The following is a 57,671-nucleotide window of genomic DNA, read 5'->3' on the forward strand; positions in this document are numbered from 1 at the left end:
TTTGTACATATTGCTATGAACATTCATCGTTGCATTGAGATATAAATCGTTTTCGATTAACTCAACACCTGTGAATGTCCACACAGATTTCTTGTTTCATCTTGTTAAAGAGCATTGCATCTTATTATTAGATGCCGCCTTTGGCGCTGGGCCGTCGGCTTAGGGATGCGTATTCTACACATCCAGATGTTGGCGTCAAGGGCTAATTTTAAGAAGTTTTTCAAGCGTCGATTCTTTAACCAGAAGACGACATTTGAAAGCCTTAAACCACTTTCTGCCAGACTCAATCCAGTGCGTTAAACCGCGTCTAAATCTGAGTCGCTGACTAAGCTGAACTCCTCTATTTATCTGGCTTTCACCAGTTGAAGAAGTTGCTGTGCCGTGTCAGTGGATGCGCATTATAGGGAGACTAAACTTTTACGCAAGGGCTTTTTGAAAGAAAAAGACACTTAGATGATCAAGCGAATATTTATCACGCAATACGTATAAAAAAGGGGCTAAAAAGCCCCTTTTTCTGACCATTCACCGTTAGTGGCGAAGTTATTGATTAAGGTTACTGGCTAAAGAAGCGAGATTCTTGCACCGCTTCGACCGTTTCACCATCTAATGCAGTGGTGACCTTAAAGTTAACTTTAGTCATGGCTCGAGACAGGTTTACGGGATCGACGGCCACACTAACTGGCAGAGTCAGTACCTCACCGCCGTCGATAGTGACAGTTTGTGGACCATACCATTGGTAATCGGTTAAGCCTTCGACGCTCAGCTGATATTCATGCTTAGCTTCTGTCTTATTGAGTATCTTCAGGGTAAAGGTATTTTCTATCAGACCCTGATTGTTCACTCTAAAGAGCTGATTACGATCGCGAATAATGTCGACCCGCACAGGTGCGATAGTCACAGTGGCATAAATAAAGACAAAGATCATTAATGCCAATACGGCACCATAACCTAACAACTTAGGTCGTATCACCTTCTCTTTAACACCTTCAAGCTTATTCTCTGTGGTATAGGCGATAAGACCTCTATCGTAGCCCATGCGATCCATGGTGGTATCACAGGCATCGATACAAGAGCCACAGTTGATACATTCATATTGCAAACCATTACGAATATCGATCCCGGTAGGGCAAACCTGTACACATAAGTCACAGTCAATACAATCACCAAGGCCTAACGCCTTAGGATCGGCCTTACGAGAACGGGGACCACGATTTTCACCACGTTTAGTGTCATAACCCACAATATAAGTGTTCTTGTCGAACATAGCAGACTGGAAACGGGCATAGGGACACATATGGATGCACATAATTTCACGCATCCAGCCGGCATTGCCATAAGTCGCTACGGTAAACAAACTCACCCAAAAGTAGATAGCGCCCGAGGCGTTACCACTAAAGACATCGATATAGACTTCGTTAGTCGGTACAAAATAAGAAACGAAGGTCATGGCGGTTAATAAGGAGACCAATATCCAAGAGGCATGCTTTGCCGTCTTTCGCCAAGCCTTATTAAAACTCCATGGCATCTGATCCAATTTAATGCGCTTGTTACGCGCACCTTCAAATTTCTCTTCGAACCAGATGAAGATAAAAGTCCAAACCGTTTGAGGGCAGGTATAACCGCACCAGACACGCCCAAGATAGGTTGTCACAAAAAATAGACCAAATGCGGCTATCATTAAGAGTGCAGCGAGTAAGGTAAGATCTTGGGGCCAAATGGTTAAACCGAAGATATGAAATTTTTGTTCACCTAGGTTAAACCAAACGGCTTGTCTGTCACCCCAGGGGATCCAAGGCAAAATCAGGAAAAAGAGCATTGCGACCCAGCCGAGACGGCGACGTAGCTGTGTCCAAAATCCTTCTATTGCTCTAACGTAAATACGATTGCGGGGATTAAAACGATCGGATTTGTTCTCATCGGGCTGATGTATTTTGATCCGCTCAGCCTTGGAATAATCCTTTTTATTTGATTCTGCGTTCATATTTAACAGCCTTACAGCTTTAATATTCCATGAAAACTGGCTTATTATACATTTCTAATACTAATTGTTCACCATGGTTGGATAAATAATGAGAGGCTGGATTATTTTAGGTGCAGGGATAGGATTACTCTATTATCTAGCGACCGAAACAGACAAACTCGATGAACCCATAGCGCAGACTGATGCGCTAATGAAGCGCATCGAGCGTAAACTCGACTCGATGACAGGGACAAAGATCATCCGAGTAGACAAGAACATTGCAATGTTCAAGACGCAAATTGCCGAGCGACTGACTCGAAAGGAGTTGGCTGCACTGGACAATATTCTCGAATCGCCTGAGTCGGTACTTGAGTTTAAAGAGAAGTATTGCGACAACAGCGGTAATCGTTTTGACGAGCTAAGCAAAGACAACCAACAATTTATCTGCGATAAGATCAGATAAACCCCTTTAGGAAGCAGAAACCTTAGCCAAGAGCACGGTTTTCTGCTTCCCAATTGATCTCTTTCCATATTGAGCCTAGCCTTGGCTCATCTTCTCGATGCGACAAATATAGGGTTACGAACATGACAGACAAGGTTTCCGATATCTTCGATCCATCAGCCTGGGATCTGGTGCCTGGATTTACATTTGAAGACATTACCTACCACAGAGCAAAAGATCAGGGCACGGTACGAATCGCCATTAACCGCCCAGATTGTCTCAACTCATTTCGCCCTAAGACAGTCGATGAACTCTACACCGCACTGGATCATGCCCGCCAATGGTCAGATGTCGGTTGTGTCCTACTGACAGGCAATGGCCCATCAGCCAAGGGGCAGTGGTCTTTCAGTGCCGGCGGCGATCAACGTATTCGCGGCAAAGATGGCTACAAGTATGAGGGCGAGGAAACCGATACACCCGATCTGGCACGCATGGGCCGCCTGCACATCTTAGAGGTGCAGCGCCTGATCCGTTTCATGCCTAAGGTGGTGATTGCCGTGGTGCCCGGTTGGGCCGTTGGTGGTGGCCACAGCCTGCATGTGGTCTGCGATCTGACGCTGGCCTCGAAAGAACACGCCGTCTTTAAACAAACCGACCCTGACGTGGGTAGCTTCGACTCAGGATACGGCAGTGCTTATCTTGCCAAAATGATAGGTCAGAAACGTGCCCGGGAAATTTTCTTCCTCGGTTTTAACTACAGCGCCGATGAGGCCTTCGACATGGGTATGGTCAATCGCTCCATTCCCCATGCCGAGTTGGAAACTGAAGCCCTGAAGTGGGCCAAAGAGATCAACTCTAAGTCTCCTACTGCCATGCGTATGTTGAAATATGGTTTCAACCTGCCTGACGATGGCCTTGTGGGTCAGCAACTGTTTGCCGGGGAAGCGACCCGCCTAGCCTATGGCACCGACGAGGCCGTTGAAGGACGCGATGCCTTCCTGGAAAAACGGGATCAGGATTTCTCAAAATTCCCTTGGCACTATTAAGCAGCTATTGAACAATGAATAAGAACAGGCCATAGCCTTGGCCTGTTAACCCCTTTTATCACAATAGCAAAGCTTGCAGCACCACAATCATTAAGAGTAATACGCTTAATCCCTTCCAAAACATAATCGGCTCACGTTCGATGAAAGGCAAAGACTGATGTTTTTGCACCATCTGCTGATTAGGGCTATTCATGTCCAAAAGCATTTCTGACATCGACTGATATCTTACGCGGGTATCTGGATGACACGCCTTCTCAAGTGCTAGGTCAAGCCACAAGGGAACGGACTCTCGATATTGCCGACAAGAGATGTAACACCAATCCCTGCGACTATGGTTATTAATCGATAGGGAGCGACCTGTGGTATAGGGTAATTTTCCGGTTAACATCTCATACACCACAACCCCAATTGAGAAAATATCCGCCTGATGAGACGCCACTCCCGTTTGCAAATATTCAGGGGCAATGTATCCCACAGCGCCGAGAGGTAACGCCTCCTGGGTCACTGGAGTCAACTCTGCCAGACCATCGGCCTGGGCCGCGCCATAATCGATCAACACCACTTTATCATCAGGGGTAAGCATCAGATTTTCCGGTTTTATATCCCTATGTACCACCCCCATACGTTGCAGTGCTCTGACCGCAATCACAATCTCCTCGAGAATAGCTCTAACCTTACAAAAATCGGCCGCTGGATTGTCATACATCCACTGCCTTAAGGTTTGTCCCGAAATATACTCACATAAATGATATAAGAAAGGTGATTCACTAGGGTAAACCTTCATCAGCGATGGGTGCTGAGTTCTCTGTCCCACCCACTGCTCTCGCACGAAACTAGCCAGGTAATCCCCATCTTCGCTGAAATTAAGTGAGGGAGCCTTGAGTACATATACATCATCTGTTCCCTGCGGTTTAACCAAATAGATGTGACTGCGTGTACCACTGTACAAGACTTTAAGCACTTCAAAGTCATCAATGGTATTGCCGACACTCATCACTGGTGGGATCACTTTCTGTGAAGACAACAATGTTAACTCTGGGGCATCGACATAGGGCAATGAATGCACCTGCAACAATAGACAGCTATTGTTGTCCTGGCTCCCTTCGGCTAGAGCCATCGAAGTCAACTGCCTAGCCAACACTTCTAAATTATCCTTTTGAGCCACGACATCGGTTAACTGGCCCAAGGCAAGATTTTCATGGACGCCATCTGTGGTTAACAGATATCGATCGCCCAGCTGTACTTCATGACATTGATAGTCCACCTCTAAATGGCTGTCCATCCCCAAGGCTCGAGTCAGAAAGCCTTTTTCACCAAATCCCTGATGGCTATGATCCTTAGAAAGAAGGATTAACTCGCCCGCTCTCAGTCGGTAAACCCGGCTATCACCCACATGAAAAAGGTGCAGCCGGTTAGACTTAAAAACTAAAGCGCTGAACGTTGTCACGTAGCCATTGTGCCTTAGCGCCGTCTGCTGACTGTGATGGTTAAGCCAGATGTTCAAGGCGTTCAGCACTTTAGTTGCCGCATGTTTAACCCCCCAACTCTCAGGGGCACTCAAATAGTCTTCGATAAACTGCGTCACGCAAAGCTGACTGGCCAACTGACCATTTTGACTACAGCTAACACCATCGGCAATGCAAGCGACCACCCCTTTATGCAGCAATTGATGGCTATCGACACTATGGTGTACGGCAAATGCATCCTGATTCTGCGGCCTAACGCCAGCGCATGAACTGCCACCGAAATTCAACGCTAATCTCTTGGTCTGCCCAGGAGTCTGCGCTGAATTTACCGCTTCGATAAGCTTAGGATGAGCATTCATCAAGTTAGCCTCTCACTCAACGACCCGACACATCGATCAAGGTGACGCTACCATCTTGGTTCACTTCAGCCATTTGTCCCTTGGGCTCTTCCATCCATGTCAGTACAACAAAACCCAATACCGCCGTGGCCGCAATCACATAAAAGAAAGTGCTGTAATCCACAAAGGATAATACTGTCAGATAGCACACTGCACCCACGTTGCCATAGGCCCCGGTCATACCCGCAATTTGCCCTGTCATTCGACGCTTAATCAGTGGCACTGTGGCAAATACCGCCCCCTCTCCCGACTGCACAAAGAAAGAGCAAGCCATTGCCGCCGCCACAGCAATCCAAACCGGCCATTCACTGTTCACCTGTCCCATCAGGAAATAACCCGCCGCTAATCCTGCCGTTAATATCAACAGGGTTGGCTTGCGACCGAATTTATCAGAAATCCAACCACCACCTGGACGAGACATCAAATTCATAAAGGCATAAGCCGAGGCGACCATGCCGGCCATCACAGGAGTGAGCTCGAAGGTCTCGGCAAAAAACAGTGGCAACATAGACACCACGGCCAGTTCTGAGCCAAATGTCGCGAAATAGAGAATATTTAATACCGCAACCTGCTTAAACTTATATCTATGGATCTCAGGTACCGGCCCTTCAAAAACACTCTTGTTCACTTTCCATACTTGGGAGATTTCATAAAGGTAGAGCAGAAGCAAGCCAAGATAGATGCCATAAACACTCAGATCGCTCAACATAGCCACACCAGCCGGAGACAACTTCCAAGCCAATAGTGCCAGCGCGCCATACATAGGCAGCTTCATAATCAGAAGCAGTAAGAAATCACCTTTAGAGGTCACTTCCATGGCTGTGAGGCTCTTAGGCTTAAAATAAGTCGAGCCTTTAGGTGTATCGGCTACATTAAGGTAAAACACCCAGGAAAAAACCAGACTGATCACCCCGGTCAACCCCATGGCATAACGCCAACCATCTTCACCGCCAAAGAGCACGGCAAGAGTGGGCAAAGTAAATGCTGCAGCAGCGGAACCAAAATTACCCCAACCGCCGTAAATGCCTTCAGCTGTGCCTAGCTCATTATGGGGAAACCATTCTGACACCAGACGTATTCCAACCACAAAACCCGCGCCAATAAACCCTAACAGGAAACGCGCTATCGCGGCTTGTACAAAGCTGTCGGCTAAAGCAAAGGCAAAACAGGGCAGCGCACAAATTGCCAGCAACCCCGAATAGATGATGCGGGGCCCAAAGCGATCGGTAAGCATACCTATGACCACCCGCGCCGGGATGGTAAAGGCGACATTAAGAATTAGCAACGTCTTAATTTCGGCCGTAGTGAGCCCTAAGGAAGCCTTAACCGACTGCAATAACGGTGCAAAGTTAAACCACACCACAAAGGTGATAAAAAACGCCATCCAACTCAGGTGTAACACCTTCATTTTTCCTGTAAAGCTCAGTAAATTAAAGCGATTATCTGTACTCATGGGACTCTCCTTAACCGGGGAGTTGGGCTATTTTTAGTTGCACAATCCCCTGCCACACTGGTGTAGCATGCTTTCGCGTTAATAAAATTAATGAAACTTAGTGGTTAATACCTATTTGAACCTCAGCGCCAAAGATGCGCACTGGATAGGTTTTCAATTGATGCTCTGGAGTCTGAATACAACGACCGGTATTTAGATTGAAATAATGTTTATACAGAGGAGAGGCTACTACAGGTTCACCTGCAATTGAGCCCATGATCCCCCGAGATAATACATTGGCCCTGCCGATAGGATCGAAATTATCGATAGCGTAAAAGGTCTGTGTCTGACGACAGCAAAACAGTGCTACCTGCCGTCCTCCAACCAAGGCACACACCCCAGTGCCGGGAGTAATATCTTGTGGTGAACACACAGATATCCAGAGTTCTTGCATCTTATCGATTGCTACGTTCATCACTTATCTCCCTATTCAACGGTTAATACATCGATGACTTGACTGGACTTGGCCGGCATACGTTGTGAACGCTTTACCTCATAGGCCAAGTTGCTATCCTCTTTGTCAGCATTAATGAAATGCTTAAAGCGTTTGAGTTTTTCCGGATTCTCCAGCGTAGTTTTCCATTCGCATTGATACTTAGCTATGTTGTCGGCCATCTCGGCTTCAAGCTCGGTAGCCAGCCCCAGCTTGTCGTCAATCACCACAGCTTTTAGATACTCCAGGCCACCTTCGAGGTTCTCTATCCATACAGAAGTGCGCTGAAGCCTTTCGGCACTGCGAATATAAAACATCAGGAATCGGTCGATATAGCGGATCAAGGTCTGGTCATCCAACCCCGTGGCAAACAGCTCGGCGTGTCTGGGACGCATGCCGCCATTGCCGCCAACATAGAGGTTCCAGCCATGTTCGGTGGCAATGATGCCAACATCTTTAGATTGGGCTTCTGCACACTCACGAGTACAACCAGATACTGCAAACTTTAGTTTATGGGGGGAACGCAAGCCCTTGTATCGATTTTCAATATCGATAGCAAAACCTAAGCTGTCGTTAACCCCATATCGGCACCAACTGTCACCAACACAGGACTTCACCGTACGTACCGACTTGCCATAGGCATGGCCGGTCTCAAATCCTGCATCCACCAGCTTGCGCCAGATCAGCGGTAGCTGATGCAGTTGTGCTCCAAAGAGGTCGATTCGCTGGCCACCGGTGATCTTGGTGTAGAGATCAAATTCCTTAGCCACCTCACCTAACACGATCAACTTGTCGGGTGTCACCTCACCACCAGCGATACGAGGTACCACAGAGTAGGTGCCATCTTTTTGCATATTACCCAAATAGATATCATTGGTGTCTTGTAGCCCAATATGAGCATCATCGAGGATATAATCATTCCAAAAGGAAGCCAGAATCGAAGCGATAGCAGGCTTGCAGATGTCACACCCCAACCCGCAGCCGTGACTGGCTAACAGCTCATCGAAACTACGGATCTTTTTAATCCGCACAATATCCACCAGCTCAGGACGGGTATAGGCAAAATGTTCACACAAGCTGTTATCCACTTCATGACCTAAAGCGGCAAGCTCACTGTCCATCACCTGCTTGACCAAGGCACTGCAACCTCCGCAGCCGGTGGAGGCTTTAGTGCAACTTTTAATCGTGGCCATGTCGGTAGCCCCATTAGCCACGGCAGCGGCCACATCCCCTTTGCTGACATCATAGCAAGAACAAATTTGGGCACTGACAGGCAAGGCTTCGACGCCCATGGCTGCGCTCTCCCCCTCTACTTGAGGTAGGATCAGAGCCGATGGATGATCCGGCAACGGCATATCATTGAGCATCATCTGCAGTAGCTGACCATAGGCGCTGACATCACCCACCAATACCGCACCCAAAACTCTATCTCCCGCCTGATTGACGACCAGACGCTTATACACCTGAGCGACCTCATCATGGAAAGTGTAAGACTGCGCCCCTTCGGTCACCCCATGGGCATCACCGATACTGGCAACATCCAGCCCTAGGAGTTTCAGTTTGGTGCTCATATCGGCCCCCCTGAAGGCGAGGTCGCTGCCACATAAATGCGCCGCAGCGACCGCGGCCATAGTATAGCCAGGCGCCACCAAGCCAAAAATACGCCCCTGCCACAGCGCACACTCGCCCACCGCATAGATGTCGGGATCACTGGTTTGGCAAAAATCGTTAATCACGATACCACCACGCTCACCCACCTCGAGCTGCGCCTGACGGGCCAGCTCATCCTGTGGCCGAATTCCGGCAGAAAACACCACCATATCGGTCTCAAGATGTGTACCATCGGCAAAATTCAAGCGGTAACGACCCTGCTCACCGGCGACGATTTCCGTCGTCGCCTTTTGGGTGTGTACCCGCACACCCAGGGCTTCTATTTGATGACGCAATAAATTCGCACCACCGTCATCAAGCTGAACCGCCATTAGCCTTGGGGCAAACTCCACCACATGGGTTTCCAGACCGAGGTTTTTCAGGGCATTAGCCGCCTCCAGTCCCAGCAGACCACCACCGATCACCACACCGCTTTTGCTATGGCAACTCGATTCTGTGATCGCCTCAAGATCGGCTATGGTGCGGTAAACTAAGCAGTGAGCTTGGTCATTACCGGGGATAGGTGGTACGAAAGGATAGGACCCCGTTGCCAGCACCAGCTTGTCATAAGTCACTGTATTTCCCTTATCGGTCAATACGGTATGAGCACGAGGATCGATACTGATCACCTTGGTATCCAGCAGAAAATCGACCTTATGCTGGCGATAATAAGCTTCATCGGTTAACGCCAGATCTTGCTCTGTCTTACCACTAAAATAAGCACTCAATTGCACCCTGTCATACGCTAACCTGGGCTCTTCTGAGAAGGTGGTTAGTTGTACATTATCCGCCGCTTCGCTGGCTAAGATATTGTCGATAAACTTGTGGCCAACCATGCCATTGCCCACCACGACTACAGAAATGTTATCCATCTTGGCTCTCCTTAGATCTCTAGGCACTCAAACGGGCCGGTATATACTTATCTTTAATTTGCGCTTGCTGCTCGAACCAACTGAGCTGGGACGCAAGATCCACCACTTTCCCAACCACAATTAAAGTGGGCGATTGCAATTGATGTTCAACCACCAGATTGGGCAGATCCCTTAGCAAGCCGCTGATCACCCTCTGCTCTTTAGAGCAACCACGCTCGATAAGCGCCACCGGCGTGTGGCTAGCCAATCCAGCTTGAATGAGTTCATTGGCAATAAGTGGTGCCTTACTCAGCCCCATGTAAAACACTAAGGTGTGCTGTAACATCGCCAGACTCTGCCAATTAAGTTGCAACTCTGATTCGGCATGAGCGGTAACAAAGGTGGTTCCCTGGGAAACCCCTCTATGGGTTAAAGGAATACCGGCATAAGAGGTACAGCCTGAAGCGGCGGTAATACCTGGCACGACTTCTACAGAAATGTTTTGCGCCTTAAGAGAGATGATCTCCTCTCCTCCACGACCAAAGATGAAACTATCCCCGCCTTTTAGACGGCAGACATGTTTTCCCAGTAAGGCTTGTTCAACTAAGATTTCATTGATGCGATCCTGTTCGACACTGTGCAGATGCTTAGCTTTGCCGACATATAGCGTCGGCGTCTTTACGGGGAATAAGGCGCAAATCTCATCACTAACTAAGCGATCATAAATAATCAGATCAGCCTGCTGAATAATGCGCATGGCCTTCACCGTCAGCAGCTCGGCATCACCCGGCCCTGCGCCCACCAAACTGACACGCCCCTGACATGCCGATTTTCCTGTCTCGCCAAAGCCGATATTAATGACACTGTGGTGAGGGTTTTTCTCATGCTTGTCCATAATTAAGCCTCGATGTTATCGCCAACTGAACAAGCATTGAGCAAACTTAATGCCAACAACTTTAAAAAAACGTTAAATATAAAATTAAAAACTTAAAAATCATAAACATAAAAAGAAAACGTGAAAATTAAAAAAACAAAACTGACATTTTTAACGGCTTGAAAACAAATTAACTCGCACCGCAATTGTGCAAACAATGACCATTATCGAACATTTAACCTAAACTAATGAATAATATGATTTTAAACATATACCCCTAAATAGGTAGATTGATAAAAATAAAAAACTAATTACTTGTTTTTGTTAAATTTAAAAACAAACAAACAAGATAAAACCATCATGGCCTGCCACTTGCTTTAAAAAATAGATTTAAAACCATTCCATCAGGCTGAGAGAGGTTTTTATGAGTCAGAATCCGATAACTCCTTGGATTAAAACAACCTGCGCATATTGTGGTGTCGGTTGCGGTGTAGAAGCAAAACCGCTACGTAACGGTGCACTACTCATTCGTGGCGATAAAAGCCACCCCGCCAACTTAGGAAAACTTTGCTCTAAAGGACTGGCATTAGGCGAGACGCTATCGGAAACCCATCGGCTTAAGTTTCCAATGATCAAACATCAAGGGGTGAGTTGGGATGAAGCGATATCGACAGTAGCAGAACAATTTCAGCAAACCATAGCCAAACATGGCCCTGATTCAGTCGCTTTCTATCTATCTGGCCAACTATTAACAGAAGACTATTATGTGGCCAACAAACTGATGAAAGGCTTCATTGGCAGCGCAAACGTCGACACCAATTCGAGACTGTGCATGTCCTCAAGCGTTGCTGGTCACAAACGCGCCTTTGGCAGCGATTCAATACCCGGCTGTTATCAGGATATCGAAGCCGCCGATCTCATCATTCTTGTGGGCTCAAACCTAGCCTGGTGTCATCCGATCCTATATCAGCGCATTAAAGCGGCAAAAGCCCAAAACCCCAAGTGTAAGTTGGTGGTGATAGATCCCAGGAAAACCGCCTCATGCAATGACGCCGATCTGCATTTGGCCATTGCTAACGGTAAAGATGTACTGTTATTCAATCGCTTATTAAGCTATCTCGCCGACAATCAACTGCTCGATCAGGATTATATTGAGCAACACACTCAGGGTTTTGAAGCCGCATTACACAGTGCACAGCAAGATAAACTCACACTGGAGCTGACTGCGGAGCAACTGCAGATAAGCACCGCAGAGCTTAAACAGTTTTTTGAGCTATTTGGCCACAGCGATAAAGTATTGACCCTCTACTCTCAAGGGGTTAACCAATCCATTCAGGGCACAGATAAAGTCAATAGCATTATTAATTGTCATCTGGCCACGGGAAAAATAGGTAAACCCGGCAGTAGTCCCTTCTCTATTACTGGGCAACCCAATGCCATGGGCGGCCGCGAAGTGGGCGGTTTAGCCAATATGCTTGCATCGCATTTAGACTTTAATGAGCGCAACTGTGAATTGGTAAGCGACTTCTGGCGCGCACCTCAAATAGCAACTCGGCCGGGTCTCAAAGCCGTGGATATGTTCGATGCAATTGCTGAGGGAAAAATTAAAGCCATCTGGATCATGGCAACCAATCCTGCCGTCAGCCTGCCCGATAGCCATAAAATTAAAGCCGCCTTAGCCCAATGTCCTTTTGTGGTGGTATCGGATTGTGTTGCAGATACAGACACTCTGGCATTAGCCGATGTGAAGCTACCGGCTCAGGGCTGGTCAGAAAAGTCGGGAACAGTCACTAACTCTGAGCGGCGCATATCGCGTCAGCGCAGGGTGACGACGACACCTGGCGAGGCTAAACCCGACTGGTGGATCATCAGTGAAGTGGCCAAACGAATGGGATTTAGTCATGGGTTTAACTATCGCCATGAAGCGGAGATATTCAGAGAATGTGCCAGCCTAACCAACAAAGCCCATGCATTAAGTCAAAATGCCCTGGTTCTTGGCGACTTAGCTACTATTTCTGATAACGACTACTACCAGTTGGCTCCTCAGCAGTGGCCAGTCAGCCAATTGCAACCTCAAACGCTCCATCAACGTCTGTTTGCAGATGGCCGATTTAATACCGACAACCTCAAAGCCAGACTGATCCCGGTGCGCTATATAGCTTCAGCACAGGCATGTGATCAGCAGTTTCCTCTGAAACTCAGCAGTGGTCGTAGCCGAGATCAATGGCACACTATGACACGCACCGCCTTGGCAGCTCGGCTATGCCAACATCAGCCAGAACCCCAGTTACAGATCCATCCTCAAGATGCCGCGGTTTATCGCCTCAATCAGCATGATATTGCGGAGATTACCAGTGCGACAGGCAAAGCATTATTACGGGTTAACATCAGCAAAGACGTTAAACCCGGCGAGTTGTTTTCAGCGATTCACTGGAGCAACCGTAACTCCAGTGCAGGTAAAATTAGTACGCTTGGGCAATCATTTGTCGACCCTATTTCCGGTCAACCCGAGATGAAAGCAACACCTGTGAGTGTCCGTCGTTTTAAGCCCCTAAGCCAAGCATTAGTCATCTGTCGCCAATCTTTAGAGCTGCTCGAATTCCCCTATTGGGTAAAGCAGACAATCAACGGTGGGTTTTGCTATTTCATTGCCAGCGAATTGTCACCAAGCGCGCTCAATAGTAGGCTAAAAGCCCTGTCACCCTATCAACAAACCACCCAAGTTATGGCCGAGTCGCCCCAACAGGAGTGTTATCGATTAGCCCAGAGTTGGCAGCAACAGCTCCAATTTTCCTACATAGCGAGTGAGCAATTTGACCCGAATCACTATGCCTGGTTTGCAGCACTATTTAATGAGCAAGATGAGCTTTCTACTCTGCTAAGCAGTCTGCTGTCGGCAGAGCCTAAGGGCACACTGACCAAAGGCAGAATCATTTGCGCCTGCAAGCAAGTCGGCGAAAGAGCACTCTCCCGCGCCATAAAGCAACAAGGGGTTAAAGATACTGCTACCCTAATGACGCTAACTGAAGCGGGCAGTGGCTGCGGAAGCTGCATTGCGGAATTAGAGCAATTAATAGAAGCAATCCATGAATAGGAGTAAAACCAACAAAAGCTAGCGGATATGCAAAATTAATCGTTTTTTAAGATTAAAGCCATCTAGCCAATTTCATTTACACCACAAATGATAACGATTATCATTTGCTTTAGTTAAAGAGGAGTTGCATCATGGCTAAAACATTCACTTTTGCGATACTACACTTTGGTGTCGCGTTCACCATTACCTACCTGTTAACCGGTAGCATAGTGATTGGCGGCGCGGTGGCACTGATTGAACCGGCGATTAATACTGTCGTGTTCTACTTCCACGATAAGGTATGGAAACAGATAGAGAACAAGCAAAAGGCACTAATGATTTGATAAGATTACCCCAGTGATGAGTTAGCGCTTTCAATCTTCGTAAGTTCAAATCAAACTAAGCACATAAAAAATAGCCAATTCAAAGCTTAACGCTGTGATGCAGTCGATATTGTGAACAAAAAAACAATGTTACAAAACGGTTACAAACCAACTTGTTGTCACACTTCAAAGGATTGTTATGAAAGCTATTGTTGCCGCAGCTTGTCTGCTTTTCGCTCCTATCTCATCCGCATCAGATTATCAACACGCCCTATCAGCCGGTGCCGGTTTTGGGGATACCAAAGCCTCAGCAGACCACTCTAGTGATTCACAGGCTCACTATGATCTAGCCTATCGCTACCAATTTACCTCCGAATGGGGAGTTGAGGTAGGTTATATGCAGCAAGAACCCGTCTTTAGAGTGAGCAATCAACAGACAGATATCGATAGCTTCCGGGCATCTGCCCTGTATACCCTTCCCTTATCTAAAAGAAATCGCTTAGTATTTAAACTCGGCATCAACCACACCAAAATGAACTCTAGCGACATCCAAAGTAATAGCGGTGGCCGCTTCTCATCGAATGATACCTGCCTACTTGCGGGATTAGGATGGCGTGTAGAGTTCGCATCCGGCATGGATCTCGGCCTGACCTACCATTATCAGGCGATGGATATACTCGATATCCAGACAATGACTTTTGCTCTGGGCTATCGTTTTTAGTGCCGTGATCAGTTTTTAGGGCAAATCTAGTAATAGCATTTGCCCTACTATCATTATTCACCACCTTCATTCAACCACCAGCACGCCTTTATACATCTGCATCTGGCAGTGGAAGGCATACTCTCCCGCTTCCGTGGCCGGAATATTGATAAGCGTAGGTTTATCAAGTAGCAGCTCCTCGCTGATCTCCAGTTCAGGCAGCTGTAAAGTCGCCGAACAGGCCGACTTGTCCTCTCTTAAAAAGGTAAGTGTCGTGGCCTGACCCGCTGCAATCTTGATGCGCGACGGCGTATAAACACCATCTTTAACGACTATCTTAATCCCTTCCTGGCTCACCGGAATCTCTGGCGAATAAAGCCAGAACCACCAGACAATAAAGCCTATTAAAGCGAGACAAAATAAATTGATAAATAACATACCAGCCTCCTAATGCGCTTTGGCTTTAAATAGACGCAGGCGATTGGCGTTACTCACCACAGTCAGTGATGAGAAGGCCATGGCCGCACCAGCAATAACCGGACTGAGCAAAACCCCAAACATGGGATAGAGAATTCCCGCGGCAATAGGGATACCAGCGGCGTTATAGATAAAGGCGCCAAACAGATTCTGCTTAATATTCCTCAGTGTCGCCTTGCTGACCGCTATCGCATCGGCTAAGCCATGCAAAGAGCCGCGCATCAAAGTAATATCGGCACTCTCGATGGCCACATCCGTCCCCGTACCAATGGCAAAGCCAACGTTAGCCAGCGCCAGCGCGGGGGCATCATTGATACCATCTCCAGTCATGCCCACTATTTCACCCGTTTTTTGCAGCTCGGCCACCTTGCTGGCTTTATCCTGAGGCATCACCTCGGCAAAAAAGGTTTCTATGCCAACCTTAGCGGCCACCGCCGCAGCCGTAGCCTGATTATCTCCCGTCAACATCACCACCTTGATGCCATTACGCTTAAGCCTGGCGATTGCCTCGACCGAATCCTGTTTAATAGGATCGGCCACTGCAATGATGGCGATGAGCTTATTGTCTCGTGCCAGATACATAGGTGTCTTAGCCTCTGCAGCCAATTGCTGCGCCTTAGCCTGATGTGCCTGAATGTCTACACCTAAGTCCTGCATCAAGGCCTGGTTACCAAACAAAATAGAGTGTCCGTTAACTTTTGCCTCTACGCCGCGTCCAGAGATGGCATTAAAGTCTTCGACAGACTCAAGTTTGATATCTCGGCTATTAGCCGTCTCGACGATGGCCTCGGCGAGGGGATGCTCAGAATGACGCTCTATGCTGGCGGCTAGGGCTAGCACGCCTTGCTCATCTAATTCAGTCTCCTCAGCCAGCAGGATATCTGTTACCTGAGGCGAACCTTGAGTAATAGTACCCGTCTTATCTAACACCATGACACTGATCTTGGAGGCGGTTTGCAGCGCTTCGCCGTTACGGATTAACACACCCGACTCGGCGGCCTTACCCACACCAACCATAACCGACATAGGTGTCGCCAACCCCAAGGCACAGGGACAGGCGATGATCAACACTGTGGTGGCCGAGACGATAGCAAATACTAAAGATGGCTCAGGACCAAAGTTAAACCACACCATGGCACTAACGATGGCAATGATCATAATCGCCGGTACAAAGTAACTGGCAATCACATCGGCAAGCCTGCCAATTGGCGGTTTTGAATTTTGCGCCCGCTTCACCATGGCGATGATTCTGGCAAGGGCAGTGTCTTTACCCACTCGGGTAGCGCTAAAGACGATAGCACCAGACTTATTTAAGGTGCCAGTGACCACCTCGCTGTCGATGGTTTTCTCTACTGGCATAGGCTCACCAGTCAACATAGATTCATCGACACTAGTATTACCCTCAATGACCACGCCATCGACAGGGATCTTCTCACCTGGGCGGACCCTCACCTTGTCACCTTGCAGCACCTGGGCGATATCGATATCCAGCTCTTTGCCGTCCCGAATTACCCTCGCAGTCTTAGCCTGCAAGCCAATGAGACGCTTGATCGCTTCAGAGGTCTTGCCCCTAGCCTTGACCTCTAACGCTAAGCCAAGGTTAATCAAACCTATGATCATCGCTGTGGCTTCAAAATAGACATGGCGCGCCATCTCGGGCAGCAGCGTTGGGAAGACAACCACCAGCATGGAATAGAGCCAGGCGGTACCCGTACCCAAGGCAATTAACGTGTCCATGTTAGCGTTGTGGTGCACGAAAGATTTCCATGCCCCCACATAAAAGTGTTTGCCTGACAAAATCATGATACTTAGGGTAACTAAGCCCACCAGCCCCCAGGCCAGCTGCTCGGTCGTGGTAGTGACCGTCATCTCACCGATAAACAGGCCATAAACCATCAAGGGAATACCCACAGATAAGGCAATAAAAGTATGGCGCAGCAGGCTGCGATAATAGTCGAGATCGGCCTGCTCCTTCTCATCCATGGCATCACTACTCGCCTCGCCCTGAAGCTGAGTCGCGTTGTAGCCAGCCGCCTCGACGGCTGCAATTAACTGCTCAGGCGTTGCCGAGCACGAGACATCGACGATACGCTCGGCAAAATTCATCTCCGCCGAGGTGACTCCGGGTACGGCCTTTAATGCGGTTTCTATCTTACCAACGCAGCTCGCACAGCCAGCGCCAATGATGTTGAGTTGTACTCTCTTACTATCCATCTTCTGTTCTCCTAGCTCGCCATAACGCTTGGCTCATCGACGCCTTCTTCATAGCTGTCTTCAGTGCCTTCTGCGTAAGTGCCTTCGATTAGATGGCAGATCATATTGCCAGTCGGTGCTTTATCTGGCTTGTGGGACCAATCCTTCACCGCGTTCGACAGCTTGCTCCTCAGCTTCACCATCTCTTCAAACTGCTTCTCTGTCTCATCGAGCTTTTGCTGAATCATCTGCCTGACCAAGCCGCAGGCACTCTCCCCCTGATCAGTTCGGGAGAAGATCACCTTAATCTCATCGACGCTAAACCCTAGGCTTCTGGCGCTTAGGATAAACTGCATGCGCGATTGATCCTTATCGCTATAGTCCTTGTAGCCATTGACCGAAGACTTAGTCGGCGTCAGCAGGCCGATGCGGGTATAGAAACGCACGGTATCACCCGTGATATTGAGGTTTTTCGCTAATTGATTAACACGCATAACCACTCCAACTAGAGACTTTAGTATCGCTGTTACATTGACTATAAACCTGTGTGTTAGACACAGGTCAAGGAACAAAAGAAGAAAAAGCCGAAAAAGTGAAGAGAATGGAGAAAACATAAAAAAAGCAGCCTATTCAGAGGCTGCTTTTGAATCTAGAAGTCTAACGGATACCCGCTAAATTATTCTACCGTAACAGATTTTGCCAGGTTACGCGGCTGATCTACGTCGGTACCCTTGATCAAGGCGACGTGGTAAGAAAGCAGCTGCAACGGAATGGTGTAGATAAGTGGCGCCATGTAATCGTCACAATGTGGCACAGGGATCACCTTCATGGTGTCATCTGACTCGAACTCGGCATCTTTGTCGGCAAACACATACATCAGACCACCACGGGCGCGAACTTCTTCGACGTTCGACTTGAGTTTCTCAAGCAGTTCGTTGTTTGGTGCGACCACAATAACCGGCATATCGGCATCGATCAGTGCCAGCGGGCCATGCTTAAGCTCACCAGAAGCATAAGCTTCGGCGTGGATGTAGGAGATCTCCTTAAGCTTAAGCGCACCTTCCATCGCGATAGGGTATTGATCGCCACGGCCCAGGAAGAGGGCGTGATGCTTATCGGCAAAGTCTTCAGCCAGCTCGGCAATGGCATCGTCCAAGCCCAGCGCCTGCTCAACTTTCGCCGGCATAGATTGCAGGCTCTGAGTGATCTCGGCCAGCATCTCTGGAGACATGCCGTTGTGACGACCTATGGCAGCCGTCAGCATCAGAAGACCTGCTAACTGTACGGTAAAGGCCTTGGTTGAAGCCACACCAATTTCGGCGCCCGCTTTCATCATATAAGCCATGTCCGACTCGCGAACCAGAGAAGAACCTGGCGCGTTACAGATGGTCATGGTCGCCTTATAGCCCATCTCTTTAGCCAGGCGTAGTGCCGCCAAGGTGTCAGCGGTTTCGCCCGACTGAGAGATAGTCACCAACAGGCTGTTAGGGAATAGGTGCGACTTGCGGTAACGGAACTCAGAAGCGATCTCGACGTTACATGAAACACCGGCCCAATCTTCGAGCCAGTAACGTGCGGCCATACCCGCATGGTAACTGGTGCCACAAGCAATAATTTGTACGTGTTTGATATCTTTTAGAAACTCGGCGGCATTCTCACCGAAGGCCGAATCCAGCACATGACCACCGGCAATACGCCCCTCTAGGGTGTGAGCGATGGCGCGAGGCTGCTCGTAGATCTCTTTAAGCATATAGTGGCGGTATTCACCCTTATCACCGGCATCATGAGTCACTTCCGACTCTTTGACTTCACGCTCGACCGGATTACCATCCAGATCATAAATGCTGACGGTGCGGCGTGTGACTTCGGCGACATCACCCTCTTCGAGGAAGGCGAACGAGCGAGTCACAGGCAGCAGGGCTAACTGATCAGAAGCGACAAAGTTTTCGCCCAGGCCAAAACCTATCACCAGTGGGCTACCAGAACGGGCCACAATCATGCGCTCGCTATCGCGGCGGTCGATCACAACAGTACCATAAGCACCTTCAAGCTGTTTAACCGTGGCTTGTACGGCGCTGAGCAGGGTATCGTGAGACTTAAGCTCATGGTGCACCAGGTGACAGATCACTTCGGTATCGGTATCTGAACTAAAGGTGTAACCCAGGCCCTTCAGCATATCGCGCAGCTTGTTATGGTTTTCGATAATGCCGTTATGTACTACGGCAATATCGCCACTTGACTGATGAGGGTGGGCATTGCGCTCACTCGGCTCACCATGGGTCGCCCAGCGAGTATGGGCGATACCCGTACCGCCAATCAGCGGCGCTTCTTCTAGCGCATTGGATAGCTCCTGCACCTTACCTACACGGCGAGTGCTTTCCAGTTCATTGTTATGGATCACCGCCACACCGGCAGAGTCATAACCACGATATTCGAGGCGGCGTAGCCCCTCGAGTAGAATTTCCGCAACATCCCTTTGCGCCACTGCGCCAACGATTCCGCACATAATTTTTTCCTACTGACTCAATACTAATATTAAAAAATTTACTTTGAGTAGGGGGCGATTATTACTTCTACCCCCTGCTCGGTGATCTGTTTTACCGTTTGCTCATCGACTCTATCATCGGTCACAAGCACGCTTATTTGCTGCCACGCCAGTTCCAAGTTAGGAATGCGCCTGCCTATCTTGTCTGAGTCCACCATAACGATCACTTCTCGGGAGACCTCTGCCATCACCTTGCTAAGACCGGTCAGCTCATTAAAGGTGGTTGTGCCGCGGGTAAGATCTATGCCATCGGCACCGATAAATAACTGATCGAAGTTATAAGAGCGCAGCACTAACTCGGCGACCTGCCCCTGAAAAGACTCAGAATGGGGATCCCATGTTCCACCAGTCATCAACAGAGTTGGCTCATTTTCCAACTCATGGATGGCATTGGCCAGCTGCAGCGAGTTGGTCATCACCACCAAACCTCGCTTAGCGTTAAGCTGCTGCACTAATCCTGACGTGGTGCTACCGCTATCGATAATGATGCGATTATGATCTTTAATCAGCCTGGCCGCCGTCTCGGCAATCGACAATTTATTAGGCGCGATTTTGGCACTAAACTGTTGTGTCACCTCATCAGGGATAGCCACCGCGCCACCATAACGTCTAAGCAATAGCCCGGTTTTCTCAAGCGCAGCCAGATCTTTACGTATGGTGACCTCAGAAGTTTCGAAACGACTCGCCAACTCATCCACACTCACCTCGCCTGTTTCGTTCAAAACGGCAATGATGCTGTGGCGGCGCTGTTGTGTGTTTCGTTTATTCACAAAGAGTTTCACTTAAGTTTCGTTTCGAAAGATAGATTATAGTGATTCGAAACTTTTTTACCAGTCCCTCAGGTTAAAAAGCCCCCCTGAAAAACAAAAAAGCCGCTATATGAGATAGCGGCTTTAGGTTTTACTATATCGGCTAATAAATTAGAACTTGGCTTCCAGTGCAAGACCGAAATGACGTCCCTCACCCACAGTCACATCTGTATTGGTTCCACCAGCTAGATAATCCTGATCGAATAGGTTCTTCACATTAAGGCGAACACTCAGATCAGTACCTTTGATATCCATGGTATAAGCGGCGCCAATATCAAAACGAACATAAGCATCTTTGCTAATCGTATTATCTGTATTAGCGAAACGGTCACCCACATAGACGGCACCAAAGTTAAGTGCCAGCGCTTCAGTCACCTCGTAACGTGTCCAGATGTTAGCCGACCATTCAGGCGCATCCACAGGTGTCTTACCATCTAAACGATCTTCTTCTGGACGAACATATTCAGCATCGAGATACATCATCGACCCCGACATAAACCATTTCTCAGTAAGCTGACCCTGGGCGCCCATCTCGAAGCCTTTATGACGCTGCTCACCAGATTGAGTGGTAATCGTCTTGTCGCCACTCATCGGGGTCACCTCAAGATCTTGAGTCACTGTGACATTCGATACCGTAATATCGAACAGCGCACCGGTTAACAGTAGACTGCCATCGAAAAGCTCCCATTTGGTACCTATCTCATACTGCTCACCATATTCGGGATCCAAATTCATTTTGTCATTCACATCATCAGGATCATTGACCATTCCCTGAGGCGTAAAGCTCTTTGAATAGTTCAAATAGATGCTACCGTTCTCCGCGGGTGAATAGATCACCCCAAACTTAGGTGATACGGCATAACTGTTGTTACCCTCACCGTCCTTCTTCTGCTCGTCGTAGCGCACGCCAGCCAATAGTTGCCAGCTATCATTAAGGGTAATGAGATCTTGAATATAGAAACCATAATGCTTGTAGTCAGACTCAGACTTAGTCGTGTCGCGATGATAGTCCAAGTCCGGGCGAGGCACAGGCTGCCCCGGCATCACCAACTGATTCTTGTCACCCGCCTCTTTTAGCTGGCCATAGTAGTAGTCCAGCATATTGGCGCCGATCAACAACTTATGTTCGACATCGCCGGTACTAAAGTCACCGGTAAAGTCGATAAAGCCCGTCTTATGTTGCCAGTCGTCATAACGGTCGAACGGGCTAATGGTGTAGCCATCCGTGAAAGGATCTTCTGAGCCATTTACCAGGCTAGGAGAAGAGTCTAAACGCTGACGATTAAACTGCTGGTCGTTATAACCCGCCTTGATCTGCCAGTTGTCGCTGAGATGATAGGTCAGTTCGGCACCCAGATTTGAGATTGTATTGTCGGTAAAGGCCCAGGGTTGATCCCAAATGATATCACGGCCACCAATGAGCTCGCCTTGACTGTTGAGCCAGCCACCGCGGTCTATGCCCGTCCTATCCTGAGTATGATCATACTTGAGCGACAACATAAGATCGTCAGTGATATCAAACTCCAGGTTCAGATATCCAAGCCAGCGATCCCGCTCCTGATTAGTGCCATCCTGATACTCTCTCCAGTATTGGGTGTCTTGCTTAACCAACACGGTACGATAACGAATGGTTTCCGCTTCATTGAGGCTACCACCGGCATCCAGCTGGAAACGGGTAGAGCCATGCTCATCGGTATCAAAGCCAAATTCAAACAAGTTATCGTAGGTGGGTTTCTTGGTCACCATGTTGATCAAGCCGCCTGGGCCAGACTGACCATAAAGCATGCTTGATGGTCCCTTTAGCACTTCTACCTGTTGCAGAGTTTCGATAGGCTGCACATAGTGAGACCATTGCTGCTGACCATTGATCAGATACCCCGACCCCGATGACAGCTCAAAACCACGAATATTAAATACTTGGCGGTTCCATTTCTCACTGCCGCTGGTCACACTGGAGTCATTCACCAGAACCTCTGACAGATTGGTGGCCAGCTGCTCATCGGTCACAAAGTCTGGAATAATCGCAACAGATTGTGGTGTGTCCATCAGATCGATATCACCTCTCATGGCACCGGATGCAACTCCCACTTTATAATCGTTAAAGGTACGGCCTGAAACCGTAATGCGTTCGATATTGGCTTCAACCACACTGCTCTTCTCACCATCTTCAGCCAACGCAGGGATACTGGCTAATGCCGCTAACACTGCAATACCGACAGGAGAATAATTAAACGAATACAGCTTAAATGCCATGGAAACCTCACCACTCAACAACATAGGAAACGAAAGTTGCCGCCAATATAAATGAGAATCGTTTTTATTTAAGCTAATTTACATCCCTTTACATTAGAGAGAGATCTCAGTCACTCTCAGGCACGATAGCAAAAGCCTGGTTAACTGGATGATTAAGTTAGGGGCATAAAAAAAGCGACCACTTGGGTCGCTTCTTCTACAACAGTAAGCTTATTTCTTCTTTTTCACCGGACGTGTCCAGCCTGTCAGATGGCGCTGTTTTACTCGGGTGATCACCAGCTCATCGGCCGCCACATCACGAGTAATGGTCGAGCCAGCCCCCAAAGTAGCACCTTTACCAATAGTCACTGGCGCCACTAACTGAGTATCGCTACCCACAAACACGTCGTCTTCAATAATGGTCAGATGCTTGTTAGCACCATCATAGTTACAGGTGATGGTGCCGGCTCCTATATTCACACCAGCCCCTACCTGAGCGTCGCCAATATAGGCTAAATGGCCCGCCTTAGAGCCTTCACCCAGCACCGCCTTCTTCATCTCGACGAAGTTACCGATATGGGCATCGCGCTTGAGCTCGGCGCCGGGGCGTAAACGAGCGAATGGCCCTGCACTGGCGGCTTCACCGACAATGGCATTTTCAATAATAGAGTAAGGTTTGATCTCGGCATTATCGCCGATCTCACAATCGATCAGGATAGCGCCAGCACCAATAGTGACATTGTTGCCAATAGTAACCTTACCCTGGAATATCACATTCACATCTATCATCACGTCCATACCGACAGTGACCTCGCCACGCACGTCGATACGAGCTGGATCACGCAAGTTAGCCCCATCAAGCATCAGCTTTTCCGCTGCGCGCGCCTGATAGGCACGCTCTAGCTGAGCCAGCTGCACACGATTGTTAGCGCCTTCCACCTCAATAGCAGATTCAGGCTGCGCCGTGGTGATGCTCACACCGTCTCGATGAGCCATGGCTACGATATCGGTGAGATAGTATTCCCCTTGGGCATTGTCCGATGACAACTGACCCAACCAGGCTTTAAGCTGTTTACCTGGCGCAGCCATAATGCCGGTATTGATCTCGTTGATCTTAAGCTGCTCAGCATTAGCATCCTTCTGCTCGACAATACCCACCACCTGGCCCGCTTCACGTACGATGCGGCCATAGCCAGTAGGATCAGGTAGATTAACGGTAAGAATAGCCAGGCCATTGTCATCGCGCGCCGCCAACAGGGCTTCCAAGGTTGATGCCTGGATCAGTGGTACATCACCGTAAAGGATCAACACGGTATCATCATCGCCAATATTGTCATTGGCCTGCGCCACGGCGTGACCCGTACCCAACTGCTCAGCCTGCAGCACCCAGTTTAATGCCTGCTCGCCCAGGCTGGCCTTAAGCTTGTCGGCGCCATAACCATAAACCAGCTGAATCGTGTCACTTCCTACCTGATGCGCGGTATCTATCACATGCTGAACCATGCTCTTATGGGCGATGGGGTGGAGAACTTTAGGAAGATCTGAACGCATGCGGGTTCCTTTGCCTGCGGCCAAAATAACGACATTCAGTGCCATGAAGATATCCTTGGGTAATTGCTGGTGGTATTTGGTTAAGCTCAAATTGAGTCGGCTGATTTTAATAGATCGCGCCGCCAAAAGCGACACACTGTGGCTTCTTTAACCCAGTCAGAAGGTGATCACCTTGTCAGATTCGAGCAGCCACTGTGCCAGTTCGTCCATGGTAGCCTTAACACATCCCTCGATCACATCAAGTTCAATAAGGCCGCGAGCCTGCACACAAGAAGTGCAATACTTAATCTCAGCCCCCTGCGCCAGAATAATCTCCAGCATCTGTTGTAGGTTGTAACCTTCGCCCGGTTGCTGCCTAGGTAACACAGCTGTCACAGCATCGGACAATAGAAACAATTTTACCTTGGGGACTGTAGCCTGCTCATTTAACTGTATTGCCAGACGTAAGGCATTAAAGAGTTTCTCTGACCCGTAAGGCGCGTCATTGACGACGATTAAGACTTGTTGCATGGAATCATCCCTCATTAAAAACAGGAGCATAAGCCTATCATTGCCATTAGGGCGAAACGTCTGACTCGATCACGTAAAAGGAGTCAACAGGGAATTCAGAGATGGGAAAAAGATATAAAAAAGGCGGTCACCTCTCGGTTTCCGCCTTTTATCATCAAACAATAACCTTATCTGGCAATGTTCTTCTTGATGGTCTCTACAACGCGCAATTGAGCGATAGCCTGAGCTAATTCAATCGCTGCAGCGGCATAGTTAAAGTCTGCGCCAGCGTTAGCCATATGGGCTTCTGCACGACGCTTGGCTTCTACGGCTGCCTGCTCATCAATCTCTTCGGCACGCAATACTACGTCAGCCAATACTGATACTGAGAAAGGTTGCACTTCCAGGATACCACCCGAAAGGTAAAACACTTCCTCTTTACCATCTTGTTTGACGATGCGCGCCATGCCAGGTTTGATATGGGTAAGCAAAGGAGCATGACCAGGCATAACACCTAAGTCACCCTCAGCACCTGAGACTTGTAGGTGTGCTACCAGACCCGAAAAGATGCTACTTTCTGCGCTTACAATATCAAGTTGTACTGTCATGGCTGCCATCCGTTCTCCTTAAAATACCAAGCCTAAGGCTCGATTATTTTTTGTTAGCTCGCTCGATAACTTCGTCGATTGAACCTGCCATGTAGAACGCTTGCTCTGGGATGTGGTCGAACTCACCATCCAAAAGTCCCTTAAAGCCACGGATAGTGTCTTTTAGAGATACGTACTTACCTGGAGAACCGGTGAATACTTCTGCTACGAAGAATGGCTGAGAAAGATATTTTTCAATCTTACGCGCACGGGCAACAGTCGTCTTATCTTCATCAGATAGTTCGTCCATACCCAGAATCGCGATGATATCTTTCAGCTCTTTATAGCGCTGTAGTACGTTCTGTACACCACTAGCTACGTCATAGTGCTCTTGGCCAACAACCTGTGGATCTAGCTGACGTGAAGTCGAATCCAGTGGGTCAACCGCTGGGTAAATACCCAGAGAAGCAATGTTACGTGACAATACAACAGTCGCATCCAAGTGAGCGAAGGTTGTTGCTGGTGACGGATCCGTCAAGTCATCCGCAGGTACGTATACCGCTTGAACAGAGGTAATAGACCCTGTCTTAGTCGAAGTAATACGCTCCTGAAGAACACCCATCTCTTCAGCCAGTGTTGGCTGGTAACCTACCGCTGATGGCATACGGCCTAGCAGTGCAGATACTTCGGTACCCGCCAAGGTGTAACGATAGATGTTATCGACGAACAATAGTACGTCTTTACCTTCATCACGGAACTTCTCAGCCATAGTCAGACCGGTCAGTGCTACGCGAAGACGGTTTCCTGGAGGCTCGTTCATCTGACCATAAACCATGGCCACTTTGTCGAGTACGCCAGATTCTTCCATCTCGTAGTAGAAGTCGTTACCCTCACGAGTACGCTCACCTACACCGGCGAATACTGACAAACCAGAGTGTGCTTTAGCGATGTTGTTGATCAGTTCCATCATGTTAACTGTCTTACCAACACCCGCACCACCAAACAGACCTACTTTACCACCCTTAGCGAACGGACATACAAGGTCGATAACCTTGATACCAGTCTCTAACAGTTCAGTCGTGTTTGATTGATCTTCATATGAAGGAGCTTCACGGTGAATCACATAACGCTCATCTTCACCGATAGGACCCGCTTCATCAACTGGCTGACCTAGTACGTTCATGATACGGCCAAGAGTTGCACTCCCAACCGGAACAGTAATAGGTGAACCTGTGTTTACTACCTCGATACCACGACGCAGACCATCTGAAGAACCCATAGCGATGGTACGAACTACACCACCACCAAGCTGCTGCTGAACTTCCAGCACCAAGCCTTCACTTTTGATCTCTAGAGCGTCATAGACCTGAGGTACGGCATCATGTGGAAACTCAACGTCCACAACCGCGCCAATTACTTGGACAACAGTACCTGTGCTCATGATTAATCCTCTAAAACTTGTATTCGTTACCCAGCCTAAACCGCAGCGGCACCAGAAACAATTTCCGACAGTTCCTGCGTAATCGCAGCCTGACGGGCCTTGTTGTAGACCAACTGCAAGTCATCGATAAGTTCACCAGCGTTGTCTGTCGCAGCTTTCATCGCAACCATACGGGCTGCTTGTTCAGATGCGATGTTTTCAACAACACCTTGATACACTTGAGACTCCACATAACGAACCAATAAGGTGTCCAAAAGTTCTTTTGGATCTGGCTCGTATAGGTAGTCCCAGTGATGAGCAATCTCATCATCTTTTGACTTAGGCAAAGGTAGCAGCTGTTCGATCACAGGCGTCTGGCTCATGGTATTTACAAACTTGTTGAATACCACATACAGACGGTCTAGCGTGCCTTCGTTGTAAGCTTGTAGCATTACGCGTACTGTTCCGATCAGGTCGGCGAGTTTTGGTGTATCGCCTAATCCTGAAGCATGAGCAGACACTTTTCCGCCAAAGCTGTTGAAGAATTGTACGCTGCGTGCGCCAATTGGGCAGAATTCAACTTCCGCTCCGGCTTCACGCTGCTTCTTCACGTCCGCGACAACCTTTTTGAACAGGTTGACGTTAAGACCACCACAAAGACCACGGTCGGTTGACACAACAATGTAACCAACTCGCTTGGCTTCTCTCACTTCCAAATATGGATGCTTATATTCGAGAGAACCCTGCGCCACGTGACCGATCACCTTACGCATATTTTCCGCGTATGGACGGCTCGCTGCCATGCGATCCTGCGCTTTGCGCATTTTGCTGGCTGCAACCATTTCCATTGCGGATGTGATCTTCTGAGTGTTCTGAACACTCGCGATCTTGGTTTTAATCTCTTTAGCGCCGGCCATCTTTACTCTCCAATCTGGACCTGAGGTGCCTTAAGACACCTCTGTGTCTTTACCAGGTTTGGGTTTCTACGAACTTGTCGAGGCCAGCCTTCAAACCACCTTCGATGTCGGCATTGTAGTCGCCAGTCTCGTTGATAGTCTTCATTAGGTCAGCATGCTCGCTGTTCATGTAAGAGAGCAAAGAAGCTTCGAAATCACCGATCTTGTTCAGCTCAACGCCTTTTAGGTAACCTTTTTCAGCTGCGAAAATAGACACAGACTGGTCGGCTACGCTCATTGGCGCGTATTGCTTTTGCTTCATGAGTTCGGTAACACGCTCACCATGCTCAAGCTGAGCACGTGTTGCATCGTCAAGATCTGATGCAAACTGAGAGAACGCTGCAAGCTCTCGATACTGTGCAAGTGCAGTACGGATACCGCCAGACAGTTTCTTGATGATCTTAGTCTGAGCCGCACCACCAACACGAGAAACCGAAATACCTGGGTTAACAGCAGGACGTAGGCCTGAGTTAAATAGGTCAGTTTCAAGGAAGATCTGACCATCGGTAATCGAAATTACGTTGGTCGGTACGAATGCAGAAACGTCACCCGCTTGAGTTTCAATAATAGGCAGTGCAGTTAGAGAGCCAGTTGTGCCCTTAACTTCGCCATTAGTGAACTTCTCAACGTACTCAGCGTTAACGCGTGAAGCACGTTCAAGTAGACGAGAGTGAAGATAGAAAACATCACCAGGGTATGCTTCACGTCCAGGAGGACGCTTAAGTAGCAATGAGATCTGACGGTAAGCAACAGCTTGCTTAGACAGGTCATCATAGACGATCAGTGCGTCTTCACCGCGGTCACGGAAGTATTCACCCATTGAGCAACCAGAGTATGGTGCCAGGTATTGCAGTGCAGCAGCTTCAGAAGCGGTTGCAACAACAACGACTGTGTTCGCGAGTGCGCCGTGTTCTTCAAGTTTGCGTACCACGTTAGCGATGGTAGAAGCCTTCTGGCCTACCGCTACGTATACACACTTAATGCCAGAATCTTTTTGGTTGATGATGGCATCAATCGCCAGGGCTGTTTTACCAGTCTGACGGTCACCGATCACCAATTCACGTTGTCCACGACCGATTGGGATCATAGAGTCAACGGCTTTATAACCAGTTTGCACTGGCTGATCAACTGACTTACGTTCAATAACGCCTGGTGCAATCACTTCAACAGGAGAGAAACCATCGTTGTCGATAGGTCCTTTACCGTCGATTGGTTGGCCCAGAGTGTTAACAACGCGGCCTAATAGACCACGGCCAACAGGCACTTCCAAGATACGACCAGTTGTCTTTACTTTTTGACCCTCTGCCAGATCGGCATAAGGACCCATAACTACGGCACCTACAGAATCACGTTCTAAGTTCAACGCGATTGCATAACGGTTACCAGGCAGTTCGATCATCTCACCTTGCATTACATCGGCAAGGCCGTGAACGCGAATAATGCCGTCGCTCACTGCAACGATTGTACCTTCGTTGCGAGCTTCACTAACGACTTCGAACTGCTCGATCCGCTGTTTAATCAGATCGCTGATTTCAGTGGAATTCAGTTGCATGCTCAAACTCCCAATTACGACTGCAGCTTATCAGACAGACGGTTTAGTTTACCGCAGACCGAGCCATCAATGACTAGGTCGCCTGCCGTGATGATTAAACCAGCCACCAGGCTGGCATCTACGCTGCAATTCAGCTTAACTTTGCGTGTGAGACGTTTCTCTAGAGAAGCACTAATTTGCTGCTGTTGCTCTTCGCTAAGCTCAGTGGCAGAAACAACATTTGCTTCAACCTCTTTCGCCCACTCGTTGCTGAACTCATGAAAGAGTTCATATACAGCAGGAAGTACTTCCAAACGACCGTTTTCAGCCATTACCTTTATCAGATTTTGACCTTGCTCATTGACTTGCTCACCACACACCTTAATAAAAAGGTCGGCGAGCTGGTTGCTGGCAAGTGCACCAGACAGCAGCGGCTTCATCGTCTCGTTTTCACTGACTTGAGCGGCAAAGCTAAGCATTTCGGCCCAGCTTTCTACTGCATTTTTTTCAATAGCAAAGTCAAATGCTGCCTTTGCGTAAGGGCGAGCGATGGTGCTTATTTCAGCCATAACTCACTCCCTTATCAAAGTTCAGCAACTAGTTTATTAACTATGTCACTGTGGGCGGCTTCATCAATCGAACGCTCAAGGATCTTCTCTGCACCAGCGATGGCCAGAGCAGCAACTTGCTTACGCAAGTCCTCTTTCACGCGATTACGTTCAGCTTCAATTTCTGCTTTACCCTGAGCGATGATTTTCGCACGCTCAGCGTCTGCTTCGGCTTTGGCCTCATCGACAATCTGAGCTTTACGCTTGTTAGCTTGCTCAATGATTTCGTTAGCAGTTGCCTTAGCTTCTTTTAGTTGGTCGGTAGCTTTCGCTTGAGCCAACTCAAGGTCTTTTACAGCACGATCAGCATCAGCTAGACCGTCGGCGATCCTTTTTTGGCGCTCTTCGATGGCATTCATCAAAGGGGGCCAAACAAACTTCATGCAGAACCACACGAAGATAATAAAGGCAACCGTCTGACCGATTAGGGTAGCGTTGATATTCACAACAGCCTCCTATTTAGATTAAAGACAGAAGCGTTGATTACAGCATTGCACCCAGTGGGTTAGTAAACAGCATAAATAGTGCAATACCTACACCGATCATGGTTACCGCATCCAATAGACCAGCAACAATGAACATCTTAACTTGTAGCATAGGAGCCATTTCTGGTTGACGCGCAGCGCCTTCCAAGAACTTGCCACCTAGTAGGCCGAAACCGATAGCGGTACCTAGAGCACCCATACCAATCAGTAGAGCAACAGCGATAGCTGTCATGCCTAATACAGTTTCCATCTCTATCTCCAATATTCTAAATCTTTAGTTAGTTTGTGATTTAGCTTAAAAAAAATTTCTTCAGCAACCCTTAATGATCTTCATGTGCCATGCTGAGATACACGATCGTCAACATCATGAAGATAAACGCCTGTAGAGTGATAACCAAAATATGGAAGATTAACCAACCTAGTTGTAGAGTCACACCTAGGGCAGATAACGCCATGTTAGCACCATACATCAGCGCAATAAGGATGAAGATCAACTCACCTGCGTACAAGTTACCGAACAGACGCAATGCCAATGAAATAGGCTTAGCAATCAGAGTAACCGACTCTAATAGGAGGTTGACGGGTATCATTGCCTTATGGTTAAAAGGCTGTAATGTCAGTTCTTTAACAAAACCTGAAACGCCCTTGACTTTGATGCTGTAGTAAATAATCAGCACAAACACACCAATAGCTAAGCTGAAGGTGATGTTTAGGTCAGTCGTTGGAACCACTTTCATGTATGGGATACCAGCAGCCATCGCTAGTTCAGGAATCCAGTCAACTGGAACCATATCCATGAAGTTCATCATGAATACCCAAACAAAAATAGTTAATGCCAACGGAGCAATAACAGGATTGCGGCCATGGAAGGTTTCTTTCACGCTAGAATCAACAAATTCAACAATCATCTCGATAAAGCACTGAAGCTTACCGGGAACTCCTGTCGTTGCTTTCTTGCCAACGCTGCGGAATAGCCACAAGAATAGAACACCAAGCCCAACCGAAAAGAACAACGAATCAATGTGCCATGTCCAGAAGCCTTCACCAACACTTAAGTTGGTAAGGTGGTGCTGGATATAGCCCTGCGGTGTTAACGCTTCACCAGTTGCAGCCATGATTCATCCCACTTAACTTTGCTTGAAGTATAAAGGAGCTGTCCAATGCACTATTAGCGCCGAGATATAGCAAACAAAAAGCGGCATAAAGACCACTTGAAGATTGATAAATACCAGCGAAAACATTGCTATGGTTAACAGCAACTTTACCGCTTCCCCCCAGTAAAAGGTTTTCATAACCTTTCCTGCTGAACTTGCTCCCGTGTGGGAAAAAGCGAGGGTCGCGAATACAAAATTAGGGAGTACAGCAATTGCACCACCTGCTAACGCAGATAATCCATACTGAGCTCCCCACACGGCGAAAAAGACAATTGAAACACCCCCAGCCACCGCCGCCTGCGCCAACACCAATTTATAGGCAGACCACCGGCCACGACGTGCTAAAACCTTGCTCAATTCATCTTCTCCGCATTCATACTTTTTGTTTCTGTGACCAGATTAGAATTTATTAGGCCATCTAGAGGTACAAAAAGCTTGCGAAAGTATACCTTTTCGCACATTCAAAGCAAGTTCAAGGTAAGTAAAAAAGGGGACTTTTAACGTGATCTACGCCAAAAGTCTAAAAGTAGAAGATTAACAGATGTCACAAAGTTACATAATATTGCGTTAACTTAGGAAAATTATCGGATTTTCTCAATAATTCCATCTAATTCTGCCAAATTTTGATAGTTAATTACCATTTTGCCCTTGCCTTTTTTGTTGTGGCTAATGGAAACTTTAGCCCCCAATTTTTCAATTAATTGGCTCTCTAAACGGGCGACATCCTGATCTTTTGCGGGTTTATCGACAATTTCAGGTGGATTTAAGGTTTTATTAACTAATCGTTCAGTTTCACGAACAGTTAGTTCTTTAGCACTGACCGTTCTGGCCAGATTAGTTTGCTCATCCCCGGATAGGGCAAGCAAGGCTCGAGCATGACCCATATCGATATCGCCATACTCCAACATACGTTTTACAGGCTCTTCTAATCCGTTCAAACGTAAAAGATTTGATACAGTTGTACGCGACTTACCTACAGCATCAGCCGTTTGTTGATGGGTCAGATCAAACTCTTCGATCAGACGGTTCAAGGCGATGGCTTCTTCCATCGCGTTGAGATCTTCGCGCTGAATGTTCTCTATCAATGCAATAACACCGGCCGCCTCGTCTGGCACCTGTTTGACGATACATGGCACCTTGTCGAGTTTAGCCAATTGAGATGCTCTCCAGCGACGCTCACCGGCGATGATCTCATAACCTTTATCTGACACCTTACGTACTACGATAGGCTGAATGATCCCCTGGGCTTTTACCGACTCAGCCAGCTCTTCTAACGCCTCAGGTGACATATCCTTACGCGGTTGGTACTTACCCGGCTGCAGCAGATCCAGCGCAATCATCTTGAGTTCTTCATTACTGCTCAGGCTCGACTCTTCATTGTGCCCTTGCTTAGCTGCCGCATGGCTAGTGCTTAACAGTGCGTCTAATCCTTTGCCTAGACCACGTTTTTTGGGTGTCATCTGTTTTTCCTTAAGCTTGCTCTAACTGAGAATGTTGCTCTGCACGTCTAATGATCTCACCAGCTAAAGCAAGATAAGCCTTGGCGCCGGCGCTGGACTTATCATAATACATGGCCGGTGCACCAAAACTTGGCGCTTCAGCTAGTCTCACATTGCGGGGGATAACGGTGCGATATACTTTATCGCCAAAATGCTGTTTAAGTTGATCTGATACATCGTTGGCCAATCGATTGCGGGGATCGTACATAGTACGCAAGATCCCTTCGATCGCTAATCCAGGATTGACCATAGCGGCCAACTTGCTGATGGTATCCATCAGGGCAGTGAGCCCCTCTAGGGCGTAATACTCACATTGCATTGGCACCAAGACAGAATCGGCTGCCGACATGGCATTGACCGTCAACATGTTTAATGAAGGTGGGCAGTCGATAAAGATAAAATCATAATAATCTTTGACGGGTGCCAGGGCATTACGCAGACGGATCTCTCGGGCGAAAAACTCCATCAATTTGATCTCGGCGGCGGTAACGTCACCATTACCGGCAATCAGATCGTATTTGCCTGCCGTGTTGCGATAAACCACTTCCTCGACCGTTTTTTCCTCGACCAAGAGTTCATAGGCGGTATTCTCGACACTGTACTTATCGACGCCACTCCCCATAGTCGCATTACCTTGAGGATCGAGATCGATAAGCAACACTTTACGCTTAGTGGCCGCTAATGAAGCCGCTAAGTTCACACAAGTCGTTGTTTTTCCGACGCCACCTTTCTGGTTAGCCACGGCTATCACTTTACCCACAATATCATCCTGTCTATCACGTTCGCCGATTCGATAGTAAAACTCTTTATCAAATTGCTTGAACTGGTTAAATAATGCAACTTTATAACCCTGGGAACTAAGCCGCTTTGACCACCCGCAAGAGGTGGCGCTGTTCATCGAGACGAGGGACGCGTAATTCAATGGTATCGGTCAGGGTAAAACCATCAGGAATACTGGCCATCTCTTCATCGCTCAGCTGCCCCTTTAAGGCATAGAAACACCCTGTCGATTTAGGCAGATGGTGACACCAGTGCAGCATATCCTGGATAGACGCAAAAGCACGACTGAGTACGCCATCAAACTTCTCTTCGGGTTGATAGGCTTCAACACGACTCTCGACCGAACTTATATTACCTATCGCCAGCTCAAATTGAACCTGTTTTTGAAAACGAATACGTTTACCCAAACTGTCGAGCAATACAAACTCTTTGTCTGGGTTCATGATCGCCAGCGGGATCCCAGGTAAACCAGGGCCCGTCCCCACATCGATAAAACGTTCACCCACCAGATAAGGGCTCGCCGCAAGGCTATCCATGATATGGCGAATCAACATCTGCTCAGGATCTCTCACAGATGTCAGGTTATAGGCCTTATTCCATTTGGATAACATGCCAACAAAATCAAGCAATTGCTGTTTCTGTTTCGGCGTTGCCGTCATCTGCATCTCGGCAAGATAGGTTTCTAGTTGGGCTGATAACACTGAAGTATCCTCGATAAACAATGGGATATTATGAAGCCGAGTGACCGGTATGGGAAGGGCTTAGCCCCCCATACCGGTCATCAAAATGATTAATTACGAGATATTACGCGCTTTTTTTGAGCAAACCGCGTTTTTTAAGGTGAACCAACAAAATAGAGATTGCCGCCGGAGTCACCCCAGAGATGCGTGATGCCTGACCGACCGTATCGGGTTTGTGGTCATTAAGCTTAGCAATCACCTCATTAGACAGACCCGGAACCTCTTGATAATCGAGATTCTGAGGAAGCCCAGTCTTTTCATGGCGGATCGCTTTGTCGATCTCATCTTGCTGACGTTGGATATAACCCGAATATTTCACCTGGATCTGAACCTGTTCTGCAGCACGCTGATCTTCGATGGCCGGACCAAACCCTTCGACATCCATTAACTTAGGATAATCCAGCTCTGGTCTACGCAACAGCTCCTCGAAGGTCGCTTCACGGGTAATTGGCGTCTTTAGATGCGGATTAAGGGCATCGACCAGAGGCGAGTTTGGATGTATCCATTGGCTACGCAGACGCTGCAGCTCAAGTTCAATCGCTTCGCGTTTGGCATTAAACTTCGCCCAGCGATCATCGTCCACCAAACCTAATTCACGTCCCTTCTCGGTGAGACGCAGATCGGCATTATCTTCACGCAGCAACAGGCGGTATTCCGCACGGCTAGTAAACATGCGGTAAGGTTCTTTGGTACCCAGAGTGGATAGGTCGTCAACCAATACGCCCAGATATGCCTCGTCACGACGTGGACACCAGGCTTCTTTGCCTTGCACCTGAAGCGAAGCGTTCATACCAGCCAGTAATCCTTGGGCGCCAGCCTCTTCATAACCTGTGGTGCCGTTGATCTGTCCAGCAAAGAACAGGCCTGAAATGGCTTTGGTTTCTAGGGAGTTTTTCAGATCTCTCGGATCGAAGTAATCATATTCGATCGCATAACCAGGGCGAATGATCTCGGCGTTTTCCATCCCTTGAATCGATCTCACCAGATTTAGCTGCACATCGAAAGGCAAGCTGGTTGAGATACCATTTGGATAGATTTCATTGGTATTTAAACCTTCGGGTTCGATAAAGATCTGATGAGAATTCTTGTCGGCAAAACGATTGATCTTATCTTCGATAGAAGGGCAGTAACGCGGACCTATACCCTCGATAACACCAGAGTACATAGGGCTTCTGTCTAATCCACCGCGAATAATCTCATGGGTACGCTCATTGGTATGAGTAATGAAACAGGAGATCTGCTTTGGATGATCTTTCACATCACCGATAAATGACATCACAGGCAGAGGATCATCGCCTTTTTGTTCTGTCATCAGGTCAAAATTGATCGTATTAGCATCGATACGCGGTGGAGTACCTGTTTTTAAACGACCAACGCGAATAGGTAGTTCACGCAAACGATCTGCTAATGAGATCGATGGTGGATCGCCTGCTCTGCCACCGCTGTAATTTTCTAAGCCGATATGAATCTTACCGCTTAAGAAAGTGCCTGCGGTTAACACAATAGCTGGGGCCTCGAAGGCTAATCCCATCTGAGTAACCACACCAATCACACGATCGTTTTCAACAATCAAATCATCAACCGACTGTTGGAAAAGACGTAAATTAGGCTGGTTTTGCAAGATCTGTTGAATCTTAGCCCGATAAAGTGCGCGATCCGCCTGTGCTCGAGTAGCACGAACCGCAGGGCCTTTGCTTGAATTTAAGGTACGAAATTGAATGCCAGCATGGTCAGTTGCAATGGCCATTGCACCACCCAGCGCATCGATCTCTTTGACAAGGTGACCCTTACCAATACCACCAATCGCAGGGTTACAGGACATTTGTCCTAAGGTATCAATATTATGAGTCAATAATAATGTTTTTGATCCCATCCTAGCAGATGCCAATGCTGCTTCGGTTCCGGCATGTCCACCGCCAACAACAATAACATCAAACCGCTCATGAAAATGCATCAGAATACCTTAAAACCTATATCGAAAATAAAATGACATTGCCCAGTGAAAGGACAGAGTTACTCAAGGAGTAGCCGCATATTTTAGCACCTGGAAAGCCTTTGGTGAAAGATCAATTTAGGCCTTTCGATCGCCAAAGGATCTGCTTAATAGATCTTAAGATCTTTATATAGATCTCTTATTATGTTTACTATTAGGATCGCGATCTTCTGTGGGTAAGTCTATTTATCTATATAAATCAAAAGATAACGGCATCTCGATCCTGTGATCTGATCGCGATCTATCTCGAATAAGCTTGTGGGTAGATCGCCTACTTATCCACAGGCGCGATCTTTGCTGGTTTGGGGTGGTGAATAATACAGAGTTAGATCAGATCTAAATAATACCTTATCCACATATTTATCATTTGAGATCGTAATATGTGGATAAAGTAGATCTAATCTGTGGGTGAGATCTTAATTATCGAGAGGGGAAGGATCTAAAGTTTGTCTTGCCAGCTGCTTAACCAAGCCTGGGCGGGTTCTTCAGGGATGGGATCGTATTGCACATCGATCTGGATCTTATCCACATAGACTTGTGCACCGCAGTTTTCCATTGCTTCGATTAATTTTTCCGGCCCTTGGCAGAAGGTGTCGTAACTTGAGTCACCGATAGCGCATAAGGCGTATTTGGTTCGGCTCAGATCTGGCTTTTCACGTTCAATTTCCTCGAAGAAAGGCTGAATATTTTCCGGTAGATCGCCTGCGCCGTGAGTCGATGAAACGATCAACCATAGACATTTGGGATCTAATACGCTTAATTCTGCGGTGAGATGCACCTGAGTTTCATGGCCAAGATCTTCTAACTGAGCGGCTAATTCATCGGCCACATACTCGGCGCTGCCTAATGTAGTACCGACGATAAGTTCTATTTTTGCCATCTTGCTTCCTAAATTCACGCTGTAAGAGGGAGAGACCAACACCTGTGTTGGCCTCAGAATTCCAATATAATGCAGGCAATCATATGCGAAATATCTGTGTTGGTCTTGTGTGAGGTGCCAATTTAGCGAATGAAGATCGATTTCCGTTTGGCTAGTGGGTGTTAGGTTTTACTGGCGTAAAGCAAATAGTTGACCGAGTGACTTTCGGTGATCCGCCAACGGCGGGTCAATGGATTAAAGCGCATGCCTTCAACACTGATGTTAGATAAACCATGAGGTGTGATCATCTCTACCAGTTCTTGGGGTTTTACGAAGTGATGCCAATCATGTGTACCAATGGGTAGGTAACGCATGACATATTCGGCGCCGATAATGGCTATTACAAAGGCACTTAGGGTGCGGTTCAGCGTCGCCATAATCAGTAATCCACCCGGTGCAAGGAGTCGGCAACAGGTGTCGACCAGTGCCGCCTGATCCTCGACATGCTCGATCACTTCGGTGTTTAAGATCACATCATATAATGCATGATTCTGCAGATCTTCGGCTAAACAATGACGATAGTCGATGGGAAGTGACCAGCTCTCGGCATGTCGGCGGGCTAGGGTGATATTGTGTTCGCTGGCATCTATGCCGACGACTTGTGCGCCTTGGCTTGCTAAAGGTTCACACAAGAGTCCTACCCCACAGCCTATATCTAGTATCTTGAGATCTTCGAAAGGAACATCCTGATTTAGGTCCCGGTTAAAATGGCTGGCGATCGCTTTTTCTATGGCTAGGAGACGGGTTTGGTTGAAACTGAGCACGTGTTTAAACTTGCCGTTGGGATCGCGCCACTCCTTTGCAAGGGCATCGAACTTACCTATCTCGGCCTGGAGATCTATCGCAGTTTTGAAACGGCTCAATCGACTTTTGTCTAGCATTATGGCGTATCTTATAGTTTAAGGTTAAACATCTATACGTTGAGCAATAAGGTTTGGCTCACCTCATATCTTAGCAACTTATTAGAGATAAGTAGGGCCTTGCCAGACCTCAAAGCAAGATCACTTTAGTTTGCTGACGATCAGGTTATGGTTAGCCCACGCTTTTTGTCTGTTCATGGAAGGGGAATTGATGCAGAAAATTATTTTAGATACGGATCCTGGTATAGATGATGCCATGGCGATCTTATTTGCCGAGGCGCATCATGACATATCGCTTGAGGCGATCACCTGTGTTTATGGTAACGCCACCATAGAAAATGCTACGGCAAATGCACTGTTTTTAAAGCAAAAGTATTCGCTTAAGGCCGATGTGGTAAAAGGAGCCGAAAAGCCCTTGGTACGTCCACCGGTTGGGCCTACAGTGATCGTTCATGGGGAAACGGGCTTTGGGGACTTTAATGCGCCTCAATCTAATGATTTACAAGCCGATCCCAGACCCGCCTATCAATATATTATCGACAGTGTGAGGGCGCAGCCCGGTGAAATAACTCTAGTGGCAGTTGGGCCGCTAACCAATCTGGCGTTGGCGCTTCAGGCTGCGCCGGATATCGTCGATCTGGTTAAGGAGGTCGTGGTGATGGGCGGGGCCTTTGGCGTTAATGGTCATCGCGGTAATGTCACGCCTTACGCTGAAGCCAACATTTATGATGATCCCCATGCGGCCGATCTGGTGTTTACCGCCAGATGGCCAGTGACCATCATAGGTTTGGATGTAACCCAAGAGAGCTTTTTTACTCGTCAGTATCTCGACGAACTGCGTGATGAAGCGGGTGAGGTGGGGCAATTTATCTGGCGAATTAGCCGCTTTTATCTCGATTTTTACTCACAAAAGCTGGGACTTGAGGGTTGTCATGTGCATGATCCATCGGCCATTGCCTATGTGATCGACAAGAGCCTGTTTAGTCTGAGGGAGGGACCGGTTCGCGTGGTGACAGATGGACCGGCCGAAGGTCATACCTTACAGAAGTTTGATGGGCGTCAGTATCCCCATGATGATTGGCGTGACAAAGCTTCACAGCGTATCGGCGTCGGGGTTGATGATAAGCGTCTATTACGCCTGTATCGTGAGACTTTGGTGGCCTACGGTAATCAGTCTTAAGCTAAGGTGAAGCCTGGAGGGAATTAGCCGACCGTTTGTAGTTGTGAGGCGAGTAACCAGAAGGCCAGGCTTATGAAGATAACGCCCATGAATTTATTCTGATTAGCCCTGAATTTTTCATTATTGAGCAGGGATTGACCTAAGCTGCCAACCAAGGCCACCAGCATCAAGTTAAACACTAGGCCCATCAGATTAAGTACTAGCCCTAAGGCGAGCATCTGCTGGGTCGAACTGACGGCCAATTGACTGGAGACAAACTGGGGTAGAAACAGCACGAAAAAGAGTAATGCCTTTGGATTTAATAGGTTACTTACTACTGCACGGCGATAGAGTTGCTTAGCAATTTTGTCTTCTTGAACCAGTTCGGGCGTTTGGGCCGGCGTGGCGCGCAGACAATCCCAGCCCATCTTTAGCAGGTAGAGGCCGCCTATTATTCGTAACAGCTCCAGAGCAAGTGGGGTTACTGCTATCAATGCCGATACCCCGAGCGCCGCCAGCAGGGTTAAGATCAATCCCGAGGTGGCATTGCCAAAGCTGGCGTAGATGCCGACCTTCTTGCCATAACTTAGGCTGGAGCTGGCGATCAATAACATATCGGGGCCAGGAATAAGGAGCAGAGCGATCACTGTGGTGAGGTAAAGCGGAAGAAGCGCCAGATCTATCATGATATTTGCAAAAATTTGGTCGTTTAGGGTCAAACAAGGCGCGGATTGTACAGGGTTAGTAGTAGATTAACAGTGATCTCATAGTTAAAGCCGATATGGTGTTGGCAGCTAAGCTTTACGCTTGATAGTAAACAGGTAAAGGTTGCTAGAGCCTGTTTTCCTGCCTAGGTATTTTCACTATACTGCGCTTCCATTTGTGCCGAGTCATATCTATGAAGTCTCATCAGCCCGTACCGACTACTTATCAAAGAAGACCTGCCACTAAAATCTTCATCATAGGATTGCCTCGAACCGGTACCACCAGCGTAAGTGTTGCCTTGCTGGAGATGGGCCTTAGAGTGGCGCATCAGGCCTTTACCAAACAGGCGGTTATTCTCGCCGATGCCGTTTCCGACGCGCCTTGTTTTAGCGATTATCGACAGCTACATAGCCTGTATCCTGACGCTAAATTTGTTTATCTGGATAGGCCATTAGATGCCTGGGTGCCCTCGATGCAGATGCTGCTGAGCCGAATGCTGGTGCATCTGGATCAAGGGCGAGGGCGGTTTCATCCTCTGCTTAAGCGCAGTTTTGACTATACCTTTGGTATCTATCGAGTAGCTGATCCTATGGATGCAGAGCATCTAAAGACTTGCTATCAGGTGCATAAGCAGCAGGTGTTTGAGTTTTTTCATCAAAGCCAGGCGTTTACACAGCAGTTTCTGAGTTTGCAGCTGGATCAGCCCCAGAGTTTATCTCGCTTAGCTAGCTTCATTGGTGTGGATATTCCGGTAGCTAGCTCTGAGTATGAATTTCCGCATCTCAATCGAGGACGAAATGTGGCCAGCTGGGATGAATATAAGCATGAGCTAAAGATCAACAGTAACCTAGCCGGGCCTGAAAATCGCAAGTATTTCAATTACAAGATCTAGTTTATATCAGAGATAGATTAATTAATGTCGTTTTCGTTTTGGGCCCGCTGCGGGTTATGATCCCCGGGTGTAAATTTACCGACAACAGTTGCCATGACGAGTTTATCTCTCCCAATCGATACCCTCTACGCAGAGTTTAAAGCTGCCTATCCTAGCCATCATCTGGTGATCGAATCTGATACGGGATCGGGTAAATCGACACGTCTGCCATTGTGGTGCGCCGAACCGGACGAGCAGGGTAAACGCCCCAGAGTATTAGTGGTGGAACCTCGGCGGGTAGCCTGTTTGGCACTGGCTGAATATGTACAAGGCTTGACTGATTTAAAAGTAGGGTATGCCATTCGTTTCGATTGCACTGTGACACTAGATACTCAGATAGCCTTCGTGACACCAGGGATTGCGCTGCGCTGGTTGTCTGGGGATATGGCCGGACTCGGTGAATTCGATACCCTGATGATTGATGAGTTTCATGAGCGGCGTTGGGACACAGATCTGCTGCTGGCATTGCTAAAACATCGCGACCGCCACCGGCTACTATTGACCTCTGCAACCCTGTCAGGCGAGGTGTTGTGTAATTATCTATCTGATAATAAAAACGTTAATGCTATTTGTCTGCAGACGCATGGCAAGAGGTTTCACGTGGAACTTAGGTATCAGGCGAGCGAGAGTCACCATCTGCCGGATATTAGGGGCCTAGAGGAGCGCCTTGTTGTTGCCCTGACGCAGGCCTTGCAAGATACCCAAGGGGATATACTGGTTTTCTTGCCAGGTAAACGCGAGATCACAGCGGCAATACACAAGTGTCGTGGGCCATTGGTCGAACTGGACGAGCAGATAAGTTTGTTAGCTCTTCATGGCAGCATAGGGGCCGAAGAGCAGGTCCAAGTATTGCGGGCGAGCAGCAATAGGCGGGTGATCTTTGCGACCAATATAGCCGAAACTTCATTAACGATTCCCGGTATTACAGGGGTGATAGATTCGGGGCTGGAGCGCCGTACTCATCAACGTAATGGCCGAACGGTTTTGTCTTTATCTCACATTTCAAAGGCCAGTAGCGAACAACGTATGGGACGCGCTGGGCGAACCCAGGCGGGTCTGTGCATTCGGCTATGGGGCAAGGCGGCTCCTTTACTGGCTGCTACGCCACCCGAGTTACAACGGGAGGAGTTAGTTGAGCCTATGTTGGCCGCTGCCTGCGCCGGTGCCGAATTGGCACAGCTGGATTTTGTTGACCCTCTGCCGGCAAAGTCACTGGAAAAGGCGAGTGCCAAGTTAATGCTTATTGGTGCGTTAGATCAGCTGGGACGGGTGACTTCCCATGGTCAGCGCCTGTTTCCACTGCCTATCGATACCCAGTTTGCTCACCTTATCAGTGTGATGCCTGATGGGGATTGCCTGGATTTGATGATAGATCTTGCCGCCGCGCTGACTACGCCAGGACAGTTTTATCGTCTGCCGAAAGATGAGGCTGAGAGATTAACCTTGTTGCAGTGGGAGCCTTTTGGCTGCGATGCCTATACCTTGATTAAGCTTCTGCGTTGCCATGATGACGAAATTCCTCTGGTGGAGCTCAATCTGCAAGCCATTGAAGAGGCCAGGCGACTCGCTAAACAGATCCGCGCGGCACTGGAATGTCCGTCACTCCCTAAGGCTGACTTGAGCGATCCTTTGCTTAGACGCACCTGGGCGATTGCCGTGATGCAGGCTCTGCCCGAATTGGCCTTTATTTGCCGACTCAAGCGAGACAATGCCTTAGGCAATGGGATAAGTGAGGTATTGATTGGTCGGGAATCCCGCTTTCACCTGCCGCAAGATGGTGTGACTCTCCCCATTGCTGCCCTGGTATTTGATCAACATGCGACGCCGGGTCGAGGAGTAAAACAAACTCTTAATCTGGCAATTTGTATGGCTCCCGTCGATAAATCATGGCTCTTGGCTGCGGGGCTAGGACAAGATCGCGTAACCGAGCAATTGAGCTTGGATGAGGTATGTGTCGAACGTGTTTATGCCGATCGGGTGCTTGAAGTTCGTAGCGAGATAGTCGAGCCAAAGAATGTCATTCAGGCCATGATCACCAGCATAGCCGAGGGCTTGGTTTTTCCTGGGATAGCCGAAGCCGTGCGCCAAGATATCGATGCCTGGAATATCTGGGTTAAGCTTGGTGGCTATGAGGAGGCTAAAGCAGCAGGGATTTGCTTGGCAAGTCCAGATATTGTTGTCTTTGAAGAGTTCTTAGCTCATCGGCTCTCGACTCTTGGCGTCGAGTCTATTGCGGATTTTGAGCTGATAGAAGCAGAGGATCTTCAGTTTGAAGGGATCCCTGATTGGCTCAGGCAAGAGTTTGATCAGGCTTATCCTCGTGAAGTTATACTGTCGGATCTTAGGATGAGTGTGAGCTATCAGGTGAAGGGCAGATGGGTAGAGTTAACTTACCTTAGTGGTCAGCGAAAATCTGGGCCAAAACGCTGGGAACTGCCACGCTGGCAGGGATGGCGGGTAAGGTATAAGAAGGCCAGTCGTGTCATAGATGTTGTGTGAGGATGAGATCCCAGTCGATCGCGCTAAAAAATAACGAGATGGTTTTGAGTATAACTTTTTTGATTCGATCGCTTTACGGGATCCAAATTTAGCAGACGTTAAGATATACCTAACTTAAAATAAATAAAAAACAACAACTTGTAGCGTTTAATGAGTTATGCACCAATTTTGATCGCAAAGTGGATTACTTGTTGATATCTCTGTTGATTAATTCGATCGCCATCTTGGATGTTTATGCACCAATATGAGGAAAGATCCCGCAGCGATCTTAGGTTTGGTGTTTAAAAAATATATAGGTAAGGCGCAAAATAGCGCTGGTGCTGATACTGAGGTAAGGGCGCTTCTAATGACTGTTTGAAAAGCGCCCTTTAATAGTGCAATAGATATGCTTATTTGCCGATACAGAAGGAGCCAAAAATTTTGCCTAGTAGATCATCTGAAGTGAACTTACCCGTGATTTCTGATAAGGCGAGTTGACACATACGCAGCTCCTCTGCCAGGAGCTCACCCGCTTGATACACCTCTAACTGTTCCTGTCCCAAGGTGAGATGACTCGCAGCGAGTTCCAGTGCCTCGAGATGGCGACGACGGGCAATAAAGCCGCCTTCTAAATTACTCTGATATCCCATTAGCGACTTAAGGTGTGCCTTGAGTTCATCGACACCCGAGCCTGTCTTGGCTGACAAACGAAACACCTTGTGGCCCTGTTCATCTGTGGCATCTAAGGCTTCTCCAGTAAGATCCGCCTTGTTGCGCACCACGGTAACCCCCAGATTTTTTGGGAGACGATCGATAAAATCTGGCCAGATATCATGAGGATCGACAGCATCTGTGGTGGTGCCATCAACCATGAAGAGTACCTGATCGGCGGTTTCTATCTCTGCCCAGGCCCGTTCGATACCTATCTGCTCAACTGTGTCAGTGGTGTCGCGTAGGCCAGCCGTATCTATGATGTGCAGTGGCATGCCATCGAGATGAATATGCTCACGTAACACGTCGCGAGTGGTACCGGCTATCTCGGTTACAATGGCTGATTCTTTACCGGCCAGGGCATTGAGCAGGCTGGATTTTCCTGCGTTAGGGCGACCGGCAATCACCACCTTCATTCCTTCGCGAATAATGGCGCCCTGCTTGGCACTGGACTGTACCGAATCTAATTTATGGATGATCTTGCTAAGTGAAGCGGCAATTTTACCGTCGGAGAGAAAATCGACCTCCTCGTCAGGAAAGTCTATCGCGGCTTCCACGTAGAGACGCAAATTGGTGACCTGATCCACCAGCTCATGTACCTGGGTGGAAAACTCGCCCTGAAGTGAATTGAGGGCGCTCTTGGCGGCTTGTTCGCTGGTAGCGTCAATCAGATCGGCAATGGCCTCTGCCTGGGTGAGATCCAGCTTGTCATTCATAAAGGCCTGCTCACTAAACTCCCCTGGCTTGGCAATGCGTACACCGTCGACATCCATGACCCGATTGATCAGCATGTCGAGGACGATTTGGCCTCCGTGTCCCTGAAGCTCGAGAACATCTTCACCGGTAAAGGAGTTGGGTCCTTTGAAAAACAGGGCTATGCCTTGGTCTATCACTTCGCCATTTGCGCCTTTAAAGTCACAGTAGTCGGCATAGCGTACCTTGGGAAGGTGCCCTAGTACCGCCATAGCCACCTCGCTGGCCCTATCGCCTGAGACCCTAATGATACCTACGCCGCCACGTCCGGGTGCGGTTGCTTGTGCCACGATAGTATCTGTCGTCATTACTCTGTTTCCTGCGCTGATGGAGTGAAAGCTGTCTTTATTAAAAAGCAAAAAGCGGTCAATACTGAGTATCCGACCGCTTTTTCATTAGTTGGAGTTAGAGGTTATTTTAACCCTCTTTTCTCCAAACCGGCATAGATGATCTTCTGCTGGGTAATGGCCACTAAGTTACCGACCAACCAGTAAAGTACCAGACCTGCTGGGAACCATAGGAAGAAGACAGTAAAGATAACTGGCATCCACTGCATCATTTTCACCTGCATTGGGTCCATAGTCGGTGCCATTGGCTGCATCTTCTGCATCAGGAACATAGAGACCCCCATCAGCAGCGGCAGTACATAGTAAGGATCTTGTACCGACAAGTCGGTGATCCATAGCATGAATGGCGCGTGACGTAGCTCATAGCTTTCTAGCAGTACCCAGTAGAGTGCAATGAAGATAGGCATCTGTAGCAAGATAGGTAGACAGCCACCCATAGGGTTCACTTTCTCTTTCTTGTACAGTTCCATCATGGCTTGACCCATCTTCTGACGGTCATCACCGAAGCGCTCTTTCATATCCTGCAGCTTAGGCTGTAGGTTGCGCATCTTGGCCATAGAGGTGTACTGCGCCTTGGTGAGCGGGTACAAAAAGCCACGCACGGTCAGAGTGATCAGGATAATTGCCACACCCCAGTTACCCACGAAAGATTGATAGAACATCAATAGCCAGTGAATAGGGATAGCCAGCCACCATAGGAAACCGTAATCCACTACTAAGTTCAGTGACTCAGAGATGGCCGATAGGGCTTCTTGATCCTTAGGACCTACGTAGAACTGAGCGCCAATGGTTTGTTGTGTGCCAGGAGCAATATCATACACGGCGCCGCGGAAACCGATATTGGCTAGGCCACCGGCACTTACGCTAGAGAAGATAGTGTTTTGATCGTTTTCTGGTGGCACCCAAGCCGACACGAAGTAGTGTTGTAGCATTGCAGCCCAACCGCCTAAGGTCTTCTTGTCCAGGTTCTTATCAGCCATATCTTCGAAGCTGTACTTCTCGTAGCGGGTATCGGCTGTTGAGAAGGCGGCACCGCGATAAGTCGGCATCATCATGCTGCTTTCGCTTTTCTTGATGCTGTGCTTGATCTGACCATACATCTGTACCTGCAACTGCTCGGCTGAGGTATTGTTGATGCGGTAATCGACGCCAATATCAAATTTGCCACGGTGTAGCGTAAAGACTTTAGTGTAGGTCACACCATTGTCGGCAACATAGGTCAGCGGCACTTCTAGGGTATCTTGGCCATCGGCAAGGGTATAGGTCTGAGCCTGGCTTGCAAAATGGGCACGTCCCTTACTGCTGCTGTCGATACCGTTACGGCCGATAAGACCACTCTGAGAGATATAGAAGATATCATTGGTTTGCTGTAGCAAAACAAATGGGTCTTCTTTATCTTCTTCTAACTTGTGACGAACCAAGGCCGAATAAACGATATCACCGCCCACTGGGTTAATTTTCAACACCAGTTGGTCAGTCGTTACGGTAATGAGTTCTTTAGAGGCTGTAACTGCTTCTGGAAGGGCAGCATCGGCATCAGGAACATCAGCACTGTGTGAATCTGTGACGGTTGAAGCTACAACTGAAGATTCAGTGGCAACGGGTTGCGGATTTTTGTCTGTTTGCCATTGCTGCCACAGCAAAAAGCTGACAAAAAGCAGACCGATGAGCAATATATTGCGTTGAGATTCCATAGCCTATTTATTACACCTGTTATTTTTTGGGGGGACGGGATCTTCTCCGCCCGGATGTAAAGGGTGACATTTTAATACGCGTTTCCCTGCAAACCAACTCCCTTTCACAAATCCATGCAATCGAATCGCTTCGAGTGCGTAATTGGAACATGTGGGATGAAAACGGCACTTGGGCCCTAGTATAGGGCTGATAAAGATTTGATAGCCACGAATCAGCTTGGTGGCTAGCCATTGTAACGGCGACTGAGTTTGCGCCATAACTTCTCTACCAGTTTGTGCAATGCTGCATTGTCCATATCCAATACGCCGTTTCTGACGAGCACAACAATATCAAGCGGCGGTAATTCGTGTTGGTGCAAACGAAAATTGTCGCGAATGATACGTTTAATTCTGTTGCGCTGATTGGCTCGCTTAACATAACGCTTAGCAACAGTTAATCCAATACGAGGATGCTGTAGCTCATTGGGGATGGCAAGTAAGGTTATTTCAGCAGAAGAAGCTTTGATGGGATTGGAGAATACAGATTTGAATTGCGCGGGAGTTAACAGACGTAACTCCCGCGTAAAGGTATAGCTGGTCACTTGCATTTCTACTTAATTAAGCAGAAAGACGAGCGCGACCTTTTGCACGACGACGTGCGATGACCTTACGGCCACCAACAGTAGCCATACGAGCGCGGAAGCCGTGAGAACGCTTGCGCTTCAGGTTGCTAGGTTGAAAAGTACGTTTACTCATTATGGCAATCCGTCTTTGTTAGGTGAATAAACCTTATCTCTATAAAAGAGGTAAGGGCAAAAAAGAGGCCGAATTGTAATCACTTTAGTTAAGCCCGTCAACATGCAAAACCGTTAAGTGAGTAAAATCTGCCTGTAAATCTTCTTATCAAGTTGTCCATATACACTATCTAGTGTGGATAACTCTGTGAATGGCCACTACATCTTGTGGATCTAGTGATCATTAGCCTGATCGAAGGTCGCTAATTATAGATCGATCTGGATCGCTTAATAAAGCTGAGTTTGCAGCTTTATCAGATTATTTTGATCGATGAGGATCGTTAGGGATCCGTGTAAAGAAATAAAGATGATCTTACTGGGGATAAATCCATTTAAAGGATAGCGATCCTAGTGATCTCACTATAGAATACACCTCTTTTGTATGATCTTTTGGGGATAAGTACGTGGCGGTTTCACTTTGGCAGCAATGTATCGGACGACTACAAGACGAGCTTTCCGCTCAGCAATTTAGTATGTGGATCAGACCGTTACAAGCCGAAATGGACGGGGATACTCTAGTGCTTTACGCACCGAATCGATTCGTGCTCGATTGGGTGAGAGACAAGTACCTGAATACTATCAATCAGTTCTTCACCGAGCAGATGGGTAGCGAAGCGCCCAAGCTGCGTTTCGATATTGGTAGCCGACCTGCGAGTAAACCAGTAGCACAAACTGCCTCAGTTAAAAGCCCTGCTAAGCCTGCGGCCAGCAAGTCGCACAGTGCGCCGTCATTTAATACCAATGAACCTGCGTCGACGGTTAACCACAGAAGCAATATGAACCCGACTTATCAGTTTGATAACTTTGTCGAGGGTAAGTCTAACCAGCTGGGTAAGGCCGCTGCATTACAGGTGTCTGAAAACCCTGGTGGTGCCTATAACCCCCTGTTCCTCTATGGTGGAACTGGTTTAGGTAAGACACATCTATTGCACGCTGTTGGTAATGGCATCATTAAGAACAAGCCAGATGCCAAGGTGGTCTATATGCACTCTGAGCGTTTCGTGCAGGATATGGTGAAGGCGCTACAGAATAATGCGATCGAAGAGTTCAAACGCTATTACCGTAGCGTCGATGCATTGTTTATCGATGATATTCAGTTCTTTGCCAACAAAGACAGATCCCAGGAAGAGTTTTTCCATACCTTTAATGCCTTATTAGAAGGTAATCATCAGATCATCTTGACCTCAGATCGCTATCCTAAAGAGATCGATGGCGTGGAAGATCGCCTTAAGTCTCGCTTCGGTTGGGGCTTAACGGTTGCAATCGAGCCGCCTGAGTTAGAAACCCGTGTGGCTATCTTGATGCGTAAGGCACAAGAGAGTGGTATCAATCTACCCGATGAAGTGGCCTTCTTTATTGCCAAGCGCCTGCGCTCGAACGTACGTGAATTGGAAGGGGCATTGAATCGCGTTATTGCCAACGCTAACTTTACCGGTCGTCCGATCACTATCGATTTTGTACGTGAAGCCTTAAGAGATCTCTTGGCTCTACAAGAAAAATTGGTCACTATAGACAATATTCAGAAAACCGTAGCTGAATACTACAAGATCAAGATGGCCGACATGCTGTCTAAACGCCGCTCACGCAGTGTTGCCAGACCAAGACAGATGGCGATGGCATTGTCGAAAGAGTTAACTAACCAGAGTTTGCCTGAGATTGGCGATGCCTTTGGTGGCCGTGATCACACGACAGTGCTGCATGCATGTCGCAAAATTGCACAGCTACGTGAAGAAAGTCATGACATTAAAGAAGATTATGCTAACTTAATCCGTACGTTATCTTCATAAATCTGGGAAATTGAAACTGATGAAATTTTCAATTGATAGGGATGCCCTATTAAAGCCGCTTCAACTCGTGAGTGGAGCGGTGGAGAGACGACATAACTTACCTATTCTGGCAAACCTTTTAGTTGAAGTAAGTGGTCACTCACTTAAGTTGACCGGTACAGATTTAGAGGTCGAATTAGTCGGCCAGGCTCAACTACAAGGCGAAGTGCAAGAGGGACGTACCACAGTCCCCGCCAAGAAATTTCTCGATATCGTTAAATCCCTTCCCGATCAGGTTGAACTCAAGATAGAGCAGCAAGAAAACCGTCTGCTACTACGTTCGGGCCGCAGCCGTTTTACCTTAGCGACCCTACCAGCGGAAGAGTATCCCAATGTCGATGCCTTCCAGGCGGATATCGAATTTACCCTCAAGCAGGGCACATTAAAGTCGCTGATCGATGCTACCCAGTTCTCCATGGCGAACCAAGATGTACGCTACTACCTCAATGGTTTGTTGCTTGAAACCGAAGGCAACGTGCTGCGCGCTATTGCCACCGACGGCCACCGCCTGGCATTGAGCCACCGCATGGTGGAAGACTCCTTGCCGGAGAAGCAGGTGATCGTGCCTCGTAAAGGGGTACTCGAACTTCAACGTCTGTTTGAAGGGGAAGATCTGGATGTCACCCTGGCAATCGGTGAAAATGCGATTCGCGCCACGACTCAAAGCGCCGTGTTTACCAGTAAGCTGGTGGATGGGCGTTTCCCAGACTATCGTCGTGTGCTGCCTAAGGGCGGTGACAAGGTGGTTATCGCCAGTCGTAACCAGCTTAAGCAAGCCTTGCTGCGCGCCTCAATCCTCTCGAATGAGAAGTTCCGTGGCGTACGCGTTCAGCTGGAGCAGAATCTGATTAAGATCACCGCTAACAACCCAGAGCAGGAAGAAGCGGAAGAGATTCTCGATATCGAATATGACAATACACCATTGGAGATTGGCTTTAACGTCAGCTACTTGCTTGATGTGCTAAACAACCTGCCGTCCGATGATGTGCGTATTACCCTTATCGATGGTAACTCCAGTGCCTTGATTGAAAACCACGTCGAAGAAGATTCGATGTATGTCGTCATGCCTATGAGACTCTAGTGTCTGTCTGCACGCCTGATTTTGCGTTAGGCGTGCACCTTCTTCGATGGCTCAGGCCATCTCCACGAGTATTTGATGAGTCTATCTCGCCTTCATATCGATTCATTTCGTAATATCGCCAGTGCTCAGTTGCAACTCGGCGATGGTCTGAATCTTATCTACGGCCAAAATGGCAGCGGCAAGACTAGTGTCCTCGAAGCCATCTATTTTCTGGGTATGGGGCGCTCCTTTCGCAGTCATCTGTCTCAGCGGGTGATTAAGAGCGATCAGGATCAACTGACGCTGTTTGCCAACCTAGAGTCGGGTGACCAGGAAACCAAGATCGGCCTGCGTCGTTATCGCTCGGGTGAAACCGAAGTCAAAATGAACGGCGATAGAGTGAAGCGACTGTCGACTTTGGCCGAAACTTTACCCATACAAGTGATCACGCCGGAGAGTTTTTCGTTGCTTTTTGAGGGACCAAAATCGCGCCGGCAGTTTATTGATTGGGGTGCCTTCCATACCGACAAAAGCTTCTATAGTGCCTGGGCGAATGTTAGACGGATTTTAAAGCATAGAAATCAGATGCTTAAAAGTGAAACTCCCTATCAGCAAATTCAGTTTTGGGATAAGGAATTAGTGCGTTACGCCGAAATCGTGACGGATATACGAAAGCGATATGTAGGCTCGTTAAATGAACGACTTAAGGGTATAATCGAAGAGTTTTTACCTCAGGTAGATGTTAAGGTTTCCTTTACCCGAGGTTGGGATAGCAAAACTGATTATCAGTCCCTGTTACAGGCGCAATATCCCAGGGATTTAGCGGCAGGACACACGGCCAGTGGTCCCCATAAGGCTGACCTGAGATTAAGGGTCGGAACGCTGCCGGTACAAGATGCCTTATCCCGCGGACAATTAAAGTTGCTCGTGTGCGCACTGCGTATTGCACAGGGAAAGTTGCTCAAACAACAAATAGATAAAAACAGTATTTATCTGGTGGATGATTTGCCATCAGAGTTGGATGCTAGGCACAGGAAACTCTTGCTGCAGCAGCTAAGCGATACAGGCGCGCAAGTATTTGTGACCGCTATCGAGCCTGCGGCAATAATGGATTCGTTAAACACGCCACCCGTTAAGGTGTTCCATGTGGAACAAGGGCGTGTAACGGTAATTGAATAACCGACGAGAGAATAATATGTCAGAGAATAGTTACGATTCTTCGAGTATTAAGGTACTAAAAGGCCTTGATGCGGTACGGAAGAGACCTGGGATGTATATTGGCGACACCGACGATGGTACGGGTCTGCATCACATGGTGTTCGAAGTGGTCGATAACTCTATCGATGAGGCGTTAGCGGGCCATTGTAATGACGTGATCATTACTATTCATGCCGACGGTTCAGTATCGGTAAAGGATGACGGACGTGGTATTCCGGTTGCTATCCACCCTGAAGAGGGGGTTTCGGCGGCTCAGGTCATTATGACGGTACTGCATGCTGGCGGTAAGTTCGATGATAACTCTTATAAGGTATCCGGTGGTCTGCACGGCGTGGGTGTTTCAGTGGTTAACGCCCTGTCTGAAAAGCTACAGTTAACCATTCGTCGTGAAGGTAAACTGTATGAGCAGTTCTATACCATGGGTGAGCCAGATGAGCCGATCAAAGAGATAGGCGACGCGACCAATACAGGTACTGAAATTCGTTTCTGGCCAAGCAGCCAGACCTTCTCGGATGTCGAGTTCCACTTCGATATTCTGGCTAAGCGTGTACGCGAGCTGTCATTCCTGAACTCAGGTGTTGGTATTCGCCTAGTCGACGAGCGCGACAACAAGGATGAATTCTTCAAGTACGAAGGCGGTATCAGTGCCTTTGTTGATTACCTCAATATTAACAAGACGCCGGTAAACAAAGAGATCTTCCACTTCGTACAAGAACGTGAAGATGGTATTACCGTTGAAGTTGCGATGCAGTGGAACGATGGCTTCCAGGAAAATATTTTCTGTTTCACCAACAACATTCCTCAGCGTGATGGTGGTACCCACCTGGCGGGTTTCCGCAGTGCGCTGACGCGTAACCTAAATACTTATATGGACCGCGAAGGTTTCAATAAGAAAGGCAAAACCAGCGCGACAGGCGATGATGCTCGTGAAGGTTTGACTGCGGTTATTTCGGTTAAGGTGCCAGATCCTAAGTTCAGCTCTCAGACCAAAGACAAGCTGGTTTCCAGTGAAGTGAAGACGGCTGTAGAGCAGACCATGGGCGAGAAGCTAGGTGATTACCTGCTTGAGAACCCTAACGAGGCTAAGCTGATTGTCGGTAAGATCATCGACGCGGCTCGCGCCCGTGAAGCGGCCCGTAAGGCCCGTGAAATGACTCGTCGTAAAGGCGCATTAGATTTAGGTGGTCTGCCGGGTAAGCTGGCGGATTGCCAAGAGAAAGACCCTGCGCTTTCTGAAATTTACATAGTGGAGGGTGACTCGGCGGGTGGTAGTGCCAAGCAGGGTCGTAACCGTAAGAACCAGGCGATTCTGCCGCTTAAGGGTAAGATCCTTAACGTGGAGAAGGCCCGTTTCGATAAGATGCTCTCTTCACAAGAGGTTGCGACGCTTATCACCGCATTAGGCTGTGGTATCGGTCGCGATGAATATGATCCCGATAAGACGCGTTACCATAACATCGTTATCATGACCGATGCTGACGTCGACGGCTCGCACATTCGTACCTTGCTGTTGACCTTCTTCTTCCGTCAAATGCCTGAGCTTATCGAGCGTGGTTATGTGTTTATCGCCCAGCCACCACTGTATAAGGTGAAGAAAGGTAAGCAGGAGCAGTATCTGAAGGATGATCCGGCGCTGACCGAATACCTGACCAACTTGGCGTTGGACGGTGGTGAGATCCATCCGTCACAAGATGCTCCGGCCATGTCTGGTGCGCCACTCGAAAAGCTGGTCTACCAGTACCGTGAGGTAGAAGCGATTTTCGATCGTCTTGAGCAGCGTTTCCCTATCATGTTGACCGAGCGCATGTTGTATCAGCCTGGCTTAACCAGCGACATTCTGGCCGACGAGGCCAAGGTGAAGCAGTGGTGTGACAACTATGTGGCAGCATTGAAAGAGGCCGAGTCGGGTGGCTTTATCTTTAGCGCCGAGGCGTTCCTCGACCCAGAGCGTCAGGTCTATCTGCCTAAGATCACCATTCGTAAGCATGGTATCGATACCAACTACCTGTTCTCATATGACTTCTTACAGTCGAGTGATTATCAGCGCATGACCAGCCTGGCTAACGCCTTGGAAGGTCTGATCGAAGAGGGTGGCTATGTGAAGCGCGGTGAGCGCATGAAAGAGGTCACCTCATTTGTCGAGGCACTGGATTGGTTGATGAATGATTCTAAGCGTGGTCTTTATATTCAGCGCTACAAAGGATTGGGTGAGATGAACCCTGAGCAATTATGGGAAACCACCATGGATCCAGAGTCACGTCGTATGCTGAGAGTGACCATCGAAGATGCCATCGGCGCCGATCAGCTATTCACCTGCTTGATGGGTGATCAGGTTGAGCCGCGTCGCGACTTCATCGAATCTAACGCCCTGAACGTGGCTAACCTAGACGTATAACAGGCGATTAAGATTTATTCAAAACCCCGGATATTTCCGGGGTTTTTTGTATCTGAGTCATCACTTTACATATTGTGGTCAGGCGTTTAGCTTAAGATAAATTATTGGCTGCGAAATGGATATCAAGGATGAAAGGAACATACCTAGGATGGGGACTGCTGTGTATATTGGGGCTTGCCTGGTTACTGAGTACATTGGCAAACCACGATAAGCCCATTACCGCACATATCGATAACCAATCCTACGCTTCTCAAACAGCTGGCGAGTCAATGTAGGTCGCTAGTGGTCAGGTTAAACCCGCTCACTCGCCAGGGCAAACATCGTTAGCAAGCCTTGAGAGTGAACAAAAGCTTGGCACAATCGATAACCTGGACAGCGAGGCGCCTGCGACCAGTACCGAGTTCGACATTGCCAGCATTGAACCCTTTAAGATAACGTCATCTCACGCTGACTATGCGGATCTCCTACGTCAGTATCGGCGTGAAGCTGGTCCTTTTTATGCGAGATGGTACAGCTTATCTCTATTTTGAAAATGAGGGCGATCCCTATTTTCTGGCCTCACCGCCTGAGTATAACGCCCTGATATTGGATGACCCTGATCAGCTTATGGAGCTTAAGGTCGAGGAGTTTAACCAGAGCGATGGCGAGTATGCTGATAATTGGGGTGGCGATTTTAGTGAGTTAAGAGTGAGTTATCACTATTGTAAGCAGGATGCTTGTTTGCTGAGGGCAAATCACGACTCTGTGACCTTTCTTCGAGACTATGTTGATCGCTACCAGCAGAGCCATCCAGAGTTAGAGATAACAGGCGTTTCCACCGCCAGTGGCGATCTCTTGCTTATTTACCATAAACGCTGAGCCGTCTCTTTTGGCTCATGGTTGCACGCAAGACCGGATCAGCTTAGCAAACCTCAGTGCTTCTTGATTGTCTCCATGTAGACAAAGGCTGGTGGCAGTGCATGGAATGGTCTCGCCAGTGATGGCGGTCAGTTGGCGCCGCTCTATTATGGCGCTAACCTGAGCCAGCATCTTATCTGCATCATGCAATACCGCGCCTGGCTGAGAACGCGGGGCCAGAGTACCATCGGCCAAGTAGCTTCTATCGGCAAAGGCTTCCTCTATCACCTCTATGCCAGCGGCTTTGGCCTGTTCCACCAATGGGCTACCAGCGAGGATCATCAGTTTGAGTCTGGGGTCGATAGCTTTTATCACTCTTATGATAATTTGGCCCAGAGCCTTATTGTTAGCGGCGTCGTTATACAGGGCCCCATGGGGCTTAATATGGATCAGTTTTATGCTTAAATCATCGCACAGGGCCTTTAAGGCTCTAATTTGCTGGTGGAGCGTGGCGTACAGCGCCTCGGGTGAGAGTGTCATCGAGATTCGGCCAAAGTGTTCTCTGTCAGGATAGCTGGGGTGGGCGCCGACATTGACACCATACTGCTTGGCTAGTAATAAGGTATGGTGCATGGATTGGGTATCGCCGGCATGACCGCCACAGGCGATATTGGCCGAAGATATCAGCGGCATAAGCGCCTCATCTTGTGTGCCCCCTTCGCCGAGATCGGCATTAAGATCTATTTTGAGTGGATTAACTGCCATCCATTGCCCTCGCTAAACGATAGAAATAGTGTTGCCATTCCAGGTTCGCCTCTTCCACCTGATTCGGACTCACATGCTGAATACTCACCTTTTGACCGCCTCGACACTGCGCCAGTTTCCATCTATCAGCCTCGATCACCACCGCCATTCTGGGATAGCCACCACTGGTTTGTGCGTCGGCCTGAAGCACTATGGGTTGGCCACCAGGTGGTACCTGAACTACGCCCGGCAATACGGCGTGGGAGCGTAAACTCAGTTTTTTAGCCGAGGTGAGAGCCTGACCATCGAGTCGAGTCCCCATACGATCACTCTGTTGTGACACTGTCCAGCTATGATGCCAGAAGGCTTTGCGATCTTGGTCGCTAAAGCGGGTCATTTCCGGCCCGGGTAGGGCGCGTAATATCCCATCATTGGCCCTTTGTACCGCGCCCACCGGGCGGCTGAATCCGGCTTCGGTTGCTGGGTTTAACGCTAGCACGTCCCCAGATATGAGTGGTCTGCCCTGATGACCGCCAAATTGACCGGCCAAAAAAGTGCCGCATCCGCCAAGGACGCTAGGGACTTGAATACCACCGAGTACGGCGAGGTAGCCCCACACACCTTGCTTGGGGCCACGTATGGTTAAGCGTTCCCCCGGATTAATGCGCCCACGCCAACCGTTCCACAAGGGGCGCGAGTCTATGTTGGCTTCGAAGGGGGCGCCGCACAGGGCAACCCAACTCGGGATGTCGAAGACGAGTTCATACACGCCAGAGGACAACTCTATGCCAGCGGCGGTGTCATCATTGCCTAGTAGACGATTGGCGAGTATCAAGGCAAATCTATCCATGGCGCCACCACTTGGGATACCTAGGTGCCCCTGTCCCTGCCTGCCGAGATCTTGAATGCTGGCCAGTCCACTAACTTGAGCGAGCTTTATCATAGACAGATCTCCTTTGCCTGGAAGCGAACGATATCGCCGGGAGCGAGTAGGCAGGGGATATCACTAAGGGGATCGAACAGCGGCGTTTGGGTTTGACCTATGAGCTGCCAGCCGCCGGGGCTGGCTAAAGGGTAGACCCCCGTCTGTTCGCTGCCGATGCCAACTGAGCCTGCTGGGATCTTTAGCCTGGGGGTTGCCAGCCTAGGGGTATGTAGCGCGTGCGGGAGACCTTCAAGATAGGCAAATCCAGGCTGAAAACCAATGAAGAATACCTTGTAGCTGGCCAGGGTGTGCAGGTGAACGACCTCTTCGGGGGTGATGTCATGATATTGAGCGACCTTGATAAGATCCGGGCCAAACTCACCCCCATAGCTGACCGGTAGTGTGACGGTTTGTGGCTCAAAGGCTGTGTCTGGTGCCCGTTGCCAAAGCTCATCGAGTTTGGCCTTGACAGATTTGAGCTGCCCGGGTTCTTTAACCACCAGTGTCAGGTTGTTCATCCCTGGAATGACTTCTAGCAATCTGTTGTCGAGGCGCAGCTCTGTGGCTAACCAGCACAAC

At 48.4% G+C, this 57,671-nt stretch carries 51 protein-coding genes (1 of these 51 running past the window's edge); 13 read left to right on the plus strand and 38 right to left on the minus strand.

Annotated elements, in window-relative coordinates; translation table 11 throughout:
* Nucleotides 1–553: 553 nt before the first annotated feature.
* Nucleotides 554–1,981 (minus strand): cytochrome c oxidase accessory protein CcoG, encoded by a 1,428-nt coding sequence (gene ccoG / locus L2712_RS14745; protein WP_033538974.1) that lies wholly within the window; start codon nucleotides 1,979–1,981, stop codon nucleotides 554–556.
* A gap of 88 nt (nucleotides 1,982–2,069) precedes the next feature.
* Between ccoG and L2712_RS14750 the strand changes: the two genes are divergently transcribed.
* Nucleotides 2,070–2,423, plus strand: coding sequence for a hypothetical protein (locus L2712_RS14750; RefSeq protein ID WP_033538973.1), 354 nt, complete (start codon nucleotides 2,070–2,072; stop codon nucleotides 2,421–2,423).
* Between the two features lie 122 nt (nucleotides 2,424–2,545).
* Entirely contained in the window at nucleotides 2,546–3,448 is a 903-nt protein-coding gene (locus L2712_RS14755) for a 1,4-dihydroxy-2-naphthoyl-CoA synthase (RefSeq protein WP_088905808.1), read from the plus strand.
* A gap of 58 nt (nucleotides 3,449–3,506) precedes the next feature.
* On the opposite strand, the gene L2712_RS14760 is transcribed toward L2712_RS14755, so the two are convergent.
* The 5 genes from L2712_RS14760 to cobA form a co-directional block, all read right to left on the minus strand.
* Entirely contained in the window at nucleotides 3,507–5,273 is a 1,767-nt protein-coding gene (locus tag L2712_RS14760) for a bifunctional protein-serine/threonine kinase/phosphatase (protein WP_248978225.1), read from the minus strand.
* A 16-nt stretch (nucleotides 5,274–5,289) separates the two neighbouring features.
* Entirely contained in the window at nucleotides 5,290–6,765 is a 1,476-nt protein-coding gene (locus L2712_RS14765) for a NarK family nitrate/nitrite MFS transporter (protein ID WP_239853797.1), read from the minus strand.
* 97 nt (nucleotides 6,766–6,862) lie between these two features.
* A complete protein-coding gene (gene nirD, locus L2712_RS14770; RefSeq protein WP_248978226.1) occupies nucleotides 6,863–7,219 on the minus strand; it encodes a nitrite reductase small subunit NirD in 357 nt (118 codons plus the stop codon).
* A gap of 11 nt (nucleotides 7,220–7,230) precedes the next feature.
* Nucleotides 7,231–9,759 (minus strand): nitrite reductase large subunit NirB, encoded by a 2,529-nt coding sequence (gene nirB / locus L2712_RS14775; RefSeq protein WP_248978227.1) that lies wholly within the window; start codon nucleotides 9,757–9,759, stop codon nucleotides 7,231–7,233.
* A gap of 19 nt (nucleotides 9,760–9,778) precedes the next feature.
* The gene (cobA, locus tag L2712_RS14780; protein WP_088905812.1) at nucleotides 9,779–10,633 is read right to left on the minus strand and encodes a uroporphyrinogen-III C-methyltransferase; all 855 of its coding nucleotides are present in this window, start codon (nucleotides 10,631–10,633) and stop codon (nucleotides 9,779–9,781) included.
* Between the two features lie 403 nt (nucleotides 10,634–11,036).
* Here cobA and L2712_RS14785 point away from each other — a divergent pair, with 403 nt between their 5' ends.
* From L2712_RS14785 to L2712_RS14795, 3 genes are all read left to right on the plus strand, one after another.
* Nucleotides 11,037–13,706: a nitrate reductase gene (locus L2712_RS14785; protein ID WP_248978228.1), complete on the plus strand. Its 2,670-nt coding sequence runs from the start codon at nucleotides 11,037–11,039 to the stop codon at nucleotides 13,704–13,706.
* Nucleotides 13,707–13,837: 131 nt separating this feature from the next.
* Nucleotides 13,838–14,029, plus strand: a complete 192-nt coding sequence (locus tag L2712_RS14790) for a DUF2061 domain-containing protein (RefSeq protein ID WP_248978229.1) — start codon at nucleotides 13,838–13,840, stop codon at nucleotides 14,027–14,029.
* Between the two features lie 178 nt (nucleotides 14,030–14,207).
* Nucleotides 14,208–14,729, plus strand: coding sequence for a porin family protein (locus L2712_RS14795; protein ID WP_248978230.1), 522 nt, complete (start codon nucleotides 14,208–14,210; stop codon nucleotides 14,727–14,729).
* 66 nt (nucleotides 14,730–14,795) lie between these two features.
* Here L2712_RS14795 and L2712_RS14800 read toward each other — a convergent pair whose 3' ends face one another.
* From L2712_RS14800 to ubiG, 23 genes are all read right to left on the minus strand, one after another.
* Nucleotides 14,796–15,146, minus strand: a complete 351-nt coding sequence (locus tag L2712_RS14800) for a cupredoxin domain-containing protein (RefSeq protein ID WP_248978231.1) — start codon at nucleotides 15,144–15,146, stop codon at nucleotides 14,796–14,798.
* A gap of 9 nt (nucleotides 15,147–15,155) precedes the next feature.
* A complete protein-coding gene (locus L2712_RS14805; RefSeq protein WP_248978232.1) occupies nucleotides 15,156–17,399 on the minus strand; it encodes a heavy metal translocating P-type ATPase in 2,244 nt (747 codons plus the stop codon).
* A gap of 11 nt (nucleotides 17,400–17,410) precedes the next feature.
* Nucleotides 17,411–17,872, minus strand: a complete 462-nt coding sequence (locus L2712_RS14810; protein WP_232479482.1) for a MerR family transcriptional regulator — start codon at nucleotides 17,870–17,872, stop codon at nucleotides 17,411–17,413.
* A gap of 182 nt (nucleotides 17,873–18,054) precedes the next feature.
* Complete coding sequence (glmS, locus tag L2712_RS14815) at nucleotides 18,055–19,884, minus strand: glutamine--fructose-6-phosphate transaminase (isomerizing) (RefSeq protein ID WP_033538966.1); 1,830 nt, start codon at nucleotides 19,882–19,884, stop codon at nucleotides 18,055–18,057.
* A gap of 38 nt (nucleotides 19,885–19,922) precedes the next feature.
* Complete coding sequence (locus tag L2712_RS14820) at nucleotides 19,923–20,693, minus strand: DeoR/GlpR family DNA-binding transcription regulator (protein ID WP_248978233.1); 771 nt, start codon at nucleotides 20,691–20,693, stop codon at nucleotides 19,923–19,925.
* A gap of 150 nt (nucleotides 20,694–20,843) precedes the next feature.
* Nucleotides 20,844–22,985, minus strand: coding sequence for a TonB-dependent receptor (locus L2712_RS14825; RefSeq protein WP_248978234.1), 2,142 nt, complete (start codon nucleotides 22,983–22,985; stop codon nucleotides 20,844–20,846).
* Nucleotides 22,986–23,195: 210 nt separating this feature from the next.
* Nucleotides 23,196–24,560 (minus strand): bifunctional UDP-N-acetylglucosamine diphosphorylase/glucosamine-1-phosphate N-acetyltransferase GlmU, encoded by a 1,365-nt coding sequence (gene glmU / locus L2712_RS14830; protein WP_033538993.1) that lies wholly within the window; start codon nucleotides 24,558–24,560, stop codon nucleotides 23,196–23,198.
* A gap of 111 nt (nucleotides 24,561–24,671) precedes the next feature.
* On the minus strand, nucleotides 24,672–25,025 hold the full coding sequence (locus L2712_RS14835) for a DsrE/DsrF/TusD sulfur relay family protein (protein WP_088905820.1): 354 nt from the start codon (nucleotides 25,023–25,025) through the stop codon (nucleotides 24,672–24,674).
* A gap of 167 nt (nucleotides 25,026–25,192) precedes the next feature.
* Nucleotides 25,193–25,621 carry a F0F1 ATP synthase subunit epsilon gene (locus tag L2712_RS14840; protein ID WP_011867635.1) on the minus strand — a complete coding sequence of 143 codons (429 nt, stop codon included), beginning with the start codon at nucleotides 25,619–25,621 and terminating at the stop codon, nucleotides 25,193–25,195.
* A 34-nt stretch (nucleotides 25,622–25,655) separates the two neighbouring features.
* Nucleotides 25,656–27,032 carry a F0F1 ATP synthase subunit beta gene (gene atpD / locus L2712_RS14845; RefSeq protein ID WP_033538964.1) on the minus strand — a complete coding sequence of 459 codons (1,377 nt, stop codon included), beginning with the start codon at nucleotides 27,030–27,032 and terminating at the stop codon, nucleotides 25,656–25,658.
* Between the two features lie 35 nt (nucleotides 27,033–27,067).
* Entirely contained in the window at nucleotides 27,068–27,928 is an 861-nt protein-coding gene (atpG, locus tag L2712_RS14850) for a F0F1 ATP synthase subunit gamma (RefSeq protein ID WP_033538963.1), read from the minus strand.
* A gap of 49 nt (nucleotides 27,929–27,977) precedes the next feature.
* On the minus strand, nucleotides 27,978–29,519 hold the full coding sequence (atpA, locus tag L2712_RS14855; RefSeq protein ID WP_033538962.1) for a F0F1 ATP synthase subunit alpha: 1,542 nt from the start codon (nucleotides 29,517–29,519) through the stop codon (nucleotides 27,978–27,980).
* Nucleotides 29,520–29,533: 14 nt separating this feature from the next.
* The gene (gene atpH, locus L2712_RS14860) at nucleotides 29,534–30,067 is read right to left on the minus strand and encodes a F0F1 ATP synthase subunit delta (protein WP_248978235.1); all 534 of its coding nucleotides are present in this window, start codon (nucleotides 30,065–30,067) and stop codon (nucleotides 29,534–29,536) included.
* 14 nt (nucleotides 30,068–30,081) lie between these two features.
* Entirely contained in the window at nucleotides 30,082–30,552 is a 471-nt protein-coding gene (atpF, locus tag L2712_RS14865; protein ID WP_033538960.1) for a F0F1 ATP synthase subunit B, read from the minus strand.
* A 37-nt stretch (nucleotides 30,553–30,589) separates the two neighbouring features.
* Nucleotides 30,590–30,841 (minus strand): F0F1 ATP synthase subunit C, encoded by a 252-nt coding sequence (atpE, locus tag L2712_RS14870; RefSeq protein WP_011639455.1) that lies wholly within the window; start codon nucleotides 30,839–30,841, stop codon nucleotides 30,590–30,592.
* Nucleotides 30,842–30,911: 70 nt separating this feature from the next.
* Nucleotides 30,912–31,706 (minus strand): F0F1 ATP synthase subunit A, encoded by a 795-nt coding sequence (gene atpB / locus L2712_RS14875; RefSeq protein ID WP_033538959.1) that lies wholly within the window; start codon nucleotides 31,704–31,706, stop codon nucleotides 30,912–30,914.
* Nucleotides 31,707–31,718: 12 nt separating this feature from the next.
* Nucleotides 31,719–32,102: an ATP synthase subunit I gene (locus tag L2712_RS14880; RefSeq protein ID WP_033538958.1), complete on the minus strand. Its 384-nt coding sequence runs from the start codon at nucleotides 32,100–32,102 to the stop codon at nucleotides 31,719–31,721.
* A gap of 224 nt (nucleotides 32,103–32,326) precedes the next feature.
* Entirely contained in the window at nucleotides 32,327–33,205 is an 879-nt protein-coding gene (locus tag L2712_RS14885) for a ParB/RepB/Spo0J family partition protein (RefSeq protein WP_248978236.1), read from the minus strand.
* A 10-nt stretch (nucleotides 33,206–33,215) separates the two neighbouring features.
* The gene (locus L2712_RS14890) at nucleotides 33,216–34,004 is read right to left on the minus strand and encodes a ParA family protein (protein ID WP_033538992.1); all 789 of its coding nucleotides are present in this window, start codon (nucleotides 34,002–34,004) and stop codon (nucleotides 33,216–33,218) included.
* A 97-nt stretch (nucleotides 34,005–34,101) separates the two neighbouring features.
* Nucleotides 34,102–34,725, minus strand: coding sequence for a 16S rRNA (guanine(527)-N(7))-methyltransferase RsmG (gene rsmG / locus L2712_RS14895; protein ID WP_033538956.1), 624 nt, complete (start codon nucleotides 34,723–34,725; stop codon nucleotides 34,102–34,104).
* A 103-nt stretch (nucleotides 34,726–34,828) separates the two neighbouring features.
* Entirely contained in the window at nucleotides 34,829–36,718 is a 1,890-nt protein-coding gene (gene mnmG / locus L2712_RS14900) for a tRNA uridine-5-carboxymethylaminomethyl(34) synthesis enzyme MnmG (RefSeq protein ID WP_248978237.1), read from the minus strand.
* A gap of 478 nt (nucleotides 36,719–37,196) precedes the next feature.
* Nucleotides 37,197–37,637 (minus strand): FMN-binding protein MioC, encoded by a 441-nt coding sequence (mioC, locus tag L2712_RS14905; RefSeq protein ID WP_088905823.1) that lies wholly within the window; start codon nucleotides 37,635–37,637, stop codon nucleotides 37,197–37,199.
* Nucleotides 37,638–37,798: 161 nt separating this feature from the next.
* Entirely contained in the window at nucleotides 37,799–38,557 is a 759-nt protein-coding gene (ubiG, locus tag L2712_RS14910; protein WP_248978238.1) for a bifunctional 2-polyprenyl-6-hydroxyphenol methylase/3-demethylubiquinol 3-O-methyltransferase UbiG, read from the minus strand.
* Between the two features lie 187 nt (nucleotides 38,558–38,744).
* On the opposite strand from ubiG, the gene L2712_RS14915 reads away from it, so the two are divergent.
* The gene (locus L2712_RS14915) at nucleotides 38,745–39,716 is read left to right on the plus strand and encodes a nucleoside hydrolase (protein WP_248978239.1); all 972 of its coding nucleotides are present in this window, start codon (nucleotides 38,745–38,747) and stop codon (nucleotides 39,714–39,716) included.
* A gap of 23 nt (nucleotides 39,717–39,739) precedes the next feature.
* Here L2712_RS14915 and L2712_RS14920 read toward each other — a convergent pair whose 3' ends face one another.
* Entirely contained in the window at nucleotides 39,740–40,381 is a 642-nt protein-coding gene (locus tag L2712_RS14920) for a LysE family translocator (RefSeq protein WP_248978240.1), read from the minus strand.
* Between the two features lie 212 nt (nucleotides 40,382–40,593).
* Here L2712_RS14920 and L2712_RS14925 point away from each other — a divergent pair, with 212 nt between their 5' ends.
* Nucleotides 40,594–41,292: a sulfotransferase family protein gene (locus L2712_RS14925; protein ID WP_248978241.1), complete on the plus strand. Its 699-nt coding sequence runs from the start codon at nucleotides 40,594–40,596 to the stop codon at nucleotides 41,290–41,292.
* A gap of 93 nt (nucleotides 41,293–41,385) precedes the next feature.
* Nucleotides 41,386–43,830: a helicase-related protein gene (locus L2712_RS14930; RefSeq protein WP_248978242.1), complete on the plus strand. Its 2,445-nt coding sequence runs from the start codon at nucleotides 41,386–41,388 to the stop codon at nucleotides 43,828–43,830.
* Between the two features lie 389 nt (nucleotides 43,831–44,219).
* Here L2712_RS14930 and mnmE read toward each other — a convergent pair whose 3' ends face one another.
* The 5 genes from mnmE to rpmH all read right to left on the minus strand — a co-directional run bounded on the left by mnmE (nucleotide 44,220) and on the right by rpmH (nucleotide 48,049).
* Nucleotides 44,220–45,581 (minus strand): tRNA uridine-5-carboxymethylaminomethyl(34) synthesis GTPase MnmE, encoded by a 1,362-nt coding sequence (gene mnmE, locus L2712_RS14935; RefSeq protein WP_033538949.1) that lies wholly within the window; start codon nucleotides 45,579–45,581, stop codon nucleotides 44,220–44,222.
* A 104-nt stretch (nucleotides 45,582–45,685) separates the two neighbouring features.
* On the minus strand, nucleotides 45,686–47,314 hold the full coding sequence (yidC, locus tag L2712_RS14940; RefSeq protein ID WP_248978243.1) for a membrane protein insertase YidC: 1,629 nt from the start codon (nucleotides 47,312–47,314) through the stop codon (nucleotides 45,686–45,688).
* 3 nt (nucleotides 47,315–47,317) lie between these two features.
* Nucleotides 47,318–47,572, minus strand: coding sequence for a membrane protein insertion efficiency factor YidD (gene yidD, locus L2712_RS14945; RefSeq protein WP_081953798.1), 255 nt, complete (start codon nucleotides 47,570–47,572; stop codon nucleotides 47,318–47,320).
* The gene (rnpA, locus tag L2712_RS14950) at nucleotides 47,539–47,895 is read right to left on the minus strand and encodes a ribonuclease P protein component (protein ID WP_088906014.1); all 357 of its coding nucleotides are present in this window, start codon (nucleotides 47,893–47,895) and stop codon (nucleotides 47,539–47,541) included. The genes yidD and rnpA overlap by 34 nt, the downstream gene beginning before the upstream one ends.
* 16 nt (nucleotides 47,896–47,911) lie before the next feature.
* Nucleotides 47,912–48,049, minus strand: coding sequence for a 50S ribosomal protein L34 (gene rpmH / locus L2712_RS14955; RefSeq protein WP_011867659.1), 138 nt, complete (start codon nucleotides 48,047–48,049; stop codon nucleotides 47,912–47,914).
* A gap of 442 nt (nucleotides 48,050–48,491) precedes the next feature.
* On the opposite strand from rpmH, the gene dnaA reads away from it, so the two are divergent.
* The 5 genes from dnaA to L2712_RS14980 all read left to right on the plus strand — a co-directional run bounded on the left by dnaA (nucleotide 48,492) and on the right by L2712_RS14980 (nucleotide 55,444).
* On the plus strand, nucleotides 48,492–49,874 hold the full coding sequence (gene dnaA / locus L2712_RS14960) for a chromosomal replication initiator protein DnaA (protein WP_088903457.1): 1,383 nt from the start codon (nucleotides 48,492–48,494) through the stop codon (nucleotides 49,872–49,874).
* 19 nt (nucleotides 49,875–49,893) lie between these two features.
* A complete protein-coding gene (gene dnaN / locus L2712_RS14965) occupies nucleotides 49,894–50,994 on the plus strand; it encodes a DNA polymerase III subunit beta (RefSeq protein ID WP_033538945.1) in 1,101 nt (366 codons plus the stop codon).
* 75 nt (nucleotides 50,995–51,069) lie between these two features.
* Nucleotides 51,070–52,152 carry a DNA replication/repair protein RecF gene (recF, locus tag L2712_RS14970; RefSeq protein WP_033538944.1) on the plus strand — a complete coding sequence of 361 codons (1,083 nt, stop codon included), beginning with the start codon at nucleotides 51,070–51,072 and terminating at the stop codon, nucleotides 52,150–52,152.
* A 16-nt stretch (nucleotides 52,153–52,168) separates the two neighbouring features.
* Nucleotides 52,169–54,586 carry a DNA topoisomerase (ATP-hydrolyzing) subunit B gene (gyrB, locus tag L2712_RS14975; protein WP_088903458.1) on the plus strand — a complete coding sequence of 806 codons (2,418 nt, stop codon included), beginning with the start codon at nucleotides 52,169–52,171 and terminating at the stop codon, nucleotides 54,584–54,586.
* Nucleotides 54,587–55,084: 498 nt separating this feature from the next.
* On the plus strand, nucleotides 55,085–55,444 hold the full coding sequence (locus L2712_RS14980) for a hypothetical protein (RefSeq protein WP_248978244.1): 360 nt from the start codon (nucleotides 55,085–55,087) through the stop codon (nucleotides 55,442–55,444).
* 15 nt (nucleotides 55,445–55,459) lie between these two features.
* On the opposite strand, the gene pxpA is transcribed toward L2712_RS14980, so the two are convergent.
* The 3 genes in view from pxpA to pxpB are tightly spaced (each overlapping or abutting the next) and all read right to left on the minus strand, a layout consistent with a single transcriptional unit that may run on beyond the window.
* The gene (gene pxpA, locus L2712_RS14985; protein ID WP_248978245.1) at nucleotides 55,460–56,188 is read right to left on the minus strand and encodes a 5-oxoprolinase subunit PxpA; all 729 of its coding nucleotides are present in this window, start codon (nucleotides 56,186–56,188) and stop codon (nucleotides 55,460–55,462) included.
* Nucleotides 56,178–57,110: a 5-oxoprolinase subunit C family protein gene (locus L2712_RS14990; protein ID WP_248978246.1), complete on the minus strand. Its 933-nt coding sequence runs from the start codon at nucleotides 57,108–57,110 to the stop codon at nucleotides 56,178–56,180. Before L2712_RS14990 ends, pxpA begins: the two co-directional genes overlap by 11 nt.
* Nucleotides 57,107–57,671: the 3' portion of a 5-oxoprolinase subunit PxpB gene (gene pxpB / locus L2712_RS14995; RefSeq protein WP_248978247.1), read on the minus strand. 95 nt of this gene lie beyond the right edge of the window; the window shows 565 of its 660 coding nt (coding positions 96–660); its start codon lies beyond the right edge, outside the window — the gene reads right to left on this strand; the stop codon is at nucleotides 57,107–57,109. Before pxpB ends, L2712_RS14990 begins: the two co-directional genes overlap by 4 nt.

The organism is Shewanella marisflavi, assembly GCF_023283925.1.
GTDB classification, from domain to species: Bacteria; Pseudomonadota; Gammaproteobacteria; order Enterobacterales; family Shewanellaceae; genus Shewanella; species Shewanella marisflavi.

Bases quoted from the DNA above. Each gene is read 5' to 3' on its own strand.
- ccoG (WP_033538974.1), bottom strand. From the start codon at position 1,981: ATGAACGCAGAATCAAATAAAAAGGATTATTCCAAGGCTGAGCGGATC.
- yidC (WP_248978243.1), bottom strand. From the start codon at position 47,314: ATGGAATCTCAACGCAATATATTGCTCATCGGTCTGCTTTTTGTCAGC.
- recF (WP_033538944.1), top strand. From the start codon at position 51,070: ATGAGTCTATCTCGCCTTCATATCGATTCATTTCGTAATATCGCCAGT.
- atpB (WP_033538959.1), bottom strand. From the start codon at position 31,706: ATGGCTGCAACTGGTGAAGCGTTAACACCGCAGGGCTATATCCAGCAC.
- atpH (WP_248978235.1), bottom strand. From the start codon at position 30,067: ATGGCTGAAATAAGCACCATCGCTCGCCCTTACGCAAAGGCAGCATTT.
- L2712_RS14790 (WP_248978229.1), top strand. From the start codon at position 13,838: ATGGCTAAAACATTCACTTTTGCGATACTACACTTTGGTGTCGCGTTC.
- L2712_RS14795 (WP_248978230.1), top strand. From the start codon at position 14,208: ATGAAAGCTATTGTTGCCGCAGCTTGTCTGCTTTTCGCTCCTATCTCA.
- L2712_RS14825 (WP_248978234.1), bottom strand. From the start codon at position 22,985: ATGGCATTTAAGCTGTATTCGTTTAATTATTCTCCTGTCGGTATTGCA.
- L2712_RS14755 (WP_088905808.1), top strand. From the start codon at position 2,546: ATGACAGACAAGGTTTCCGATATCTTCGATCCATCAGCCTGGGATCTG.
- L2712_RS14980 (WP_248978244.1), top strand. From the start codon at position 55,085: ATGCGAGATGGTACAGCTTATCTCTATTTTGAAAATGAGGGCGATCCC.
- mnmG (WP_248978237.1), bottom strand. From the start codon at position 36,718: ATGCATTTTCATGAGCGGTTTGATGTTATTGTTGTTGGCGGTGGACAT.
- L2712_RS14805 (WP_248978232.1), bottom strand. From the start codon at position 17,399: ATGGATAGTAAGAGAGTACAACTCAACATCATTGGCGCTGGCTGTGCG.
- rpmH (WP_011867659.1), bottom strand. From the start codon at position 48,049: ATGAGTAAACGTACTTTTCAACCTAGCAACCTGAAGCGCAAGCGTTCT.
- dnaN (WP_033538945.1), top strand. From the start codon at position 49,894: ATGAAATTTTCAATTGATAGGGATGCCCTATTAAAGCCGCTTCAACTC.
- L2712_RS14885 (WP_248978236.1), bottom strand. From the start codon at position 33,205: ATGACACCCAAAAAACGTGGTCTAGGCAAAGGATTAGACGCACTGTTA.
- glmS (WP_033538966.1), bottom strand. From the start codon at position 19,884: ATGTGCGGAATCGTTGGCGCAGTGGCGCAAAGGGATGTTGCGGAAATT.
- L2712_RS14920 (WP_248978240.1), bottom strand. From the start codon at position 40,381: ATGATAGATCTGGCGCTTCTTCCGCTTTACCTCACCACAGTGATCGCT.
- atpG (WP_033538963.1), bottom strand. From the start codon at position 27,928: ATGGCCGGCGCTAAAGAGATTAAAACCAAGATCGCGAGTGTTCAGAAC.
- L2712_RS14760 (WP_248978225.1), bottom strand. From the start codon at position 5,273: ATGAATGCTCATCCTAAGCTTATCGAAGCGGTAAATTCAGCGCAGACT.
- L2712_RS14835 (WP_088905820.1), bottom strand. From the start codon at position 25,025: ATGCAACAAGTCTTAATCGTCGTCAATGACGCGCCTTACGGGTCAGAG.
- atpE (WP_011639455.1), bottom strand. From the start codon at position 30,841: ATGGAAACTGTATTAGGCATGACAGCTATCGCTGTTGCTCTACTGATT.
- ubiG (WP_248978238.1), bottom strand. From the start codon at position 38,557: ATGCTAGACAAAAGTCGATTGAGCCGTTTCAAAACTGCGATAGATCTC.
- L2712_RS14840 (WP_011867635.1), bottom strand. From the start codon at position 25,621: ATGGCAGCCATGACAGTACAACTTGATATTGTAAGCGCAGAAAGTAGC.
- gyrB (WP_088903458.1), top strand. From the start codon at position 52,169: ATGTCAGAGAATAGTTACGATTCTTCGAGTATTAAGGTACTAAAAGGC.
- L2712_RS14785 (WP_248978228.1), top strand. From the start codon at position 11,037: ATGAGTCAGAATCCGATAACTCCTTGGATTAAAACAACCTGCGCATAT.
- yidD (WP_081953798.1), bottom strand. From the start codon at position 47,572: ATGGCGCAAACTCAGTCGCCGTTACAATGGCTAGCCACCAAGCTGATT.
- L2712_RS14800 (WP_248978231.1), bottom strand. From the start codon at position 15,146: ATGTTATTTATCAATTTATTTTGTCTCGCTTTAATAGGCTTTATTGTC.
- nirB (WP_248978227.1), bottom strand. From the start codon at position 9,759: ATGGATAACATTTCTGTAGTCGTGGTGGGCAATGGCATGGTTGGCCAC.
- atpD (WP_033538964.1), bottom strand. From the start codon at position 27,032: ATGAGCACAGGTACTGTTGTCCAAGTAATTGGCGCGGTTGTGGACGTT.
- glmU (WP_033538993.1), bottom strand. From the start codon at position 24,560: ATGGCACTGAATGTCGTTATTTTGGCCGCAGGCAAAGGAACCCGCATG.
- L2712_RS14750 (WP_033538973.1), top strand. From the start codon at position 2,070: ATGAGAGGCTGGATTATTTTAGGTGCAGGGATAGGATTACTCTATTAT.
- L2712_RS14990 (WP_248978246.1), bottom strand. From the start codon at position 57,110: ATGATAAAGCTCGCTCAAGTTAGTGGACTGGCCAGCATTCAAGATCTC.
- mioC (WP_088905823.1), bottom strand. From the start codon at position 37,637: ATGGCAAAAATAGAACTTATCGTCGGTACTACATTAGGCAGCGCCGAG.
- mnmE (WP_033538949.1), bottom strand. From the start codon at position 45,581: ATGACGACAGATACTATCGTGGCACAAGCAACCGCACCCGGACGTGGC.
- L2712_RS14925 (WP_248978241.1), top strand. From the start codon at position 40,594: ATGAAGTCTCATCAGCCCGTACCGACTACTTATCAAAGAAGACCTGCC.
- atpA (WP_033538962.1), bottom strand. From the start codon at position 29,519: ATGCAACTGAATTCCACTGAAATCAGCGATCTGATTAAACAGCGGATC.
- L2712_RS14765 (WP_239853797.1), bottom strand. From the start codon at position 6,765: ATGAGTACAGATAATCGCTTTAATTTACTGAGCTTTACAGGAAAAATG.
- L2712_RS14810 (WP_232479482.1), bottom strand. From the start codon at position 17,872: ATGCGTGTTAATCAATTAGCGAAAAACCTCAATATCACGGGTGATACC.
- nirD (WP_248978226.1), bottom strand. From the start codon at position 7,219: ATGAACGTAGCAATCGATAAGATGCAAGAACTCTGGATATCTGTGTGT.
- L2712_RS14930 (WP_248978242.1), top strand. From the start codon at position 41,386: ATGACGAGTTTATCTCTCCCAATCGATACCCTCTACGCAGAGTTTAAA.
- pxpA (WP_248978245.1), bottom strand. From the start codon at position 56,188: ATGGCAGTTAATCCACTCAAAATAGATCTTAATGCCGATCTCGGCGAA.
- cobA (WP_088905812.1), bottom strand. From the start codon at position 10,633: ATGGACAAGCATGAGAAAAACCCTCACCACAGTGTCATTAATATCGGC.